The sequence below is a fragment of the uncultured Barnesiella sp. genome (assembly GCF_946496565.1).
Lineage (GTDB): Bacteria > Bacteroidota > Bacteroidia > Bacteroidales > Barnesiellaceae > Barnesiella > Barnesiella merdigallinarum.
Genome location: NZ_CAMMHD010000011.1, coordinates 1 through 57671, shown reverse-complemented (window position 1 = coordinate 57671; position 57671 = coordinate 1). Strand labels below are relative to the sequence as shown.

The window sequence follows — 57671 nt, the reverse complement described above, 5'->3', positions numbered from 1 at the left end:
GTTGGTCCACGAGAGGTCGGGATAGATTTTGCACAGACGCTCGTTGTTGATTACCAGCAGGGCGTCGACGTGCTTGCGCATCTCCTCGACACCGGCAAAGGCCTGCAGAATCTTGGGCTCGCCCTCGAAGAGGAACGGTATGGTAACGATACCCACCGTGAGCATGCCCTTCTCCTTGGCGATGCGGGCCACTACCGGGCCGGCACCCGTACCGGTGCCTCCACCCATACCGGCGGTGATGAATACCATGCGGGTCTCATCCTCGAAGAGGGACGAGATGCGACCGTCCAGTTTCTCATACTCCTCGGCCAGGCGCTTGCCCTCCTCGGGCTCGCCGCCGGCACCCTCGTCGCCGATGGCCACCTTGATGGGGACCGGCGAGTCGAACATGGCCTGGGGATCGGTATTGCACAGGGCCAGACTCACGCCCTGAATATTCTGCCGATACATGTAGTTGACAGCGTTTCCGCCACCACCACCTACGCCCACGACCTTTATCTTGATAGGCTCTTCTTTCCTCTCTCCGACCCCGGGGACGATGAAGTCGGGCAACTTGGAGCTATTTATATCTACATCGTTCATAACCTTCTACTTTTAATAGTTATCGTTTTCATCATCGAGCAGAGTCTCGGCCTTCTTGACCATATCTCTCAACTTACCGAATAAGCCGGGCTTGTTGGCTTTCTCCTTTTCCTTACGCTCTTTCTCGCGTTTCTTGGCCTCTTCGGCTTCGCGTTTGCGGCGCTCCTTCTCGGCCCGTTTGCGACGCTCCTGTTCCTCTTTTTCGCGAGCCCGTTGCTCTCTCGGGTCTACGGGTTCCTCTTCCTCCTCGACCTGCGGCTCCACCTCGGGGGTCGCAGCCGGCCGGGCTATTACCTCCACGCAGTTTTCACGGCCCGAATAGAGCAGGCCCAATATCTGCAGATAGTCGGCGCTCTTCGATTGCGAAGCTACGTCGAGCAACATATCCTGACGGAGGGCACCCTTGCGAACCTTGATGTCGCACTTCTCGGCCAGGAGCTCGGTGAGGTTGGAGAGCTTGGAGGCTCCGCCCACAATCACCATGCCGGCGCCCAGGCTCTTGCGGTCGCACTTGGCATAATCGAAGTGTGCGTTCACGTTGGCCACAATCTCTTCGATACGAGCCTTGACCACCTTCGAGAGGTCGAGGCTCTTGATTTCCGAACCGCTCTCGCCGCGCAGTGTAATGTTCGACTCCTCGCCCACCATCTTGGCCGACCCCAAACGAATCTTGAACGACTCGGCCTCGGCAGCCGTCACGTTCAGCGTCATAATGTCGCGCGTGATGTTCTGCCCGCCCAGCGGTATGGTCGAGAGGTAACGCAAGAATCCATCCTTGTAAATCGAGACGGTAGTCGTGTCGGCCCCAAAATCGACCAGCATGACACCGGCCTGACGCTCCTCGTTGCTCAAGGCCACATAGGCGGTCGAGAGGGCCGTGGGTATATAATGAGCCACCGTCAAATCGCCTTGGAAACAGCGGGCGGCACTTTTCTTGAGTTCGTCGCGGGCCACAATCAGCTTCACGCCCATCTTCAGGCTCGAGCCAACCAGCTCTTCCCGACCGATGCGCGGCTGATCGTCGACCGTCACTTCGGTGCGAACCACCTCCAGAATATCGGCTCCGGCGATAGGCATCTCGCGGGCCTCCTCCTGCAGGTGTTTGATTATATCTTCGTTGATGAGCGTACCCTCGGGATAATCGCGGCTGATCAGATGATCCTCAGCATGGAGCGACTGACCGCTGATGCCGACATAGACCTGCTTGATCTTCTTCGAGGTCCCTATGCGGTTACTCAGTTTGACTATCAGGCGTCTGATTTTTGCCGATACTTCGTCGGGGCGAACCACGAAACCGCGTTTCACACTCCCGCTCAACGATTCGGTATCTACGCCAAGCACAGTAACAACCCCCTTGAGAGAACGGGTTGCTATGGCTCCTCTTATCTTCGAGCTCCCGATCTCAATAGCTACTATGTATCTCTCCGTATCCATATCTTTCTCTATTAGTTTTTATTTCACCACTTTTTTCTACGCGTACAAACCACCTGATTCTTAAACTTCAGTGAAACGGTGTCGTACATCGTCCAACCGGTCTTGCTGAATACATCCTTATAGACCAGCATCAGATTGTCGAACTTCGTCTCATAATCCTCCACCGAGCCCAGCAGAATCGTCTGCTTGCCGACCCGGGGCACCAACTCCACTTCATGACGCTCATTGACATAAATTTGTTCAATCTGAGCATTCCAAAAAGGATGCCCGTAAATATACCGGGCCATCGGCAACAGGTCGAGATAGGTCAGCGTACTGTCTACCTGCCCGGTCACCAGAGGCAACGGGGTGCGATACTGCGCCACGGCAACAATGCGATGCCCTTCGGTATCGACGTAATAGTTGCTGCCATTGGCCATCACCCGCATTACGGGAATGCGCTGGGTTACCTTCACACACACGGTGCCCCCTACCTCCTTGTAACACTCGACCGAACCTAACACGCCATTCAGCATGAGGGTTCGCTCCATATCTTCGGTATTGACCTCCCCCATCGGTTTTCCGCAGGGGTCCAAATCGTACTCTTCGATATATCTATATACATCGGCCGGTGAGATATAGTGATGCGTAGCACTGTCCAGGACCTCGACCTGCAAGTCGAGACACTTCTCCTCGGCCGCATGCGAGCGGAGGACAAAGAACGCGACAAACAGGTAGACCACAAGCACTACCATCAACAGAAATCTCAACAAGACCTTCATTTTGCCTCCACGATTGATGCTATCTCGGGAAGCAGACGATCTATATCGCCGGCTCCCATCGTCAATAAAATGTCAAAGTTACACTCTTTTATCCGTTCTAACAACTTTTCGCGCAAACAAAGTTCTTTATCTCTGCATGTTATCCGGTCGAAAATAAGTTGCGACGTGACTCCCGGTATAGGCAATTCGCGAGCCGGATAAATATCGAGCAGTATCACCTGGTCGGCCATCGACAGCGCCTCGGCAAACTGGGGCGCAAAATCGCGGGTGCGACTATACAGGTGGGGCTGGAAGATAACCGTGAGTTTACGCCCGGGATAGAGGGCCCGTACCGAACGGATACTGGCTTTCAGCTCGTCGGGGTGATGGGCATAATCGTCTATCATCACGCGGTCGTCGCGTTTCACCCAGAACTCGAACCGCCGCTTGGCTCCCTTGAACGAGGCCATGGCCCGCCGCATGTCGTCGTCGGCCACCCCGTTCAACCGGGCTATGGCCATGGCGACCACGGCATTCTCGATGTTGATGTCGACGGGGACACCCAGCTCGACATCGGTCACCACACCGTCGGGGGCTACGAAGTCGAAGAGAATCGTACCGTTGCCCACCCGGATATTATCGGCGTGGAAATCGCCGCCGTCGCGGGCCGAATAGGTGTAGACCTTCACCCCCTCCTGCACACGGGGCACCAGCTTGATACCCTTCTTGATGACCAGACAGCCACCCGGCTGGATGAGCGAGGTGAAGTGTGCGAAGCTCTCGAGATAGGCCTCCTCGGTACCGTAGATGTCGAGGTGGTCGGGGTCGGTAGCCGTCACCACCGCCATATAGGGGTGCAACCAGTGGAACGAACGGTCGTACTCGTCGGCCTCGATTACCGTAAAGGGCGAGTGGTCCGACAGGATGAGGTTGCTGTTGTAGTTGCGCAGGATACCGCCCAGAAAGGCGTTGCACCCGATGGGCGACTCGTGAAAGATGTGGGCCGCCATGCTCGAGGTGGTCGTCTTGCCGTGCGTACCCGAGAAGCAAAGCCCCTTGCTCGACTGGGTGATGAGCCCCAGCAGCTCGGCCCGTTTCACCACCTTGAAGCCGTGCTCTCTGAAGTAGACCAGCCCGGCATGTGTGGCGGGAATGGCCGGGGTATAGACGACGAGCGTCGTTTTCGGGTCGCGGCAATAGTCGGGGATGAGGTCGACCGACTCGTCATAGACAATCTCGAGCCCCTCGCTCTGCAAGGCTTCGGTCAGGGGCGACGAGGTGCGGTCGTAACCGGCCACCCGGTATCCCTTTGCCAGGAAATAACGCACCAGCGCACTCATACCTATGCCGCCGGCACCTATGAAATAAAGCGAACTGTACTGTTTCATTTTTTATCGACTATGTCAAATATTATATCGGCAATACGCGCGGCCGAATCGCGCTGAGCCAGTTTCGAAATCTGCCGGCTCATCGACTCCAGACAATCCTCGTCGTTCACCACCGAGAGGGCGCAGGGCATCAACCGCTGACGGGCCTCGGCGTCGCGCACCAGAATGGCGGCTCCCTTCGACGAGAGGGCCTCGGCATTCTTGGTCTGGTGGTCTTCGGCTACATTGGGCGAAGGTACCAGAATGGCCGGCTTACCCAACAGGCAGAGCTCCGAGATAGAGCTGGCTCCGGCCCGCGAAATCACCAGGTCGGCAGCCTTGTAGGCCAAGTCCATGCGAGCTATAAAGGGCATCTGTTTGATGCAGGCCGGGTCGCCCGCCGCCTTCAATGCGGCGCGGGCCTTCTCGTCGAACCGCTTGCCGCACTGCCAGATAAGCTGCACGCCGCTCTTCACGATTTCGGGGATAGACTCGACAACGGCCGTGTTGAGGGTGAGAGCCCCCAGACTGCCGCCGATGAGCAGAATGGTCTTCTTGTGCGGGTCGAGCCCGAAGAAGTCGAACGCCTCGTCGCGAGTGAGCCGGTCGTTGCACAAGTCCTGCCGCACGGGGTTCCCCGTAAGCACTATTTTACCGGCGGGGAAAAACCGCTCCATCCCCTCATAGGCCACACAGATGGTGTGCGCCTTCGAAGCCAGCAGTTTGTTGGTGACACCCGCATAGGAGTTCTGCTCCTGAATGAGGGTGGGCACCCCCCGGCGGGCTGCCGCCCACAGCGTGGGACCGCTGGCATAACCGCCTACGCCCACGGCAATATCGGGGTTGAACCCGCGCACAATCTGGCGGGCCAGCCGCAGGCTCTTGCCCAACCGCCACAACACCTTGAAGTTGGCCAGCAGGTTGCTGCGGTTGAAGCCGCTCACGGGAAGCCCTTCGATGCGGTATCCGGCAGCCGGTACCTTCTCCATCTCCATCCGGTTCTCGGCCCCGACAAACAAGATGTCGGCCTCGGGGCAACGGGCCTTTATCGCATTGGCAATGGATATGGCGGGGAAGATGTGCCCCCCGGTACCACCGCCGCTTATCAATACTCTGATTGCTCGTTTCATCATAGCCTCCTTATGCTAAATTGGTGGGATTGGCAGCCTGCAAATCTTCGGGCAAACCGCTCTCCCGTTCCGACTTGATATTTGCTCCTGTATCTTTCACGGCATACCGGCTCACGCTGAGCATGACCCCGAAGGCAAAGCTCATCATCCATATCGAGGTTCCACCCTTACTGATGAGCGGCAGCGGCTGACCCGAAACCGGGAATACCCCTACCACGATAGCCATGTTGAAGAGAGCCTGCAACACAATCATCACCGCCATACCCATCACCAGCAGGGCCGGGAAGGCTTTGGTGCATCGCCGGGCAATGAGCCCCGCCCGCGCCAGAATCATGAGGTAGACCAGCAATAGTCCTACCCCGCCGACCACAAAACCCAGGTCTTCGATGATGATGGCATAGATATAGTCCGAGAAAGCCAGCGGCAGCCGCGAAGCCTCCCGACTGTTGCCGGGCCCTACACCGGTGATACCACCGTGGGCCATCGCCATGGCAGCCCGATGCTCCTGACGGTTGGCATCGGTCGTCTCTTTCTCATACTCGGGCGTCGAGTCGAAGAAGTCTTCCAACCGGCTCTTCCACGTAGAGCTTCGCTGGATAAGCACATCTTTCTTCTCACCATCCTGGACCGTCTGTTCCTGCTTGTTGAAGAGTTCTCTCTCGGTCAGAATATCCTTGGCCTGCATCACGGCCAGTGCCAGGACGAGATAGACCAGAAAGATAATGCCCAACTTGTACCACTCCACACCGCCTATCAGCATCATGCACACGCTGATGCCGATAAACAGCAACGTGTTGGTGAGCCCTTGGGTAAACAGCAGACCGCTGAAGATGGTCACCAGCACCACGACCAGCACCACTCCCTTCGTGTTCACCCCTCGCTTGATTTGCGATTTGGCCAGCACGGTTGCCATGGCCAGCACGATGGTGACCTTGGCCACCTCCGAACCTTGCAGCGAGACTCCCCACACCGTGATGGTACGCTTGGCCCCATTGAGCATGTCGCCCCAAAAGAGAATGCACACCAGCAACACGATGGCCGCCGGTATCATCAGATAGGCCATCACCTTGAACCACTTGTAGTGCACCCTCGAGGTCACATAGGTTATCAGGAATCCCGAAAAGAGAAGCAACACATGCTTGATAATAGGGGTATAGACATCGCCTCCCGTAATCTCCCGGCTGATGGCACTATATACCTCGACCACCGAAACGATATACAGGATGATGATGATGCCCCAAATGTAGGGATCGCTCCTCCTCGGTTTCTCAACTGCCTCTTCTTTCATCATTTCGTTCTCGTTTTATAAAGCTCTTACACACGCCTTGAACTGGTCGCCCCGGTCCTCGTAGCTTTTGAACAGGTCGAAGCTGGCACAGCAGGGCGACAGCAACACGGTATCGCCCGGCGAAGCGAGGGCATACGATTTGTCTACGGCCTCTTTCATCGAGCGGGCCTCGGTGATATAGGGCACCTTTCCCTCGAAGAAGGCGTGCAACTTGCTGTTGTCGACCCCGAGGAACACCAGCGCCTTCACCTTATCGCGCACCAACTGCTCGATTTCGGTATAGTCGTTACCCTTGTCCTTGCCGCCCAGAATGAGCACCACAGGGGTCTTCATACTTTCCAGTGCATACCAGCACGAGTTGACATTCGTAGCCTTCGAGTCGTTGATGAACTGCACACCCCGCACCGAAGCAACCCGTTCGAGCCGATGCTCTACCGACTCGAAGTCGCTCAATGCCTTGCGTATGGTCTCCTTCTTCACATTCAGCAGGCAGGCCGACAGGCCGGCAGCCATCGAGTTGTAGAGGTTGTGGCGGCCGTGCAGCGACAGTTCGTCGGCCTTCATCGTGAGTTTCTCCTCGGGGGTGTCGAACGTCAGCTCCCCGTGGTCGGTATAGGCCTGCGTGCCGGGCTCGTGCGTCTCGGCAAAGGGGTAGCGTTGCGACTGGAGGGTGAGGGTCGACAGCTTCTCGTTGATGACGGGGTCGTCGTTCCAGTAGATAAAGGCGTCGTCCTCGGTCTGGTTGCGTATGATGCGGAACTTGGCGTTCACATAGTTCTCCATCTTGTAGTCGTAGCGGTCGAGGTGGTCGGGCGTGATGTTGAGCAGCACGGCGATATTGGCCTTGAAGTCGTACATGTTGTCGAGCTGGAAACTGCTCAACTCGATGACGTAGTAGTCGTAGTCGCAGGTAGCCACCTGCAGGGCCAGACTCTTGCCCACGTTACCGGCCAGGCCTACCTTTAACCCGGCACTCTTCAGAATATGGTAGGTGAGCAGGGTCGTAGTCGTCTTGCCGTTGCTGCCGGTAATGCACACCATACGGGCATGCGTATAGCGACCGGCAAACTCGATTTCGGAGATAACGGGGATATTCCGCTCGCGCAGAGCCACAATCATGGGGGCATTCTCGGGAATGCCGGGACTCTTGACTACCTCGTCGGCATTCAGTATCAGCTCGGGGGTATGGTGACCCTCTTCCCACGCAATACCGTAGTGGTCGAGCTGCTGTTTATATGAGTCTTTGATCGACGACATATCCGAAACGAATACATCGAAACCCTTTATCTGAGCCAGCACGGCGGCTCCCGCACCGCTCTCACCAGCTCCCAACACTACAATTCTCTTTTTCTTTTCCATATCGAAACAACCTTTCTAACGCATTTTCAGCGTAATTATGGTAATAGCTGCCAGCATGAGACAGACAATCCAGAACCGAACAACGATTTTCGATTCGGGCACAGCTTGCAGCGGTTTTTGTATCAAGGCGTTGATACCCGCATTTCCCGGTTTCTGGAAATGGTGGTGCAACGGTGTCATCTTGAAGATACGGCGACCCTCGCCATACTTGCGCTTGGTTATCTTGAAGTAGGCGACCTGCATCATTACCGACAGGTCCTCGACAAAGAAGATAGCGCACAAGATGGGGATAAGCAGCTCTTTGTGTATGCACAAGGCAAAGACGGCAATGATACCGCCCAGCGTGAGGCTGCCCGTGTCGCCCATGAATACCTGGGCGGGATAAGCATTGTACCACAGGAAGCCGATAGTGGCCCCCATGAAAGCACTGGCAAACACCACCAGCTCTTCACTGCCCGGTATATACATTATATTTAAATAGGAGGCATAGGCTATGTGACCCGACAGGTAGGCCAGAATACCCAGCGTAAGCCCCATGATGGCCGAGGTGCCCGTAGCCAGACCGTCGAGACCGTCGGTCAGGTTGGCTCCGTTCGATACGGCAGTCACCACAAAAATGGTGAGCAGGATGAAGATAATCCAGCCGCCGGTCTGGGCATGCTCGCCCAGGAAGGGCACCAGGTCGGCATAATCGAGGTTATTGTTTTTGAAGAAGGGGATGGTCGTCTGGGTCGACTTGATATTCTCAGATTCGTACTTGACCACCTCGGTATCGGTACCGGGAGCCTGTACGGCCACATTTTCACGAATCACCACATCGGGACTCAGATAGAGCGTAAGTCCCACGATGAGCCCCAGCCCCACCTGACCTACAATCTTGAACCGCCCGTGCAGCCCCTCTTTGTCTTTTTTGAATACCTTGATATAGTCGTCGAGGAAACCTATGGCTCCCAGCCATACGGTGGTGATGAGCATCAGTATCATGTAGATGTTGCCCAGCCGACCCAGCAACAGGCAGGGTACCAGTATGGCAATAATGATGATGATACCTCCCATCGTGGGGGTACCCTTTTTGGCCATCTGACCTTCCAGCCCCAGGTCGCGCACAATCTCGCCGATTTGCCGCAACTGCAACCGGTTGATAATGCGCCTACCGATAATCGTGGCAATGAAGAGCGACAGGATAAAAGCGGCTACCGACCGGAACGAAATGTACGAAAACAGTCGTGCACCCGGAATATCGAATATCGATTCGAGATATTGAAACAGATAGTATAGCATAGTCTCTTTATTTCGCAATTAGTCGTTAAGCCTGCTCTTCGGCAAACAGTTTTTCTACCTCTTCCTTATCGTCGAAGTGGTGTTTTACCCCCTCGATTTCCTGGTAATCCTCATGCCCCTTGCCAGCCACCAGTATCACATCGCCAGGATTGGCAAACTGTGTGGCGGTGCGAATGGCTTCGCGACGGTCCACCTGGGTCAAGGTCTTGCGGCGTTGCTCGGCATCGAGCCCGGCCAGCATGTCGTTGAGAATGTCGTTGGGATTCTCGAAGCGGGGATTGTCGGAAGTGAGAATCACCCGGTCGCTCAGGTTCACCGCTTCGCGGGCCATCATGGGTCGTTTGCCCTTGTCGCGGTTGCCGCCGGCACCCACCACGGTGATGATGTGTCCCCGGTTGCCCAGCACCTCACGGATAGAGGTAAGCACATTGTTCAGCGCATCGGGGGTGTGTGCATAGTCTACGATTACGGTATATCCGCGCGACGAGTGCAGGGTCTGGAACCGCCCGGCCACAGGCACCAGCAGGCTCATCTTGCGCAACACCTCGTCGGGGTTCTGCCCCAGCAGACAGGTAGCTCCGTAGACGGCCAGCAGGTTGTAGGCATTGAACTTGCCCACGAACATCACCTCTACCGTCTTGCCGTTGATTTCGAGGGTCATGCCGTCGATACGGCTCTCGATGATCCGGGCCTTGAAGTCGGCCATCGTCCGCAACGAGTAGGTATGCTTCTCGGCCCGCGTGTTCTGCAACATCACCAGGCCCGACTTGTCGTCGATATTGGTCAAGGCAAAAGAGCCCTCGGGCAGTCCGTCGAAGAACGACTTCTTGGCCTTCAGATAGGCCTCTACCGTCTTGTGATAGTCGATGTGGTCGCGTGTCAGGTTGGTAAAGATGGCCCCGTCGAAATCGAGCCCGGCAATGCGGTGCTGGGCTGCCGAGTGCGAACTCACCTCCATGAAGGCATACTGGCAACCGGCATCGACCATCTCGCGCAACAGACGGTGCAGATGCAACGGGTCGGGGGTGGTGTGGGTAGCGGGAACCTTCACCGTATCGATGTAGTTGCACACCGTCGAGAGGAGTCCGGCCTTGTAACCCAGCGAGCGGAACATCTCGTACAGCAGTGTGGCCGTGGTCGTCTTGCCGTTGGTACCGGTTACCCCCACCAGCGTAAGCTCGCGCGAGGGATTGCCATACCAAGCCGAGGCCAACATGCCGAAAGCTACCGCACTGTCATCGACTTTTATATACGACACCTCGCCATTCAGCTCGGTGGGAAACTCTTCACAAACAATCACCTTGGCCCCCTGTGCCATGGCCTGGGGGATAAAGGTATGACCATCGACCGACGCACCGCGCACAGCCACAAACAGGTAGCCGGGTTTTACCTGGCGGGAGTCCGACTCCACACCCGACACCTCGCTCACGGCCGCGCCCTTGCGCTCGACCACTGTAATTCCCGATAATAACTCTTCTACATTTTTCATATCATCGTATCCTTTCCTATTTCAATCTTAAAATCACCGTCGTGCCTGGCTGCAACACAGCGCCCTTGGGGATAGACTGTTCATATACCCGGCCGCGGCCCTGAATATTCACGTTCAATCCGGCATGCTCCAACAGATATAGAGCGTCGCGAGCTCCCATTCCTATCATGTCGGGCATGCTGTCGCAATCGGTTTCCATGTGGAAACAGTCGCTCACATCGCCTTGTACACCCAGTGTCTGCAACACCTCCCGAGCATCGGACAGATTGCCTTTCATCACGGCCGGAGCAAAGGTCAGAGTCGAGTCGGTAGGCAACACCCGAGGCATGTCGAGCCGTCCCATCGAGTAGAGGGTCTCGGCTATCTTCTTCAACACACCGCCGCAATAGTGACCGGCCGAAGGCATGCCCGGCAGATCGGGTTTACCCAACAGAACGATACACGAGTATTGCGGTTTCTCATAGGGGAAGAATCCGCAGAAGGTGATGCGGTAGCGGCTCTCGTACCCGCTGGCACCGAGTACCCGCACCGTACCTGTTTTGCCGGCAATGCCCACTTTGGTCGAACGGGCCCGCCGCCCGGTACCGTCGTTGTCGTTTACCACGGCATAGAGCATCTTGCGCAATTCGCGAGCCGTCTCGGGCTTGCAGGCCTGTTCCCGGATGTAGCGAATGTTGAAGACCGTATCGGTCTGTCCGTTGCGCAACAGTTCTTTCACCAAACGGGGTTTCACAAACTTGCCGTCGTTGGCAATGGCATTGTACAGAGCCAACGTATAGATAGGCGGAATCTGGGTGGTATAGCCGTATGACATGCGGGTGAGGTCGACCCGGTCGCCCACATCGTTTTTCAGGTGACGTATGACGGGACGCGCCGCACCGGGGATACCTAGGTCGAAGGGCTCCATGAAACCCACCTCGTAGATACGTTGCACAAAACGGTCGGGGTCATGCTCGTATCCTTTCAGAATAATCTCGGACAGACCGATATTCGACGAATACTTCATCGCCTCGAGAGCCGTCATCGACGCCCGTCCATGCGTATCGGTGATAGGACGCACCTTTCGGCCCGGCGGATAGCGGAACACGCCATTATGGCCATTGATGATGTCGTTGGGGCGCACGACCCCGTCGTCGAGGGCAATCATCATCGACAGCGGCTTGATAACCGAGCCAGGCTCGTAGCCTTGCACGGCATTGTTTACCGTCTCCAGATACTCTCCGTTGGGCAGCCGTGCCAAATTCGACATGGCCTTGATATCGCCCGTCGCCACCTCCATGACCACCGCCACGGCAAACTCGGGTTGAGTCTCTTCGATTGCCCCCAGCAGGGCCTGCTCGGTAATATCCTGTATATCTATATCGATTGTCGTCTTCACATCGAGACCTCGTTGCGGGGGTACAGCCACCCAATCGACAATACCCGAAGGAATCTGTTTCTTGATGGTCTTTCCCGGCACACCGTACAGCAGGGAGTCAAACGCCTTCTCCAGGCCGCTGCTGCCGTGAAAGGTCTCGTTCAGCCGGCCGATGGCTCGCGAAGCCATATTCCCGTAGGGTTTCTCCCGCTTGATGATTCGGGCCGAATTGAGGTAGAAGCCCGAGAACTTGGTCGGATTCCTCAGGAAGGGAAACGTCTTCATCAACTTGTAGTCCTTTCCCGTCACCTCGCTCACCAGCACATAGCCGCGTTTGCCCTGCTTGAAGGCCTGCCTCATGCTCTGCTCATAGGCGGCAGCCGTCTTTTTGGGAAAATACTTGGCCAGCATCTGGCTCAAAGCCTGCACGCTGTCGTTGAACTCCTTGGCCTTGAACTTGGGCACCGTAAAGTCGATGATGGCCCCGTAGTAGGTCATCGTCGTAGCCAGCACCTCGCCGTTCTGGGCCAGAATATCGCCACGCTCGGGCATCACGTCGAGCGATACCGAGAGCATCTGAGCCGCCTTGGCATTCCATTTATCGGCATGGATAATGCACGTATCGGCCGCCTTTTTGACAATGGCGATACTAAAGAGCAATACCCCTACAATCACCAGGGTATAGCGCAGCAATATATGATTTCTATTCCTTGTCTCCATCGGTCTGTCTCAATTTTACAGGCGGGGTATTGGGTATCTCGAGCCCCAGCCGGTTTTCGTTCACGAGCGTCACGATGCGCGAATGCCGCACAGCCCCCATATACCGGGCTGCAGCACGCACCCGATCGGTCTTGGCATTGACCAGCTCGAATTGCAAATCGCGAATGGTCTGCAACTTGGTCTGGCACACATATCGATTGGCTATCGACAAGCAGAATAGAAAAACCACCGAAGCGATAAAGCCCCAGTGCGAGCGGAAAAAGTCCAGGGAGAAGATACGCCCCTGAATCACCAGCTTCAGATATTTGATAAATCCTATTCTTTCGTTTTTTGCTTTCTTTGCCATACCTCTATACCCTCTCTGCAATTCTCAGTTTAGCACTACGCGAACGGGGATTGCGTTCGATTTCGGCTTCGTCGGGGACAATCACCTTGTGGTTGACCGCCCGGAACGGAGCCTCGATGCGGCCGAAGAAATCCTGTTCGGCACGCCCCTCGACATTTCCCGTGCGTATGAAGTTCTTGACCATGCGGTCTTCGAGCGAGTGGTAGGTGAGTATCACCAGCCGTCCACCGGGAGCCAGCAGTTCGACCGACTGCTCGAGCAGCCGGCGCAGACTCTCCATCTCGCGGTTCACCTCGATGCGCAATGCCTGGAACAGTTGGGCCAGTTCTTTCTTCTCCTGCTTGCGGTTGACGCAGGGACGCACCACCTCGAGCAGCTGCTCGGTCGTAATGATGGGCGACGCGGCCCGGGCCGAAACGATGGCCGAAGCTATGCGGCGCGCACTCTTCAACTCGCCGTAGAGAAAGAAGAGGTCGGCCAATTGCTCCTCGCTATACGTGGCCACCACCTGGGCAGCCGTCTGTAATGCCCGTTGGTTCATGCGCATGTCGAGAGGCCCTTCAAAGCGGAACGAGAACCCCCGCTCCGAATCGTCGAAGTGGTGAAACGAAACCCCCAAATCGGCCAGGATACCGTCGACTTGCTCCACACCATAATAGCGCATGAAGTTTTTCAGATACCTGAAATTACTGTGAACAAATGTAAACCGGCAATCGTCCAAACTGTTGCGCCGGGCATCCTCGTCCTGGTCCAGCGAAAAGAGTCGTCCCGCTTCGCCTAAATGTCCTAAAATGGCCCGGGAATGTCCACCTCCGCCAAAGGTCACATCGACATAGGTGCCACCGGGTTTGATGGCCAGTCCGTCGATACACTCCTCGAGAAGTGCAGGTATATGATATACAGTCGATTGCAATTCCATTTACTACTTGTCCTCCAACTTCACATTTTTGCAGGGTAAAGATAGGCATTAATCCCTAATCCCGCAGTGCTCTTTTTCACTTTTTTCGCTATTTTTTTTCATCTAAAGTCCAAAAATTTCCGGGCATTAACTCGACGACTTCTATCATTCCGTAATAAAAGCCCTGTTCATATCTGTAAAAATAAAAAAATGGTGTATTTTTGTACACACTTTTTATGAATGTCATGAGTTCCGAACCTCTGAAAATCGATATTGAGAAGGTAGTCAGAGAGAAAACGCCCAAATATGCGAAACGGATTCCGGGTTTTCTCTTCCGTTATCTCAAGCGCACTATCCATCAGGACGAGATAAACTACGTACTCAGCACTTACAAGGAGAGCACCGGCGTGCAGTTTGCCGACGACCTGCTCGATTACATGAACGTGCACGCCCGCGTCTTCGGCATCGAGAATATTCCGGCCGAAGGGCGTTTCATTTTTGCCTCGAATCACCCGCTGGGAGCGCTCGACGGAGTGACGCTCATCCGATTCTTCGGACATTATTACAACGGGAAAATCAAATTTCTCGTCAACGACCTGTTGATGAATATCAAACCGTTGGCTCCCGTATTCCTGCCCATCAACAAGTACGGCTCCCAGGCCAAGGAGTCGAGCGTGCAGATAAACAAAGCCTACGATTCCGACGAACAGATGCTCATCTTCCCCGCCGGCTTGTGCTCGCGCCTGCAACACGGCAAGATATGCGACCTGGAGTGGAAAAAGACCTTCATCGCCAAAGCCATCCAATCGCAGCGCGATGTAATACCCATTTTTTTCGAAGGTCAGAATTCAGCCTTTTTTTATCGATTTGCTAAAATACGTAAATCTCTCGGCATAAAATTTAATATAGAATTGATATATTTGCCCGACGAAATGTTTAGCAGTAAAAACAAGACTTTCAACATCTACATCGGCAAACCTATCCCCTGGCAGACATTCGACAAGTCCAAGAGTCTTCAAGAGTGGGCCCAGATTGTAAAACAACAAGTCTATCAGATTAAAAAACAACAACATGGAACCGATTATCGCGCCTGTTGACAAAGAACTCATCAAGTCGGAACTGACCCCCGACCGATTTATGCGGGATACCCGCAAGGGCGGAAACAAAATATACATTGTCGATTGTAACAACGCACCCAATACCATGCGCGAAATAGGAAGACTGCGCGAAATCGCCTTCCGTTTTCCCGGCGGCGGCACCGGGCTCGCCCTCGACATCGACCAGTTCGATACGATGGACCCGCCCTGCCAGCAGCTTATCGTATGGAACCCCGATGCCGAAGAGATCATAGGCGGCTACCGCTTCATCCTGGGCGAGAACATCCGTACCGATGAGCAGGGCCGGCCCCGCATCGCCACCTCGCACCTCTTCGACTTCTCCGACAAGTTCCTGCACGAATACCTGCCTCGCACCATCGAGCTGGGACGCTCGTTCGTTACGCTCGAATACCAGTCGTCGCGTGCCGGAGCCAAGGGCCTCTTTGCCCTCGACAACCTGTGGGACGGTCTGGGTGCCCTCACGGTCGACTATCCGCAAATCGAATATTTCTTCGGGAAGGTGACCATGTACCCCACCTACTCGCACGAGGGGCGCAACATGATTCTCTACTTCCTGAACAAGCACTTCCCCGACCCCGAGCATCTGGTGTGGCCGCGGTACCCGCTGCAAACCAATACCGACGAGGAGAAGATGAGCCGGCTCTTCATTCACGACGACTTCAAGGAAGATTACAAGATATTGAACCAGGAGGTACGCAAACTCGGGTACAACATTCCTCCGCTGGTCAACGCCTACATGGGACTCTCGCCCACAATGAAGATGTTTGGCACAGCCATCAACGACGAGTTCGGCAACGTAGAGGAGTCGGGTATCCTCATCGCTATCAAGGATATCATTGCGGAGAAACGAAGCCGATACATCGAAACTTACGACAAACTGCCTCCGATAAAAATTTCGTAGCGGAACGGTTCCGCCCTTTTTATCGGGTGAATAAATAGATATTCGCCATGAAACCGAGCGCTCTACTGCCCGCGGCACTTGTGCTTCTGTTCAGCCAGTGCGGCGGAAACGAATCGTATATCCTCACCGAAACCGACTACATGCCGGCTTTCGCCGGCGACTCCTGCCTCTACATCGACCGCGACGACGACCTGCGCTTTGCCGGCCCCTACACCGACGCCTCGCTCTTCTACGACGACATGGCGCTGGTGTGCAACCGGGCCGACGACAAGTGGGGGTACATCGACGACGCGGGCGAACTCATCTACCCGGCCGTCTACAAAGAGGCAACCATATTCCACGAGAACCGCGCCTGGGTGGTACGCCCCGACGAGGCCCCCTGTGCCATCGACACCAAGGGGCGCCTGCAACTCACCCTCACCCGGGCCTCCCGGGCGATGATCTTCTGCGAGGGGATGGCCGCCTTTGCCCAAAAGGGGAAACGGGGCGAGCGATGGGGATTTATCGACAAGAGCGGAAAGACGGTGGTCAAACCCGCCTATCGGCAGGTGAAGCCCTTTACCCAGGGACTGGCCGCAGTCCAGAACGAGGAGGGAATGTGGGGATACATCGACGCCCAGGGCGTAGAGACGATAGCCCCCCGGTACGAATCGGCCGAATCGTTCTCGACTCACCGACAGGCTGTCGTGCAGGTAAAGCCCGGCACCTTCCGGGTCATCGGCATGCAGGGCGACTCCATCTGGCAAACCGAGTGTGAAAACCTGGTTTCAGACGGTACCCTCTTCCGCATCCAAAAGGCGGGGAAATGGGGCTGGTGCGACGCCAGCGGCAAAGAGGTTATCGCCCCCGCCTTCGACGACAGCCGCGCCTTCGGCTCGGCCGAACTGGCTCCGGTGAAGTTGCAAGGGAAATGGGGATACATCGACCGCCACGGCAAGTGGAAGATAAAGCGGCAGTTTGCCGAAGCCCTCCCCTTCTTCGACGGGTTGGCTCTGGTACAGGCCGGCACCGTATACGGGTTTGTCGACACCGACGGCCGCTACCGCATCAATCCGCAATACGACCGCATATCGGCCGATTACATGCAGCAGGCTCTGGGCGCCGGCAGTGCCTTCACCACCGTAGCCAGCAACCACGCCCGATACAAATAAGTCACAAAGGAACAAGCCCCCTTCCAGGGGAGCGAAGGAAATTAAAGCCCCTCGAGCGAGCGGACCGAGAGTTCGCCCAGCGAGTTCTTCTTGATTTCGGGGGTTCCCCGGTAATAGACCTCGCCGTTGCCCGTAGCCCAGGCTGTCAGTTTCTTCTGGGCATGACACCCGATTACACCGTTGCCCGTAATGCGGCAACTCACGTCGCGAGCCACCAGACCGTCGGCCTCGATTTGTCCCGTGCCAGTTACCGAGAGCTCGGCCTCCCGGCATTTACCGGCCAGCACCACCTTGCCGCTGCCGGTCAGCACCGATGCCTTCACAATACCGTAATCGATGTGACGCCCGGCAATCAAGCCATTGCCTATCACCTTGGCCTGGAAGGCTGCCCCCGAAACGGGCGATGTAATCTGCACCGAACCTATACCGTTGTTCTCGACATACTCCAGCGCCGTAGAGTAGACGATAATCGAGCCCTGCATCTGCTCCTTGTCGCGCGGGCCCTTGTATTTGATGGTGAGCTGCCCCTTCTTCGAGACACACTCGATATTCTCTATATCGTCGGTAGCCGCCATGACCACAATCACCCCGGCCGAGTCGGCATTCTGCCGGTACGACACGTCGAAGTTGTTGTACACCTTCATCTTGTAGAAATCGTCGACCGCGAGTTGTTTCACCGAGGTCTCTACCGTCTGAGCCTGCATCCCCACAACCGAGAGGAGGCAAACGGCCCACATCCCTATCTTCTTCATACTCATTTCTCGTTTATAACTTGGTTGGGTAATATCTCATATTCTATCTTGTCGAGGATAGCCGTGAGCGCCTCTACGGTATCGGCCTGCAACATGGCGATACGGGTCTCCCTGAAGTTGGGGATTCCCTTGAACAGAGGCGTGGCGGCCAGATGCCGACGGATGTGCAGGATGCCCCGATGCTCGTCGAGCCGGGCCACACTCTCGAGCATCTGCCGGCGCAGGGCCGACATCTTCTCGTGAATCGTGAGCGGCGGCAGTTCCTCGCCGGTGAGCAGGTAGTGCTTCATCTCCTTGAAAATCCAGGGGCAACCGAAGCTGGCCCGCCCTACCATCACGGCATCGACCCCGTAGCGGTCGAACTTCTCCTTGGCTATCTGCGGAGTGGTCACATCGCCATTCCCGATGATGGGAATGTGCATGCGGGGGTTGTTCTTCACCTCGCCGATGAGCGTCCAGTCGGCCTCGCCGGTATACATCTGACTGCGGGTGCGCCCGTGTATGGTGAGGGCGGCGATACCGCAGTCCTGCAACTGCTCGGCCAGCTCGACAATAATGCGCGACTCCTGGTCCCACCCCAGACGGGTCTTCACCGTGACGGGTATCTTCACGGCATCGACTACGGCCCGGGTAATCTTCAGCATCAGCGGTACATCCCGCAACATGCCGGCCCCGGCACCCTTGCCGGCCACCTTCTTCACCGGGCAGCCGAAGTTGATGTCGAGCACGTCGGGGTGAGCCTCCTCGCACATGCGGGCGGCCTCGACCATCGCATCGACAAAGCGGCCGTAAATCTGGATGGCCACCGGACGCTCCTCGTCATGTATGTTCAGTTTGCGGGTAGTGCTGTTGATATTGCGCACCAGCGCATCGCTCGACACAAACTCCGTATAGACCATATCGGCCCCGAACTCCTTGCACATGAGGCGGAACGACTCGTCCGTCACATCTTCCATCGGGGCCAGAAACAGCGGATACCGGCCAAAATCGAGATTACCTATTTTCATGTCTGCATCTGATTGACAAGACGAATATACAAAAAACTATCTGCCTCGTCGCTATATAGTTATAAAAATTAACAATTATTCTATTCGTAAATTAACATAGACAACCTTTCTTCGGCCAGCAGCTCATTGGCCACGGCCATCAAGTCGTCGGCCGTAATCTGCTCGACCCGTCGGGCAACCTCCTCCAGCGAGTCGAACCGGCCGTAGCGCAGGAAACTCTTGCCCAGAGCCAGGGCCACATTCTCCGAGTTGTCGGTCGATACCTCGAGCTGCCCGATGAACTGCCGCTTGGCCGAGGCCAGCTTCGAAGCCGAAAGCCGCTGTTCGCGCAACCGCTTCAACTCGCGGCGCACCAGGTCGATGCAACGGCGGGTATCGTGATGGTCGGTACCGAAATAGATAGTAAACAGGCCGGTATCGGTATACGAGGTCACCGACGACTCTACCGTATAGACATAGCCCCGCTTCTCGCGCAAGCTCACATTCAGCAGGCTGTTCATGCCGGGGCCGCCCAGCAGATTGTTCAACAGCAGCAGGGCGCGGCGGCGCGGGTCGTGCAGGTCGTAGGCCCGGGCCCCGATGATGACGTGCGACTGGTGCGTATCCCGGTTGATGGTGCGCGTGAAAGCCGGCACCGGGTGGGGCAACTGGCGATTCATCGGTGCCGTGGGACGGGTGAGCCCGCCCAGATAGCGCTCGGCCAGAGCCTTCACCCGGGCAAAGGGAGTAGCCCCCATCGAAAAGAACACCATGTTGCCGGGGGTATAATGGTCGGTGAGGAACTGCCGGGCCACCGCCGACGTCATGCGGTTGAGCGACTCGGCCGAACCAAGAATGTTGCGACCCAGCGCACACCCCTCGAAGAGCAGCGACTCAAACTCGTCGTATATCAGCTCGGTAGGGGTATCGAGGTAGAGATCGATTTCATCGGCCACCACCTCTCGCTCCTTGCTCAACTCCCGCTCGGGGAACTGCGAGTTGGCCACCAGGTCGCCCAGCAGCTCCATGGCCCGGGGCAGATGCACGCCCGGGAAAATCGAGTAGACCACCGTCTCCTCCTTGGCCGTGTAGGCATTCAGCTCGCCCCCCACCACCTCCATGCGGTTGAGGATATGCGACGCACGCCGGTGGGTCGTACCCTTGAACAACGTATGCTCCACGAAATGGGCCAACCCGTTGTAGGCCTCCTCCTCGTCGCGGGTACCGGCATTGACCGTAAAGCCGCAATACGAAACGGCCGACTGCGTGGGCCGGTGTATGAGCCGCAGGCCGTTGGACAAGGTGCAAATCTGATATTCTTCCATAAATAAACCGTCCTCTGTTAGGAGCTGCAAAAATACGACATTCCCGCCCGTTCCACAAAAAACGGCGATATTATTCTGCCCCTATACAGGTGAACCCTCTTTCCGTATTCTTTTTTGAATAAGAAAGACAAGAAACTGTTCGTAGGAAGGGATTTATCATCGACCTTCAAAAGTGATGAAACGCATAACCGATTGACAGGAAGATGCTCTGGCTCAACTCTCTCTTGGGCACATAGAACTTCTGCCCGTTGTCCAGCATAATATTCCTCCGCCCGGAATAATAGTCGAGATTCGAGACAGAATACCCGCCCCTGAATATAAAACGACCAATGGCAAAATTGATCGAGGCCCGGGCATTCCAGTAGAACCACTGGAGCCCCTTATTGGGAAATGTGCGGTAATCTACGGTCTGGCTGACGGCTCCCGAAAACTGCTTGATTTCATAGGTCAAAGAGTTTCGGAACGGACACGCCAGACTGAGCCCCGGCTCGGCCTGAACCCAAAGACGACAGTCGTTATCCGCACTCGCCCAGATAGCAGGAGATTTAATGACCAACGACGGCTTCAATATCAGCCATCCGATGTTTCGCTCATTGTCGGCAAGCTCGGCTTCATGCCCGTCAATCACAGTCTGACGGCTCGGTTGATTGTATTGGCTGGTCAATTCCAGTCCAAGTGACACGCCCAGATACTTATGGAAAAGCCAGCTGACGGAAGGCTCCAATTGCCAGGCCGGTTCATTATTCAGGTACAGCCCCCCGTACAAATCGGCCGTAAAAGCCGAAGCCTCGTCTTGCGCATACATCCCTGCAGGTCCACAGCACCATACGGAAACAAATAAAAGCGTCAAATACCGGCTCAATCTCATAACCATTATATCCAACTCGTTCTGGAATCATCTGTGGCAAATATATGCAAATCCTGGATTTTCCCCACACCTTATAGCGCAATTTATAATCTCGCCTCTTACTCTCGTTCATAGAACAAGAGGCCATATATCGAAAATTTCATTTTCTATTTGTCTCGATAGCCACCTTTCACTATCTTTGGATAAGATAGGATGCAGTTCGGCATAGTCAAATTTGAAAACATGGTTTTCATTTGCCTCTGCGCTCACCTTTCACTATCTTTGAAAAAACAAACGACACTATGCAAAGCATTACCGTATTTTGCTCGGCCTCCGATGCCATCGCCCCCGACTACAAGCACGAGGCCGAGGTGCTGGGCCAATGGATAGGGACCCACGGCTACCGGCTGGTCTACGGCGGGGCCAATGGCGGACTCATGGAGATTGTGGCCCGGTGCGCCCGCAACAACGGCAGCCCCGTGCTGGGCATCATCACCAGCCACATCGCCCACCTGGGACGGTCGAGCCAGCAACCTACCGAGCTCATCACTACCGACGACATGGGCGACCGCAAGCGACGCCTCATCAATCAGGGCGACATCATCGTGGCTCTGCCCGGCGGCATCGGCACCATCGACGAACTCTTCGACGCCATCACCACCAAGATGCTCGGTCACCACGACAAGCCCATCGTCATCTGCAACACGCAGGGCATATTCGAGCCCCTCGTGCAACAGCTCGACCTGCTGCGCCGGCAAGGCTTCCTACGGTACGACCGCCCCGACCTCTACCAGGTCGTGCCCGACGCCCGCGCCTGCTGCGAACTACTGGAGCAACAAAACCGTTAATAACCCAAACTGACAGCGATATGAAAAAAAGCAACCTCTACACCCTCACCGGCGACAAAGGCACCACCTCGCTGGTGGGCGGACTGCGCATCTCGAAAAACGACCCGCGGCTCGAAGCCTACGGCACCATCGACGAACTCAACGCCCACATCGGCCTGCTGCGCCAGATGGGCAACGACCCCGACGACGACGCCCTGCTCCTCTTCATACAGAACAAACTCTTTGTCGTAGGCTCCTACCTGGCCACCGACACCTCGTTCACCCAACTGCGCGATGCCAGCCGACTGCACCCCGCCGACATCGAGCGCATCGAAAACCGCATCGACACCCTCGATGCCACCGTGCCGCCGCTCCACGCCTTCCTGCTGCCCGGCGGGACAGCCGCCGCCGCTCAAGCCCACGTGTGCCGCACCGTATGCCGCCGGGCCGAACGCCGCATCTGCCAGGTTGCCCAAGAGGTTCTGGTCGACGAAAACATCCTGAAATTTGTCAATCGCCTCTCCGACTACTTCTTCGTTTTAGCGCGATTTAACAATTATGTCAAAAAACAGGACGAAATTTTCTGGGATAAAGATTGCTAATGAAAATAAATGAGCTATTTTTGCGAACATTTTATAGAAAGACATATCAACAAGTTAAAAATTTAACACTATGTACTGGACATTGGAATTAGCATCGAAACTCGAAGACGCACCTTGGCCTGCAACAAAAGAGGAGTTGATCGACTACGCTATGCGTTCCGGGGCACCTCTTGAAGTTATCGAGAACTTGCAGGAGATGGAAGACGAAGGGGAGACCTATGAATGTATCGAAGATATTTGGCCCGACTACCCCAGCAAAGAAGACTTCTTCTTCAACGAGGAAGAATATTGATGCGTTCTTAAGCGCAAGATAACAAATAAATCCCTGTTAATCGAACAGATTAGCAGGGATTTATTTGTTTATCCAAACGTGTTTGATAGCCTCAAACGACGAAAATATAACCGATGATTTATAGTTTTTCAGATACTTTGTTGTCTAATAGGGTAGAAATCTGAAATCATGATGGAACAGAAGGAACAGCAATTCACCCGATTGGTAGAGCAGCACAAGACCGTTATCTATACCGTCTGCTATATGTTTTCCGGAAGCAGAGAGGAGGCGGAAGACCTTTTTCAAGATGTGCTGGTCAGGCTCTGGAAAGGATATGACACATTCCGCGGAGAGTCAGATGCCAGAACCTGGATCTACCGTGTAAGCCTCAACACCTGCATTAACGGACAGAAAAGGAAAAGAAAGGGAATCAAACATATCCCGTTAAGCATCGATGTCGATTTCTTTGAAGAAATAAGCGACAGGACCCTGCAAGTAAGACGTCTGTATGACAGGATAAACCGCCTCGGACTGGTTGACCGTGCTCTGATTCTCCTGTGGCTTGAAGGATTGTCTTATGAAGAAATCGGGGCGGTCATAGGCATTTCCGTAAAGAATGTCTCCTTCCAACTCTACAGGATTAAAGAGGAACTTAAGAAAATGAACAATTAAGTAAAAGGCTATGCAGAACGACAATTTATCCATGTATGATGAACTCCGGCAAATGAAGTCGGACTATGACTATCTCAAGGCAGATATGGACAAACAGTTGATTATCAACCGGCAACTTATGGAACTGGTTTTGCGGAACCATATCGATGTGCTGGATTCAAACAGGAGAACCACCCTGGCCGGTGTAGGTGCAGCGATACTGATTATATTGGCAGCCTCCTATATCAAGGGACTTGACATGTGCCTTGCCGGCATGCTTGCAGCGTTCTATGTACTGCTGCTGATGGGTTATGTATTCATATACCACAAACTCGGGAAAATAGAATACGGCGCAGACGACCTGCTCTCGACGGTAACCCGATTACGGAAATTCAAACGGAACTACATGATTGTCAATACAGTCTCGTGGGTTCTGGCGATAGGTCTCATGTGCTTCATATTTCCGGCAATCTACAACACATTCCGCGTCCCGGAGCGGGGCATCGCTGCCATCACCTTCATGTGCGTGGCTATCTTTGCCGGTATCTGTATCCAGTATTTCATTGACCGAAAAGTGCTTAGGGCCTGCGACGACATCATCAAACAGTTGAAGGTCAAGCCATAAAAGAGCACATCTTTCGATAGACAATAATCGAGTAGAGGGCAAACAACTTAGTTTGCCTTCTACTCTCCCAGAATAGCATGGTATCTGTTTGCTTCCTCATCCCTACCTCATCCCTACTCCCTCTCAGACTGTGCGGTTTGTTTGTCGCGCCGGTGGTTTTAAAGCGATGGCTTATTGCAAAAGATATTGCCTATCATATCGCTTATAAACATGAGAAGAAATAGATAAAACTATATCCAACTAATCGGGTACGGCTACACATACGGGTGATGCCGCGAGTCGTCTACCTCGTGATAGTCGCGCAACCAAGCCAGAGCCTCGGCCGAGCCCAGGTCGGCGGCATGCTCCATATAGCGGGCCACAATCTCAAGCATCTCGGGCTGCTGCTCTTCGATAGAGTCGGCCACCCGGAGGGCAGCCTCGGCATCGTCGGCACTGGCAGTCAGGTCCTGGGTATCGACCACGAACTTCACGGGTTTGTTCTCCAGGTCGTCCCATTCGTAGACGATGGTCGAGAAGGAGCACAATTCATACGTCTCCTCACCCGACACGACAGGCTCTCCCCCCAAGACAACCATAATTCGCTCGGAGGCGCTGAGCATAACCCTGTCGTCGCCGGCAAACTCGACCCGCGTATCCAACCACGGGATCTGGCTGCCGTCTACACGAGGACGTACAGACCCGAGATGGGCTCCGGCCACAATATCTTCGCGCTGGAACACCATGGTAGCCCCCTCGTGCTTGACGGTCAAGATGTCCCAGGTGGGCATATACTTGGGGACCAAACTTATGAACACCTTGCACGAAGCATAGCTCAACCCGATTGAGCCCGACTCCCATTGGGCGTGTTCATACGCCGAATATTTGCGCGAGCCATACTGGCTCGTTATCTGCACAGCCTCTCCTCCGTCTACACTTTGTACATGGATAGCCTTGACAAAACTGCCATAACTATTCGGGAAGAGAGCATTCACATAGATGCCCCGGTCTACTTGGTCGGGTGAAACACTGTAATGGTCGCGCGAAACAGTGCCCAACGCATCGGTCTCAAGAGTAACAAACAGTATCATGTGGATAAAATTATGGTTTTAACATTGGAAAAATCTTTACGTTCGAGGGCCTCACACTCAATCAGGAAACACAAGACACCCCAGTCGATGAAATTATAAGAATAGTCTGCTCCCGACATCGAGTCCATCATCAAGAGCAGTTGCCACCCTTCGCAAGGGCTCGGCCAGTCTTCCCACTCCAGGTGATCGGTTCGCCCGAACAGCTGCAGCTCGGGCTCGGCCAACGTCGGCTTCTCCCGGTTGAAAATCAGACCAATGGCCTTCGGCTCATCCTGTTCGAAAAAGTATTCGCGGCAACTCACCAGTGTGCCCATCTTCTCGGCCGGCACATAGACCACCCGGCAGACCCGATTGTCCGAAATATCCGAGCCAATCGACGGCTCGTCCCAATGACCGCCATAGTAGGCAATATCGGCAAAAAAGAGCAGAAGCCCCTTCTGTGCCGGCTGCAACGGGAGCTCCGACAGATTGATCTGGCAGACCAGAGTCAACGCATACGACTCTCCGCCCTCCTCGATTTGCGGAATCTCCACGTCGGGCGGCAGGTCGGGATAGCCGAACCAGTGGCTGCTGCCCACCGGCGGGTTTTCAACCGCCTCGCCCAAATGAATATAGACAGGTGATTTTGTTTTCATACTATCCAATTTACGATGTTAAACACAAGTCTGCTACCGCCCCATATGGGTACTACGGTCTTGATTTTTTGTTAGCCAGCGGCTTCGATACTCTCCTTCAATATTTTCATCATCTTGCGTTCATGCAATCGCATGGTTTCCACGGTCCACTCCTGGTCGGAACATTTGGCTTCGAGATACATAAGATACAGTTTGATACTTTGCAGGTTACGGCTGTTGACCTGGACCTCCAGATTGGCAAACTTTACATGCACCGGCAGATTGCTTTGTGCAGAATTGAAACTCTGCGAAATCATAGCCAGGTTTCCCAATGAGTTAATGTCGTGCCAAGACCATTTGTCGTTATAATTTTCATTTTGTGGATGCAGATGTTCGATAGAGCGATTCTGACGAAACTCGTATTGCCGAACAGACTCTGCATCAAGATTTGAAAATCCCAACGCGTCTTTGCCCTCGAGCAGCACCTTCTCCCACAAAGCATAATCGAGCCGCCACAGCCAATACCGAGGCTTGACCTCGTAACCCAATTCCGATACATCAGGGCATTGTCCTTGATGATTCAACTCTTTATCCAGGTTCATCAAAAAAGCAAGCAACTCTGCCTGTCCGGGTTCATGATCGAGCCCTGCAATATACTTCAACAAGGGTAATATCCAGCGATGAGGCTCGGTAGAGACATCGAACATCGATTCGAATTGTTTTAACCGTTCATGCTCATGATAGAGATTTTCTTCGTCTTTAACCATGAGTTTGTGATAGCCCGATGAGGAAGAGTATTTCATTCTCACCACATATAAATCCATCAAAAGCCGATAAAGAACAAGTTGCTGATAAAAGCGGGGAACACACGTCAAGGGATTATCTCTGAAAGTATCGAGCAACTTCGAGGGGTGAATCCGGGCTATGCGGTCTTCATTCAGGTGGATAGCCAAAATCATCAGCAAAAACTGAGGGAACGAGATAATCGCATCTTCCCTGTCGTCGTAGGAGGGTTTCCCGAAATCCCTTTTCTCTACTCTTATTTCGGCAATAGACTTGGATCCACGGGAATCCCGCTCATTTGTCTTGGAACATAAGTTGCGTATCAGACCGTCGAAATCGCCTTCACGGCACATGGATATAGCCTCTTTATATCTCCGGATTTGCTCTCCACGGTCGATTTTCTCCGATTCCTTAATCAATGGCAACTCGAAGTTCGACACCGTGTTCCAAAGGCGGGTAAAGCGCAATTTATCATTATCATCTTGACCACGCAACAAATCGACTTTGAGAATCTCATGTTGCTCAAGCGACTTGCCGCTCGAGTTCATTGCCTCGAAATATTCGTTCAAAGAAGCCGGTGACGCAACATAGTGGCCTGGCAGTTCGGTAACAAACAGCGTCAGATTACGATATACCCGACTGGCAAACAGGTCGAGAGCGCCCTCCTCACTGAAATGTTTTCTCAGATATTCCTCGATACAAGAGAGCCCATTCTCCATATTGATATTCCGATAGGTCGAAGGCTTACGATCCGCGAGGTATTTTAAGAATTCACGGTCCTGGCTCCGGCCTTTGAAATACAACCGGTTGGAATCATCAAAAAACGCAATCCACTCTTCAGTCGAATCGGTCCTGCCACTGAGCAAGAACCCGATGGAGAGCAACATCAGTACCGTTATACGCTGCTGCCCGTCAATAAGGTCCCATCGATCTTCCCGACCTTCCCGGTGCACAACCGTAATCATTCCCAAATAATAGGGCTTGTCCGGATTTTTGCCAAAATGAGACCACAAATCATCCAACAACTGCTCTACCTGAGAAGTCGGCCACGTAAACAATCTTTGATATAGAGGGATACAGAACCGAATGTTTTTCCCGGCAATAAGTTCCGGTGTTATCTTATTGTATACCATACTCTTCTATAATTTTATTTCTTATCGTCGTATCCGAAACCAAGGGCAAAGCATAGTTCCAGATATTTCTAAGGGCCACATACATGCCCCACTTCACCCCTTTGGTTTCCGGCAGATATAGTCCACTGTTTATCTGGAACTTGTTTTCACTGGCGGCAAGAGCTTCGGCCAAAAAGAATGTGGGAGAAGAGGCTTGGTCGATCATAAGCAGAAATTCGCTATTCATGGCCCAATCTCTCACCCCAGACCCGTTAGTGGCAACCCGGTCCGAATTGTACCGATACAAAGCCATCATTTGAGAAAAACAAAAGAATGCTTCGACCAGATAGGAACGTCCAAACTTAAGATAATACCCGAATAGCAATGTTGCCAGGGTATCGGCAAATATCTCGTAAGGGCCGTAGGACAGCCTATCCCTCACTTCCTGAACAAACGGTTCCCGCACAAAATCTTCATAGCGTTGGATGAAGGTCTCTACATACATAAAAAAATGGGTGCCCCCTTGTATCTTTTCATAAAAATCGAGCCGCTCTCCAAACGGCGGAATATCGGGCATCGAGGGTGCAGCCTGGTATTCATGCTGTATATATCGGTAACTATTCTCGGCTGATCCCCTTTTGCGCATCCACCGTCTTAACCGGTATATATGTATTCCAATTGTACGGAACAAGGCGTTACTATCGTGATATACAGGGGGCAGCTGCAATATCTTGTTCCACTTGACAGCCACATGCTCGGCCTGCTTTTCGTCAGCAATAAATCGTAAATGATGAGCCTTCAGCAGGTCAAAATCGGTCAATGGCACGCCCTTTGAGTTTTGATTCGAAAAGAAGGTATATGCAAGATCCAGATTAGCCTCACTGACTACAAGCACGGCAAACGAAACCTGACGGGCTATCTTGTCGAGCAGAGCTTCACGATTCTTGCATGACTGTACCAGAATCTTCACTACATATTTACAGTTAGCTATGTGGTCTTGAGCCTCTGCCGACTCGTACGATTCGTTCAGCAGCGGCAAATAATCGTCATAGCCCAAAGCCAGAAGAATAAGGGTAAGCGTTATCAACCGTTGCTGGCCATCAATAATATCATAATGCTGCTGGTTATCGTGGAGAATAACAGTTCCCAAGTGAAATGGATTATCCGGTTCTATCTTCAGGAGACTGTTCCATAAATCGGTGATATTTCTATCTTCCCAACAATAGTCACGCTGATAGTCGGGAAGAGACAGGTCGAGTTTCATAACCTCGGCCAGATTCATGATCCTCACCGAAACGTCCTCCCCTCGTTCTATTAACGCTACATGTCCGGTCTCTTGTTTGGAATACGACAATAGCTCTAACTTGATTTCACGATTGGCCATAAGCGATTTCGCCAACAAAGGTTCCACCAGGCAACTCAATTCCTGGTAACTCTTCAGCAAAGAATCCAGGCTATCGATACGACAGTCTTTAAGCCAGAAAGATTCAAGTTGTGGATTCCACTCGACACCCTGGTCCAAAAGACCATGCATCAACGATATACCCATATCCCTATACAAACGGCACTGCTCAACATTGTTCGGGTCAGGCTCCAAATGAAATTCAAGTCTACCCACCCTATTCTGTACATAATATTCGAAATGAATACCCGGTAAAAAATTCGCAGGCGTAAATTGTATATAATAGTGATGATAATAACGAGCATTCCCCCAATACTGAATCTTCCCAACCACTACACCGGGAAATTCCTCATCGAACCTATTTCTCAAGTTCTCAAGAAAATTTGCTTCAGGATACTTCAGATTCAAAATCGACATGATTATAAAATTAAGGTTTTATCCATAGATGATTCAACAGTCAGACTTCCGCCGTTTTTTCCGGTCTTGTGCCCCCGCTATTCAAATAATTTTATGGTTGTTAAATATAAGTCTAATCGTCACCATTATCTCTCTTACAACAGTTAAATATGGTTAACAAAAGCCATATTGCCCACTTTTCCATCACCCCTTTCTCCAATTCATGCACTCCCAATACACCTCTACCACCCCTATCTACACCACATATATCAGAAAAGAAATGCCGCATCATAATATACCTGTTCCCATTTTTCCCCAACCGATGCGTGGGGAATAAAAATATTTACGTATCTTTACTTGCTCAGAAAGCCCCGCAAGAAAGAATACAAACGTAAATCCATAAGAAACACCAAGTTAATATCATCTGAAAAACATTCTACACGATACCGTTATCTCCCGATTTTTCAAATTTAAAAACCATAAAGTGCTTATGAAACATGACATCATCCTGCGAGGGAAACGACTGGTAGCCCTGCTGGTAACCATTTGTTCCCTCTCAACGGCCTGGGCCGGCGAACTCAACCTGATACCCAAACCGCTCCGGGTCGAAGAGGGCGAAGGCCACTTCGTGCTCACCGCCAAGGCGACCATCGGCTACGATGCCGCGCTCGAGGAGCAGGCCGAATATCTGCAACAGCTGCTCGGTCAGTCGACCGGCTGGGACCTGACGCTGAAACCCGAGGCCCGCAAGGCGACCATCCGCCTCGAACTGAAACCGGGCGAGGTGGGTCACCCCGAAGGGTACCGCCTGACTGTGACCCCCAAGGGCATCACCGTGACGGGCGAAGACCGCGGGGGTGTCTTCTACGGCATACAGACGTTGCTGCAACTCTTCCCGACCGAGGTGTACAGCGACCGTCGCCAGCACGATGTCGTGTGGTCGGCTCCGGCCGTGACGGTATACGATGCCCCCAACCGTCCGTGGCGGGGCATGATGCTCGACGTGGCCCGCTACTTCTACCACAAGGATTTTGTAAAGAAGTATATCGACATGATGGCCATGTACAAGCTCAACAAACTGCAGCTGCACCTCATCGACGACTCGGGTTGGCGCCTCGAAATCAAGAAGTATCCCCGCCTCACCGAGGTGGGAGCCTGGGCCGGTACCGATGCCAAGCGTCTGGGCGGATACTATACCCAGGAAGATATCAAGGAGCTGATTGCCTACGCCCAGGTGCGCAATGTCGAGATTATCCCCGAGATTGAGTTCCCGGCCCATATCCTGTCGGCCATCGTGGCCTACCCCTGGCTCAGTTGCACCGGCCTGCAACACGAGGTCCCCACGCAACACTTCATCAGCAAAGATCTGCTGTGTGTGGGCAAAGAGAGCTCTATCCAGTTCCTGCGCGATATTCTGGACGAGACGGTGGCTCTCTTCCCCAGCGACTACATCAACATCGGCGGCGACGAGGCCAACTATGTGCGGTGGGAATCGTGTCCCCACTGCCAGGCAATCATCCAGCGAGAAGGATTGAAAAAGGCCTCGGACCTGCAAGGCTATCTGACCAATGTCGTGGCCGAGATGATGAAAGAGAAGAACCGCACCGTCGTAGGGTGGGAAGAGATTCTGCTCCGGGGCGAGGTAAAAACGCCTGTCGTAGGGGTGTTCTGGCACAATGTGGCCGACACCATCGAGGCGACCAAGACCGGACACAAGGCCATACTCTCACCGGCCACGCACATGTATTTCGACTTCCCCGAGAGCTCGACTCCCGGCGAGGTGAAAGCGGCTACCTGGATGCCCCCGATTTCGGTCGAGAAGTGCTACGGCATGGAGGTCAACGACTACTCCCCCGAGTCGACCGTACTCGGTGTGCAAGGCTGCTTCTGGAGCGACCAGTTCATCCACGGAACCGTGCTGCAAGAGATTGATTGCCTCGACGAGAACCGGTCGGAAAACTATGCCGAGTACCTCACCTTCCCCCGTCTGCTCGCCCTCTCCGAGGTAGCCTGGACCCCGCAAGCCGCCCGCAGCTACCCCGACTTCAGCTACCGCCTGGCCACTCACTTTGCACGGCTCGATGCCAAGGGGTGCCACTACCGCGTACCCGAACCTCATATCGAGAAGATGGAGACGGTCGATAACGGAGCCCTGCGATTCACCCTGACTCCGGCCATCGACCAGGCTGTCATACGCTACACCACCGACGGTTCCTATCCCACGGTACACTCGCCCATCTACACCGGCCCGGTAACGGTAGCCGACAAGAGCGACTTCCACGCCATCACCGTAGTGACCGACACCCACTACTCGCTGCCCATCTACTTTGCCCCCGACTACTCAGCCTACAAGCCGTACGGCGAGTTCACCGCCGAATGGAAACCCCTCATCGTCCAGACCCAAAAGGCCCCGTGGAGATTCGAGTGCACGGGCAAGATTGCCGGGAACGGCGACTACGTCATCACCTTCATTCCCACCAAGGGCGAAAACTCGCTGCAACTGGGCGGACTGAAACTCTACAAACGTGACGAACTGCTGGCCGAGGTAGCCCAATCGTCGACCTCCGACTCGAACGATGGTACCACCGCATACCGTTTCTCGGTCGACGCGTTCGAGGCCGGTACCCCCTTCTTCATCGAAGTCGAAGCCTGGGGCGAAGGCGGCAACGACACCTCGGGACTGGTATTTATCCGCAAAGAGGCCCAATAAGCTCCTCCATAAATTCTACACAAAAGGCTGCCCGCAGGCAGCCTTTTGTGTTATAGAACATAATGCCATCCCGACGGTCTGGAGCCGAAAAGAATTATCTTTGTTACGATAGATATCATAATCACACACCCTCTCTATTTATAACAATCGAATAATACAACAACAGATAAATCTTACATGCCATGGCTAAAGCTCGCATTTTCATCAGTTATGCCCACGAAGACAAGGAGTGGGTTCTCGAAGGTCCCGGTAATATTCACCTCATTCCCCGCATCAGACGCCACACCAGCCCCGACGCCGAAATATGGTTCGACGAAGGTTTGGTCATCGGCGAAAAGTGGGACGAAGAGATTCACAGCCACATCGTCCAGGCGCACATCTCCATTCTGCTCATCAGCGAGAGCTTCGTCTCGTCGGACTATATCGTCAACAAGGAACTGGTATGGATACGGGAGCAGGTCGAGCAGAACGACATGAAAATCGTGCCTCTGCTCATCGGCAACATCACCGAGAAGTCAAAGCGCATCATCGACTGGATTTACCAGCGGCAGATTCACCCCTCGGAGACGCAGCCCCTGTGCAACTACCTCAACGACAAGGCCCAGTGGGACCACATGATTACGAGCATCCTCAACATCATCGACTCGAAGATAGACCAGGCACTCGAGGCACAACTGCTCAGCGAGCGTCAGCCCGAGCCCCAACCAGCTCCGCTCCGGACCGAATTTCGCCCTACCAGTGCTGCGGCCGAAGGGGGTGAAGGAAAGAGCCCCAACAAGGTGGCAGCCACCGGCAGCGGAGTCAGCCCGGCCATCTACCAGGAGGCCGTGAAGCTCTACCGCAACCACAAATACAAAGAGGCCTCGGAGATGCTGTTGAAGCTGGCCGTCGCCAACAACATCGAGGCTCAGCATCTGCTCTGCGACATCCTCTGCAACAAGGTGCGGGGCTACCAGTTGTGGCCCGAAATTCTGGATACCTTCCTTCCCTATGCCGAAGAGGGCATGGACTTCGCCCAGGTCATCGTGGGGAGGGTCTACTATCGGGGCAGCCTGAAAGGGCGCGACTACGGGAAGGCCTACGAATGGTTCCAGAAAGCGGCCGAGAAAGGCAACTCCTACGCCCAATACCTGCTGGGCAACATGTACGAAAACGGCATCCATGTCGAGCAAAACTACGACACGGCCCTCTCCTACTACAAAAATGCCGCCGCCCAGAACAACATCATGGCCCTGGGCGAGATTGCCTACATGAAGGAAAACGGCTACGGCCTGCCCATAAACCGGGAAGAGGCCGAAAAGACATATCGCCAACTGGCCGAAGAGCGCGACGACGAGTGGTCGATGATCAAGCTCTCCTACCTCGAGATGGAACGGGGCAACTCGGACAAACGACTCGAGTGGATACAGCGCGCCCTCGACAAGGAGTATATCGACGCCTACTTCGAACTGGGCCTTCTCTACCAGTTCGACGAGAAATACCAGGACCTCGAGAAGGCACAACAAGCCTACTACCGTGCCGCGCAGATGGGGAACCCCGACGGCATGAACGGGTTGGCCCTCATCTACTACAACATGCCCGACAACAAAGGCAATTCCCAGGCATTCCGCTGGTTCACCAAGTCGGCCGACCTGGGCGACAGCCTCGGGCTCTACTACCTGGCCACCATGTACGAAGGGGGCTTCGGCACCCCGGTCAACAAGCCGAAGGCCTGGAGCCTCTATCTGGCCTCGGCCGAGCAGCGCTTCTCGCCCGCCTACCTCAAGATAGCCCAACTCATTGAGAGCGGAGAGGCCCCCGCCTCCTTCGCCGGCCGCGAGCTCGAGTTCTACATCAAAGCTGCCAAGCGCAACGACATCGATGCCATCCACGAGGTCATCCGCCACATCCAGGACGACCCCGACCGCCTGAGCGAACTCTTCGACTGGTGCAAGCGGGGCGCCCAACTCAACGACGGCATCTGCCTCTGCAAACTGGGCGAGCTCTACTTCTACGGCCGCGGCACCGAGATGGACGAATTCAAGGCGATGGACTACTTCCGCAAGGCCGAGGCCCTGCAAATCCCCGACGCCTACTACTTCCTGGGTTTGGCCTACTACGAGGCCAAGGGGGTAGTCAGCCCCAACCTGCAGAAGGCCGAGGAGTATTTCCAGAAAGCGGCCGAGGCTGGATATGTCGACGCCATCAAGGCCATTGCCGAACTCTACATGCAGTCGGGACAGGAAAACGGATACGAAAAGGCCATCGCCTATCTGACCCATATCGCCGAGGGCGAACATGCCGACATTGCCTACGAGGGACTCATGCGCATTGCCGTCGAGAAGATGACACCCCAGGACTATGCCGCCCCCCAGGCCAGCGAACTCTACCAGAAGGCCCTGAAGTTCGAGCAGGCCGGCCGACAGGCAGGCATGACCCAGAGCCTCAGCCACGAGTTTCTGCAACGTGGCATCGACCTGTGCGACATCGAACGGTACACCGAGGCCATCGCCCCGCTGCTGCAAGCGGCTCAGATGGGTGAAGCCGAGGCGGCCAACCGCTTGGGCGACATCTACTTCTACGGCACCGGGGTCGAGGTCGACTACGAACAGGCCTACTACTGGTTCTCCAATGCCGCCCAAAGCAACAACGCCTACGCCCAATACTCCCTCGCTTTCATGTACATGAAGGGGCTCTTTGTCGAGCAGGACCATGCTCAAGTCATCAAATACATGAAACTCGCCGCCGAAAACGGCTACACCGAGGCCCAGAAAAACATGGGCGAATACCATTACTACGGCTCTTTCGGCTGTCGTCGCGACATGAAGGAGGCCATCAAATGGTACGAGATGGGCGCCCGCAACAACGAGCCTACCTGCCTCTTCACCCTCGGCCTCATCTACGAAGAGGGCGACGGCGTGCAGAAAAACATACTCAAAGCCACCGAATGGTACCAGCGGGGAGCTAACGCCGGTATCCCCTCGTGCCTTTACCGGCTGGGCATGCTCATGATTGAGAAAGAGGTTGCCGGTGAGACCGAAAAGGGTTTCAGTCTCATACAACAGGCCGCCGAGGCCGGATACTCCTACGCCCAGAACTACATGGGCAAAGCCTACCGCTTCGGCTGGAATGTCAAGGTAAACCCCGTGAGGGCCACCAACTGGTTTACCAAGGCGGCCGAGCAGAATCTGCCCGACGCCATGTGCAACCTGGGCGACATGTACTCGGCCGAAGACGGGCTCACCGTCGACTACGAAAAGGCGCTCTACTGGTATGGAAAAGCGGCCGAGGCCAACCACTACCGGGCCCTGACCGAGCTGGGCGACCTCTACTATGCCGGCAAGGGGGTAGAACGAGACTTCGCCAAAGCGCTGGAATATTACCTGAAGGCCTGCGACGAGGGCTATCCCTACGCCTTCTACTCGGTAGGATTCATGTACCTGCGCGGCCAGGGGACCGCCCCCAACCGCGAAAAGGCGATGGAATACCTGAGCCAGGCGGCCGCCATGGGCAACGAGAGCGCCTTCCAGCTGCTCAACCAGATGGAGGCCGACCAAGCCTCGCCCGACGAAGAGCAAGGGGTAGACCCCTTTGCCAAACAGGCCTACCTCGACGCCCGTCAGGCGCTCGAGGCGAAAGAGACCGAACGATATGTCAATCTGCTCACCCAGGCGGCCAATCTGGGATACATCCAAGCCTTGAACGACCTGGGCGACCTCTACTTCAACGGCGAGTCGGTACCCGCCGACATGGCCAAGGCCTACGACTACTTTGCAAAAGCCTCGCAAAAGGGGTCGGGCTACGGTTCGTACAGTTGCGGGTTCATGCTCCTGCGCGGAGCCGACGAGGTGCCCCGCGACATCGACAAGGGGCTGGCCATGCTCCGTCTGGCCGTTGAGCAAGGCTACACGGCCGCCAACCGCGACCTGGCCCGATACTACGACATGCTCGATACCGAGGAGGGGGCCCGGCAGGCTCTCGACTACTACCAGCAATACATCGAAGAGTATCCCAAAGATGCCAGTGCTCTGATTCACATCGGGCTCATCTACGAGACCGGGCTGGGGGTTCCCTGCGACATCGAACTGGCCAAGAAGTACTACGAACGCGCCGCCGAATACGACGAAACGGGACAGGCCAACAACTTCCTGGGAGGTATCTACATGAATGCCGAGGAGAACGACGAAAACGAGCGGATGGCAGTCTACTACCTGCAAAAGGCTATCGAGCAGGGCGACTCCAACGCCATGCGACGCTTCTGTTACTACCTGCACAACGGACGCGGCGGCCTGCAGCCCGACAGCCAACGCGAGGTCGCACTCCTCACCGAAGCCTCCCGACGGGGCAACCACCAGGCCTCTTTCCAACTGGGTCTCCTCTTCGAAGGGGGTATCGAAGGGATAGAGCCCAACCCCGAAGCGGCTATCCGATACTACCAGCTGGCGGCCGACAACGGTGTAGAGGCGGCCATCAACAAGATAGGCGAGCTCTACCTCTTCGGCGAGATTGTCCCCGCCAACATCTCCAAAGCCATCGCCTGCTTCTCGACGGCCTCGGACAAGGGATACGGCAAGTCCTCCTACTGGCTGGGGCGCCTCCACACCGACGGCATCGGGCAACTCGAAAAGGATACCCGCAAGGCAATCGAATACTACCAGAAGGCAATCGCGCAAGGCTTCGAGAATGCCCGGGAGTGGCTCGAACAGCTGCAACAGAACCTGGTCGACGAGAACACCAGCGAGGTCGAGATTCCCGACAAGAGCGACGACGAACTGTTCAACGAGGCCAAGGAGGCTCTCGACAAGGCTCAGTTCAAGACGGCCTTCGCCTACTTCTCGCACCTGGCGGAAAAGGGTCACGCCGAGTCGTTCAACCAACTGGGCGACATGTATTTCTACGGCCGGGGCGTCGCTGCCGACGAGACGAAGGCGCTCGAACTGTACAAACAGGCAGCCGAGCGCGACAGCGTCTACGGCTACTTCAACCTGGGGTTCCTCTACTGGAACGGTCCCAACGAAATACATGACCCCCAACTGGCACTGCAATACCTGAAAAAAGCGGCCCAACGGGGATACACCTACGCCCTGGGCTTCATCGGCGACATCTACCGCAACGGCCCCGACGAGATTCGCGACTATGCCGAGGCCAAACGTTACTACCAGAAGGGTATCGATGCCGACGAGATAAACGCCATCAAAGGCATGGCCTCGCTCTACATGATGGGACAAGGCGTTCCCCAGAACAACGCCATGGCCGCCTTCTACCTGCGAAAGGCTGCCGACAAGGGCAACGCCTGGGCCATGTACCACCTGGGGCGCATCTACTACTTTGGCGAAGGCGTAGCCCGCAACATGAAGGTGGCCCTCGACTATCTGCAAAAGGCCTACGATGCCAACTACCCCGAGGCCTGCTGCCTGTTGGGGCTGCTCTACGAACAAGGTACCGCAACGGCCCAGAATATCGAGTTGGCCAACAAGATGTACCTCAGAGGGTGCGAACTGGGCGACTCGGGCTCGATGCGCTACCTGGCACTCAACTACCTCGAGGGCAAAGGTCTGCCCAAAGATTACAAACGGGCCTGCTCCTACCTGGCAAAGGCCGTCGAGCACGGAAACATGTCGGCCCGCATCGACCTGGCCCGAATGTTTTTCTACGGACAAGGCACGCAACAAGACCCGGAGAAAGCCTACGACCTGCTGGAACCCTGCCTGAACGAGAAGTATGGCCGGGCCTATCAGGTACTGGGCGAAGCTTTTGAATACGGACTGGGAGTCGAGCAGAATTACCCGCAGGCCAAAAAACTGTATCAACAGGCGCTCGAACTGGGATACGAAGATGCCCAACAGGCACTCGACCGCCTCGACAAATACTGTTGAGCACAATAATCCCATTCGGGGAAAGTGCACGGTTCCCTCTTGAAACAAAGACCTCGCTACTTTCAAATTGAAACCAAACTTCCTCGAATCGTCCAATAGAGAGTCGTAACAAGCCCGCAAATGCGGAACCTGTTACGGCTCTTTCGATTTATCACTTGCAAACTGTCAATCAACACTTTCCCCCTTTCCTACTCAAGGGCCATACCGGCTCTACCCGCCTGTATCAACAGGTATGCGAGAAATCCAATTTTATGTTAATAATCGCAAACCCAAATATTAACAGTAAATTTTTGTAAAATAGTTTTAACCTGTATAATTTGTTGTCGAATTATACCTTACGAGAGTTATGTACCTATTCTAATTATTTGAAAAACAAGATATAAAGAGGAATCTAATCATATAAAAATCTAATAAATGTTCTATGGTATTTAAACTGAAAATGACAGGAGCAAACTGTGTGTTGCTTTGTGCCGCTTTATTTTCTTCCAGCCTGACAGCTTATGCAACCGAAAAGAGCGCGGATTCCATGGCCGATTCATCGGCTTCGGGAGTCGTGCAAGGAAAGATTGCTGTCTCTGGAACCGTCAAGGATAAGAATGGCGAGCCGTTAATCGGCGTAAGTGTAGTGGAAAAGGGAACGACCAATGGCATGATTACCGACTTGGACGGAAACTTCGGTCTGTCGGTTTCGAGTCCCGAAGCCGTACTCGAATTCAGCTACGTCGGCTACAACCCCGTGAGTGTGAAGGTAGGCGACCGTACCTTCTTTGCCATCGAGATGGGCGAAAGCACCCAGAATCTCGACGAGGTCGTGGTAACGGCTCTCGGTATCAAACGTGAAAAGAAGATGTTGGGCTATGCCGTGCAAGACATCAAGGCCGACAAACTGAACACGACCGGCGACCCCTCGGTCATCGGAGCCTTGAGCGGCAAGGTGGCCGGTCTGCAAATGAACACGGCCGGCACCGGTTTGAGCGGTTCGACCAAGATTACCCTGCGCGGTAACTCGTCGTTGACCGACAACAACCAGCCGCTGTGGGTTGTCGACGGTGTACCCTTCAGCGACAACAGCAGCTCCGACGCTTCGCTCTTCGGCGGTGTCGACCGGGGAGGCTCGGCTGTCGACATCAACCCCGAAGACATCGAGTCGATCTCGGTACTGAAGGGCCCGAATGCAGCCGCCCTCTACGGTTCACGAGCCTGAAACGGTGTCATCCTCATCACCACGAAACGCGGTGTCAAGGAGAAAGGATTCGGCGTCACCTACTCGGGCAACTTCACCTGAACCAGCGTAGCCTCTTCGCTCGAGCAGCAGACCACCTACGGACAAGGTAAAGGCGGCGTATTCGACCCGAACGTATTCGAGAGTTTCGGCGCCCCGCTCGACGGCCACACCTATACCGGCTGGCTGGGTCAGGAGCTGCAGTACAAGGACTACGGCAACAAGTTCGACCAATATTTCAACACCGGCTTTACCCAGACCCACAACGTAGCCATCGGCAAGGCCGAAGAGAACTACAACTACCGGGCCTCGTTCGGCAGCACCGAGAGCCAGGGCCTCTTCGACGGCGAGGGGTTGAGCAAAATCAACATCGACCTCAAGGCCGGCATGAAGATGAACAAATACCTGAGCATGGACTCGAAAATCTCGCTGAGCCGCACCAAGGCCACCGACCGTCCCCAATACGGTAAGGGCGGCGAGGTATACCAACTGCTCTACATTCCCCGCAACATCCCGTTGAACGACCTGAAGACCTTCCGCAGCGACACCCAGCGTCACATCTACTACGTGAACCCCACGTTGCAAGAGCTGAACCCCTACTACATCAACTACCAGTACAGCAACATGGACGAGCGTTGGCGCGCCTTCGGTTACTACACGATCAAGATCGACTTCACCCCCTGGCTCTATGCCACGGGTAAATACTCCTTCGACTACTACGATACCAGCATCGAAGAGCAGAACCGCACCAACGGTATCGACGACCAGAGCAAAGAGTCGTACAAGTCGATGGAACAACGCTACTACGAGCACAACATCGAGGGTATGATTTTGGGACACAACACCTTTGCCGAGCGCTTCCGCCTGGGATACTCGCTGGGTGGAAACATCATGTACCAGCGCACCAGCGGCCTGACGGGCTACTCCGAGAACATGGCCAAGGAGGGCATCTGGTACCACAACTCGGCCCTGGGCAAGAACACCGCCGAACAGACCTTCACCGAGCGTGAAACCCGGTCGGTATTCGGTACCCTGCAATTTGCCTGGGACGAATGGATTGCCCTCGACCTCACGGCCCGTAACGACTGGTCGTCGACCCTGCCCAAGAACAACTGCTCCTACTTCTACCCCTCGGCCAACCTCAGCTGGGTATTCAGCGACATGATGCGCCGCTACGACATGGGACTCCCCTCGTGGATTACCTTCGGTAAACTGCGTCTGTCGGCCGCCCAAGACTGGTCGGCACGCCGGTGGGACCACTTCTACAAAGACCGTTCGGCCGAGTACAAGACGCTGGTCAACACCTTCTACTACGTAGACCGCAAGGCCTACAAGAATGCCTTCTACATGACGCGTATATTCTATGCCTTCCTGGCTTCGACCATGACCGACACCTACGGCGAGATGCCTTTCGGCGTTTACGTACAGGGCAAGGCTGCCCCCGAGAAGTGCCCCTACAACACGCAGGAGGAGGTCTACGATATGGTCTTCCGCATGCTCACCGAAGCGGCCGACAGCATCCAACCGGGCCAATGCTCCTTCAAGTTTGCCGACCGTGAAGACAAATGCTACAACGGCGACGAGGCCAAATGGATACGCTTTGCCAACACCCTGCGCCTGGCCCTGCGCATCTCGAACGTAGATCCCGAGCGTGCCCGTCAAGAGGGCGTAGCCGCCCTGAATCACCCGGGCGGCCTGATGCAGTCGCAAGACGACCGCATGCGCACCGTACCCAACTATGCTCCCGTAGCCATGGGTGGCGAAGATGACAGCGGTCTCGAAAACGAGGTAGCCAACTGCGGTTTCCGCTACAGCGACGTGGTCATGTCGCTCGACATGGAACAGGCCTACAAGAACCTGGGCTCGGCCCTCGACCCCCGTTGCCGGATATGCTGGTACCGCCCCACCCCGAAAAACTTCCTCGAGCTGGGTCGTGAAATGAGCACCGACTACAAGGGCTGCGCCATCGGCGACAACAACATCTCGCACGAGACCAACGTATACTCGCCCCTCAAGTGCAACCACCACGAGGGCAAAGTGCTGAACGACAACTACTGGTTCGGATACTGCCGCGAATACCTGTGGCTGGGCTATGCCGAGAGCCGCTTCCTGCTGGCCGAGGCCCGTCTACGCGAATGGACCTACGCCTACGGTTCGGCCGAAGACCTGTTCAAGGACGGCATACGCGAATCGTTCAACTACTACCACATGGCCGACAGCGCCGACATCTACATCGACCGACTGAACATCTACAACGGCACGCAGGAGAATCCCTTTGCCGGCAGCAACAAGGAGGCACAGCTCGAGCAGATTATCACGCAGAAGTGGCTGGCCGTATTCCCCAACGGCAACGAGGGTTGGGCCGAGTTCCGCCGCACCGACTACCCGCGCCTGAACAACCACCTGAGCAACAAGGACCCCAACATCGCCAACGGCAAATTCATCAAACGCGTGGGCTACTCGACCGACGAATATGCCTACAACATCGAGAATGTGCCCGAGGGTGTGAACCAGAGCACCCGTGTATGGTGGGATGTACAGGACACCAACAACGAGAACGGTGAGCGCAACACGCCCAACAACTTCAGATAATGAGAATCAAAACCATATACATATACGAATATGAATATTAAGAAAATCGTTGGAGCACTGCTTTGCTCCCTGGCTGTCACCACAGCCTTTGCCCAACAGCCCTACGGCGGTTGCTGGCACCCCGACTACATCAAGGACTGGACCCCCGAGAAGGACCCCGATGCCAAATTCAACCGCAGTACCGTGAAACTGCAACCCCGCATCGAGGGCGACAACATCAAGGCCCATCAATATCAGTTCCCCGAAGGACAGGTAGCAGCCTGTCTCACCATGAACCCCATGTGTAGCATGACTCCCTCGCAGGGAGCCAACAACTTCATTGGCTACAACCCCACCTACTGGCAATACATCGATATGGTCATCTGGTGGGGCGGCTCGGCCGGCGAGGGTATCATCGTTCCGCCGTCGGCCCCCGTCATCGACGCCTGCCACATGAACGGTGTGAAGATTCTGGGTAACGTGTTCTTCCCGCCCCAAGCATACAGCGGCGACCCGGAATGGGTAGAACAGATGCTGACCAAAGAGGGCAACACCTACCCCTATGCCGAGAAGATGTACGAGATTGCCAAATACTACGGCTTCGACGGCTGGTTCATCAACGAAGAGACCTACGCCTCTACGGCCAGCGACTGGGTAGAGTGGATCAAATACTTCTACCAATGTGCCGAAGCCGACGGGAACCACGACATGTATATCCAATGGTACGACGCCAGCATGTACGTCAACAATGCCCTGGACATCATGATGGCCAACCCCAACACCTCGTTCTTTGCCAACTACGGTTCGGCCGGTAAAGTAACCATCGAGCAAAACCGCAGTCGCATGGAAAACGCCGGTGTCGACATGGATGCCTTCTTCGAAAAACTCTACTCGGGTATCGAGCAGGCCCAAGGCGGTCTCACCGGTAATGCCCAGAACCTCCAGGCCTGCTTCCCCAAGACCGGCCACGCCAGCTCGATGCAGATTTTCAACCCCGCAGCCGCGGGTACCGACGTGTCGTACAACCTGCCCGAAGCCCGCGACGCCAAGGCTGTAGCCTTTACCATCGGCCTCGGATTATGGATGACTACCCCGATTGCCGAACTCGAAGTCTATGGCAAGGATGGAACGGCTATCGGCGAGATTACGGTAAGCCGCGTACTGGTAGCTCCCAACCCCGTCAACCAGGGCCAAAAGATGGCCGTAGCTGCCGACCAGGCCGAAAGCATCGAAATCTATTCGATGCAGGGTGCTTTGGTGAAAGCCGAACGGGCCGAAGAGACCATCACCTTCGTCTCGACCGACGGCCTGACACCGGGCATCTACTTCATGGTAGTCAAGGGTGCCGACTACACCGAGACCGTGAAAGTGATCGTGAAGTAATCCCCAAACACACCGCGCAGCCCCTCGGGGTTGCACGGCCCATTACATAGAGAGAACCCTAAAAGTCCTGAGCGACTTTTAGGGTTCTCTGCTTTTATACAAGGGTTTGACAGGTACGAGAGGAAATAACTCGGGACCCAAGGTACAGGCGATTGCCAAGCCTCAACGATAGCCATGCGCTACGCGGCACGGCTATCCGGCTCAATGCTCCAGAACGAGCTGTACCTTTTTGGCTCCCAACCGGGCCTGCAACCACTCCTGAAACTGCTTCTGCTCGGTGGCCGAGAAGGCTCGCGAGTAGCGCACGACGGCCAGCGTGGTGGTATCGCGCACATCGGTCTCGATGCTGCTGAAGATGGTTTTCGAGATGGCAATATCGGTGACGTTGGGGAAAAGCACCTTAATCTCGGGAGCCACCGAAATACCCACCGAGTCGTATTGCTGGTAATGCGAGGTCACATTTTCCAGCGAGTCAATCACCTGCTGCTGGCGGGTTATCTGCTCCTGGTTGTGCAGATAAATATCCTTGAACATCGTACTGCTGAGCGTCGTCATGTCCATCGAGTTGGAGCCGTATCCCTGACGAACCTCTAGCACGGCGCCTCCCAGACCATACTGCGGCAACCGCGCCTGGGCCACGGCGATGGAATCCTGCGGTATCTCGGCCCCCACCAGCGACACCCGTATGATGCGCTTGCCATGCTCTATCTCGGCACTCTTGCTCAACACCTGGGTATCGGGGTAGTTGAAGTTCTGCGAGACAAACCGTGCGGCGGCGACCTCGAAAAAGTTCTCCTTCACCATGTTGTAGGTGAGGTAGATGCTGGGGGCCATCGTGAGGATAAGAATCGTATAGACAATGCGCTCGACCTTTTTGCGGCGCTCGTCATCGACAAACTCCTTCTTCGAATACTTCATCAGCTTCACCCCCAGCGTGGTGGCAAAGGCAATGAACACCGAGTTGATGAAAAAGAGGTAGAAGGCCCCGAAGAAATAGTAGAAGTTGCCCGTGGCCAACCCGAATCCGGCCGTACACAGGGGCGGCATCAATGCCGTGGCAATGGCCACACCGGGCAGCACGTTGCCCTTCTGCTTCGACGACATGGCCACGATGCCGGCCAACCCGCCGAAGAAGGCGATGAGCACGTCGTAGATGGTGGGCGAAGTACGGGCCAGCAGCTCGCTGCGGGCTTCGTTCAGGGGCGAAATCCAGAAGTAGACGGTCGAGGTAATCACACTGAAGAGTGTGGCCACCGCCAGGTTGCGGAACGACCGCTTGATGAGTTCGTAGTCGTTGATGCCCAACCCCAGACCTATACCCATAATGGGGCCCATGAGGGGCGAAATCAACATGGCGCCGATGATGACCGCCGCCGAGTTGGTGTTCAACCCCAGCGAGGCGATAAATATGGCAAAAACCAGAATGAGGATGGTCGAGCCCTTGAACTCTACCCCGGCCCGGATAGCCTCTACCGAGGCGGCTTCGTCCTCTCGATCTTGGCTCATGTCGAGGTAGTGGGTCAAAAATCGTTTGACCGAATCGATAAAATTGGAAAATGTCATAGTCTAAACTATTAGGATAGTCCTGCGTGCCTCCCGCACGGGTTTCACGACCTGGACACAAAACGATTCAATACCGGAATTTCGCGCAACGGCAAATCGTGGAGGAACAGATAGATCAGGAACAGGGCCAAGAGCACCGTGCGGAAGGCCAGGCGCAACGCCAGCGACTCGATGGGCACCAGAGTACCTACCGCATAGAGAACGGCCGTGAGCAGCGTGTAACGCAGCGCATTGCCCAGCTCGTACTTGATGGGATAGACCCGTTGCCCGATGAAGAACGAAGCCAGCATCATGCACAGGTAGCAGACAAATGCCGCCCAGGCACACGCCATATAGCCGTAACGGGGCACACCCACGATATTGATTACCGCCGTAATGGCAAACCCGAACAGCGAGAACCAGGCCCCCCACTGCGTGCGGTCGGTGAGCTTGTACCACAACGACAGGTTGAAGAAGATGCCGAAGAAGAGTTCGGCCAGCATGACGATAGGCACCACCTTCAACCCCGTGCAGTAGGTCGCCGGCATGAAGAAGCGCACGATGTCGATATAGAACATCACCGCCAGGAAGATGAAGAGGCCGAAGATGATAAAATATTTCATCGCCTCGGAATAGGACTTCTTGTTCTCGTTGCCCGCCTCCTTGTTTCGCGCAAAGATGAAGGGCTCGTAGGCAAATCGAAAGGCTTGTGTAAACATCACCATCACTATCGCAATCTTGTAAACTGCCCCGTATATACCCAGTTCCGACATGGCGTCGGGGCGACTCCCTGCCAGCACAGGATAAAACATCTTATCGAAGGTTTGGTTCATGATGCCGGCAATTCCCAGAATAAGCAACGGGAAGGAGTATTTGAGCATGCGCGACAGCAGACGGCCGTCGAACCGATAGCGCACCCGGAATATCTCGGGAAAAAGCACCAGCAGCACCACGCCCGAACTGATAACGTTCGACACCAGGATATACCCCACCAGGAAGTCGGGGTCGAAGAACCACGAAATCCACTCGGGGTGAATGCCATAGAGCCACGGGCAGAGCAGGATAAAAAAGAGATTCAACGCAATGTTGAGAAAAATCGACAGCAACTTGACGACGGCAAACCGGATGGGCCGGCGCTGGTAACGCAGGTAGGCAAAGGGCAACGCCGTGAAGGCATCGATGGCGATAATCAGAGCCATCATCAGCACATAATCTTCATGCCCGGGATAGCCCAGCAGCCTCGACAGCGGCGAGAGGAAGAGCCACACGAGCACGAAAAAGAGGGTCGAGGTGGTAGCCAGCGAGATGAGGCCGGTGGTGTAGACCTTCTGCGGGTCTTTCTCCTCCTTGTCGTTGGCAAAGCGGAAGAAGCCCGTCTCCATGCCGTAGGTGAGAATGATCAACAGCAAGGCCATGTAGGCGTAGAGGTTGGTCACGATACCATACTCGGCCGTGGTCTTCAACACGTTTACATAGAGGAATACAAAACACCAGTTGAGAAACCGCCCCAATATACTGCTCAAACCGTATATTGCGGTATCCTTTGCCAAACTCTTCATGCCGGCCATAAGCGTCTACATTTTTTCGATTAAAACAATGTACCCTGTTCCGAGAGGCGGTGACGATTCAAGTGGGTATAGGCCAAGTCGGTCACCTCGCGTCCCCGGGGCGTACGTTTGATAAATCCCTCTTTGATGAGATAGGGCTCATACACCTCCTCGAGCGTACCGGGGTCCTCGCCCAGTGCCGTAGCTATCGTGGTGAGCCCCACGGGGCCGCCCTTGAACTTGTCGATGATAATCGAGAGTATCTTGTTGTCGATTTCGTCGAGACCGTACTGGTCGATATTGAGCGACTCGAGCGCATAACGGGCTATCTCGAGGTCGATACTGCCCGACCCCTTCACCTGGGCAAAGTCGCGTACCCGCCGTAACAGGGCGTTGCCGATACGGGGTGTACCGCGGCTGCGCATGGCTATCTCGGTAGCCGCTTCGCGGGTGCAGGGTACCCCCAGCAGGCTCGACGATCGCTCGATGATGTGCGTCAGCACAGCGTGGTCGTAATACTCGAGGTGACAGTTAATCCCAAACCGGGCCCGCAACGGGCTGGTGAGCAAACCGCTGCGGGTGGTGGCACCCACCAGCGTGAAGGGATTCAGCTCGATCTGTATCGACCGGGCACTCGGCCCCTTGTCTATCATGATGTCGATGCGGAAATCTTCCATTGCCGAGTAGAGATACTCCTCCACCACGGGACTCAACCGGTGTATCTCGTCGATAAAGAGCACGTCGTTCTCCTCGAGCGAAGTCAACAGACCGGCCAGATCGCCAGGCTTGTCGAGCACCGGTCCCGATGTGATTTTGAACCCCACGCCCAACTCGTTGGCCACGATATTGGCCAGCGTCGTTTTACCCAACCCGGGAGGGCCGTGCAGCAACACATGGTCGAGGGGCTCCTGACGCATGCGGGCGGCCATCACGAATACCCGCAGGTTCTCGATTATCTTGTCTTGCCCGCTGAAGTCGTCGAACGACAGGGGACGCAACGCCTTCTCGAATTCCCGTTCGGTATCCGATATTCTCTGTTCTCGTATGTCGAAGCGATTATTTTCCACAGATGTTTTACGTTCACCGCATTTCGACAGCAAACTTAGCAATTTATTTTGTGATTCCCGCTATTTTACGAGGCTAAACTCTTGTGACGGCGCTTCAGCTCCTCTTTCCGCTCGATGCGCGACCAGAACTCGCGATAGGCCACCAGGGCCTCGTCGACCGAACGCTGCGGGTCCCAACCCCGCAACCGGGCATACTCGGCCACCACGTAGCGCACAATGGCCTCGTCGTGGCAGAAGCGGCTGAAGTTGGCCAGACACATCTTCGGGGTCATGGCGTGAAATCGCATGCGGTTGAGGTCGAGAAGCGAGAATCGTATCTGCCCGTCTTGCTTGTCGAACAAGATATTCCCGGCCGAATAGTCGAGATGCTGCACCCCCTTCTCGTGCAACTCGACGGTAAAGGCGGCAAAAGCCTTGAGTATATCTTCGCGCCCTGCTACGCCACCGCCGTCGAACTCGCGCATCATGCGGGTATAGGGACAGGTCTCCGACACGAAATACGAATGCCACAACAGTCCGCCCCGCTTCACCTCGATATAAGCGATCGGAGCCGGAGTCTCTATGCCCATGGCCCGCAGCCTGAGGGCATACTTGTAGGCTCGCTCGGCCTTACTCGGGCGGAAAAACGTGTAGGCTATCCGATTGATGAAAATCGGTACCTTGTACCCCTTCACCACATAGTTCTGCCCCTCGTACGAAAATTGACGAAGCTCGTTACGAGCCTTGTAGATACACTCGCCCAACGTAGGGAATGCGAGCGGCAGTTGCTGCATAAACTTCTCGAGCCGGCGATATGCCGGATTCAATACCAGTTTCATCTTCTTCCCGAATAATTATTTATCAACTAAACGTACCGGGGAATTTCGGGTTTCGACCCGGCAGCCTATCTCTACTATTACGCTTGCGAGGCCCGAGCCCGCAGATTTTTCACCCGCTCGACAATGACAGCCGGTGCTATATCCAGGCAGGCATAGTCTTTCCGATAGCACGGTTTGTTGCCAAAGATGGAACAAGGACGGCAATCGAGCGACAACTGCACTACATTCGCCTCGCTCTGGTGCCACCCCAGGAATCCGCAACAGGGATGGGTGGCTCCCCACACCGAAACGACCGGCACCGCTACCAGCGAGGCCAGGTGCATGTTGGCCGAGTCCATCGAGACCATCACGTCGAGATGACTCATCAATGCCAGCTCGATGGCAAAACCGTGACGTTTGTCGGCCAGGGAAGTTACATGGGGATAGCGCTCCTGCCAGACGGAGAGGATGTCGCGCTCACGTTCGCCCGACCCGAACAAGAACAGCTTTACATGCGGTTCGGCAGCCAGCTTGGCCACCACATTTTCCATACGATCGAGCGGATAAATTTTACCCTCATGCTTGGCAAAGGGGGCTATGCCTACCCAATACTCGCCCGGTTGCTTGGGCGGCGTCAAGTGAGAGTAGAGCCCCTCGTCGCCCTTTTCGGTGCCGAACAGCGAACCGAAATCGGGCGTGAACTTGAATCCCAACGCGGTGAATACCTCGCCATAGCGTTCGAACGAAGTGCGCAGCGGATGCAACGCCTCGCACTTGTGGCGGGCGGTAATCTGCTTTTTCTCCTGGCGGCCCTTGTCGATGACGGCTACCCGAATGCCCCACATCTTAAAAAAAATTCGCAGGAACTTCGTGCGCAACACATCGTGCAAATCGGCCACGGCGTCAATCGACAGTGCCCGCATCTCTTTGGCCAGTTCGTAGAGCCCGCCGATACCTTTGTGGCGACCCTTCACATCGGCTACCACTACTTGCAAATTGCGCGGAGCCTGCAGAAAAAGTTGCGAAGCCACCTTCTGGGTGAGCATGACGAAAGTCGTGTCGGGATTGGCCCTACACACCGAGTAAACAATAGGTATGGTCATGGCTACATCGCCCAGAGCCGACAGTCGAATAATTAAAACCTTGCTATACGACATACTCCCGACCCCTGCTACTTCTTATACAAAACCGGGTTCAGTGCCGGATCGTTGTACATCTTCATCTGTTTATATACCTTCATATATTTACGGCCGGCCTCGATCTCGTCGAGCAGTTGGTCAATGGCCGCAGAGAGGTCGGCTCGCTGTTCGAGCAGCACGCGCAACTTGGCCCGGCACTTCTCCACATGCTCGGGCGACGCATCCTTGCGCTCTACCTCCTGCTGCATGTGATAGATTTTCACGGCCAGAATCGACAGCCGGTCTATGGCCCAAGCCGGGCTCTCGGTATTTATGGTAGCATCGCTCTTCACCTCGACGTCGGCATATTTCTTCAGAAAATAGTCGTCGATCATCTCGACCAAATCGGTACGCTCCTGATTCGACTTGTCGATGCGCCGCTTGATAGCCAACGCCTCCTTGGGGTCGATGTCGGGGTTGCGGATAATATCTTCCAGGTGCCATTGAACCACATCGATCCAGTTTTTCAGACACAGATAATATTCAATACTTCCTTCGGCATACGGATTTTCCAACGAAGCATCCACATTATCGAACCGATGATAATATTGTGTGGTGTTCCAAAAAATGTGATTACAGGTTTCTGCAAAAGTCATAGTTCCCAATCGTTATGAGCACACCTGTTTTTCTGTAAGGCTCTTGTCGACAAGCCTGGTGTACCCGGGTTTCATTTTACAAACATAAGAATAGTTTTAGGAAAAACCATTATTTTCACAATATAAAAATAGTTCTTCGATACAATCCTGCAAAAATTTCGTACCTTTGGATAAAAAGCAGACAATTATGACTACGATTCCATACATTATAGCCGATAACAAGATACCCTATTTAAAGGGTGTACTCGAGCCCTATGCCCGTATCGACTACCTTTCGCCCGACCGGATAGACGCCGACGCCGTGCGCGACGCCGACATTCTTTTGATACGTACCCGCACGAAGTGCAACAGCCAACTGCTCGACCAGAGCCGTTGCCGATACATTGCCACGGCTACAATCGGATACGACCACATCGACGCCGCCTATTGCCGCGAACGGGGCATCGAGTGGGTGAACTGCCCCGGCTGCAACGCCGCATCGGTAGGCCAATACATACTCGCCTCGCTGCTGGCCTGGAGCAAGAGCCACCGCAAGCCGCTGCACGAATGCACACTGGGCGTGGTGGGTGTAGGCCATGTGGGCAGCATCGTGGCCCGGTATGCCCGGTTGCTGGGCATGCGGGTTCTCCTGAACGACCCTCCGCGCGAGGAGGCCGAGGGTGCGGCCGGGTTTACCCCGCTCGAGACCGTCTGTCGCGAAGCCGACATCATCACCTTTCACACCCCGCTGACTCGAACCGGCAAATATCCCACCTACCACCTGGCCGATACCCGGTTCTTCGATGCGCTCTCCCGCTCGCCGCTCCTCATCAATACGGCCCGGGGCGAAATCGTGGAGACCGAGGCCCTGAAACAGGCCTTGAAGCAGAAGCAGGTGGCAGCCGTCGTGCTCGACTGCTGGGAAAACGAACCCCGCATCGACCGGGAACTGCTCGAACAGGCTTTCATCGCCACCCCCCACATCGCCGGATATTCGGCCGACGGCAAGTCGACCGCTACCCGCATGATTGTCGAGGCCGTGAGCCAGTGGATCGGGTGCAACATTCCCACACAACACATCGCTCCCCCTGCCCCGGCGCAACCGCATATCGACCTCGCCGGTATACCTACGCCTCTGCAAAAGGCGGTGTGGGACACCTACAACCCCTTCGACGACGACCTCAGGCTGCGCAAGTCGCCCGAGACCTTCGAGATGCAACGCGGACTCTATCCATTGCGGCGGGAATTCGGAGCCTACCACGTAGCGGGAGCATCGGCAACCGACCGTATCATTTTAGAAAAATTAGGCTTTCGCATTGAATAAATATACACATATTTATAGCCGGGACTTAAAGAAAAAGTATTGTCCCACACAACAAAAAGAGACTGTTTTAGAACATAGAAGAGGATAAAAGTGGCTTATTTTTGCACAAAAACCCGATAAATGTGCAAAAAATGAGTAATTTATAAGGGAAAATTTTTTTTGTTCGGAGAAAAATATATTCCTTTGCAGTTGCAAAAAATAAGAACGTTAATTTATTTATTAATTAAAATTTGAAAATTATGTCTGACGTAGCATCAACAGTAAAAGAAATTATCGTAGAAAAATTGGGTGTTAAAGAATCAGAGGTAACTCCCGAAGCCAACTTCACCAACGACCTCGGTGCCGATTCTTTGGACACTGTTGAAATGATCATGGAGTTCGAGACTAAGTTCGACATCAAGATCCCTGACGATCAAGCAGAAAAAATTACGACTGTAGGTGAGGCTATCGCTCACATCGAAAAAGCTATCGCAGAGAAAGAGAATAAATAATTTTATGGAGCTTAAAAGAGTTGTAGTAACAGGTCTTGGCGCAATCACTCCGCTGGGAAACGATGTCCCCACGACATGGGACAACCTGCTGAAAGGAGTAAGCGGAGCAGGACCTATTACGCTTTTCGACGCATCTGAATTCAAGACTCAATTCGCTTGCGAGGTAAAGGACTTCGACCCGCTGAAATACTTCAACGCCAAGGAGGTTCGTAAACTCGACCGCTATACCCAGTTTGCTCTGGCCGCTACGCAAGAGAGCATGGCCGACTCGGGTCTCGACCTCGAGAAAGTAAACAAAGACCGTGCCGGTGTTATCTTCTCGGCCGGTATCGGCGGTATCAGCACCTTTGAGCAAGAGGTAGGAAACTATGCCGTTGCCCCCGAAAAAGGGCCGCGCTTCAGCCCCTTCTTCATTCCCAAGATGATTGCCGACATTGCCGCAGGACAAATCTCCATGCAGTACGGTTTCCGGGGTCCCAACTTCGGTATCGTATCGGCCTGCGCATCGTCCACCCATGCCCTTATCGACGCTTATAACTATATCCGTCTGGGCAAAGCCGACTTGATCGTATCGGGTGGTGCCGAAGCTGCAATCACAGTATCGGGAGTAGGTGGATTCAATGCCATGCACGCACTCTCTACCCGCAACGATTCGCCCACGACGGCATCGCGTCCGTTCAGCGCTTCGCGCGACGGCTTCGTAATGGGTGAAGGTAGTGCCTGCCTTATTCTTGAAGAACTGGAACACGCATTGGCCCGTGGGGCTAAAATCTATGCCGAAGTCGTAGGTGGCGGTATGTCGGCCGACGCTTATCACCTGACGGCTACTCACCCCGAAGGCTTAGGTGCCAAACTCGTGATGCAAAACGCTCTCGACGATGCCCACATGGCTCCCGAAGAGATCGACTACATCAACGTGCACGGTACATCGACCCCCGTCGGAGACAAATCAGAAGCCAAAGCGATTTTGGAAGTATTCGGCAATCACGCCTATAACCTCAACATCAGCTCGACCAAGTCGATGACCGGTCACCTGCTGGGCGCTACCGGCGCACTCGAGGCTCTTATCTGCGTGAAGACTATCGACGAAAGCATCGTACCTCCCACCATCAATCATGCCGAGGGCGACGACGATCCCGAAATCGACAGCAAGTTGAATTTCACATTCAACCAGGCACAGAAACGCGAAGTAAACGCCGCTCTGTCCAACACCTTTGGTTTCGGCGGACACAATGCCAGCATAATCGTAAAGAAATTCACGAAATAAACGTGCTTAAAACGATTTATAACCGTATAAGGCTCCTTATGCTTCGTCATAAGGAGCCTTATGTTCTATACCACGACCTGTTGGGGTTCTGGCCCAACGACATACACCTGTACGAGGTGGCCTGCCTGCACAGCTCCTCGTCGATTTGCGAACAGGGGAAACGCATCAACAACGAGCGCCTCGAGTTCCTGGGCGACGCCATTCTCGATGCCATCGTGGCCGACATCCTCTTCCACCGGTTCGGCGACCGCAAGGAGGGGTTCCTCACCAACACGCGAGCCAAGATTGTCAAGCGCGAGTCGCTCAACGAGATTGCCCTGAAGATTGGGCTCGACCGCTTTATCACCTGCTCCATGCACATCAGCTCGCACAACAGCTACCTGTATGGCAATGCCTTCGAGGCCCTCATCGGCGCCATCTACCTCGACCAGGGATATGAGTTTTGCAAGCGGTTTGTCGAGACACGCATCATCGACTCGTTTATCGACCTCGACAAACTCTCGAAAGAGGAGAGCAACTTCAAATCACGACTTATCGAGTGGTGCCAGAAACACAAAATCGACATCCAGTTTGCCCTGGTCGAAACGCTGGTCGACCAGAACAACAACCCGGTATTCCAGTCGCAAGCCCTGCTGGGCGGCATCTCGGGCGGCATCGGTATCGGATACTCCAAAAAAGAGTCGCAACAGAATGCGGCCCACATTGCCATAGGCCGGCTCCACAAAGACAAAGAGTTTCGGCAAATGGTACTGGCAACCGTCCACAAAAACGACAATCCCGAGATTGTCATATAAAAATCACAAGCCTACGATAGGAATCACACGAGAATTTTTTATTTTTGCTCCGCATTGAAAACTTGCGACAAATGAATCTCACGAAGTGGTTACGCCCGGTATTTGACAAACGACTCGCCCAAATCGATCGCTATGCCGAATATGGCGACATCATACAACAAAAAACACTGATCGACCTGCTGCGAAAGGCCCGGAAAACACGACTGGGCACCACCTACCGGTTCGACGAAATAAACTCCTACAAAAGTTTCACCGAGCGCGTACCCATCAGCGGCTACGAGGAGCTGAAGCCCTACATCGAACGCACGATGCAAGGCGAGCAGAATATCCTGTGGCCTACCCCCATACGGCACTTTGCCAAATCGTCGGGCACGACCAACGACAAGAGCAAGTTCATCCCCGTGAGCGCCGAGGCGCTGCGCTATTGCCACTATCAGGGAGGAGCCGATTGCGTGGCCCTCTATCTGCGAGCCAACCCCGAAAGCCGCTTCTTCTCGGGCAAAGGGCTCATACTGGGAGGCAGCCGGGCACAGAATCCTTTCGGGCAGGCCTATTGCGGCGACCTCTCGGCCATCCTCATCCAGAACATCAGCCCGCTGGTCAACCTCATCCGGGTGCCCTCGAAAAAGATTGCCCTCATGAGCGAGTGGGACACCAAACTCGAGGCCATCGCCAACAGCACCATCGGCCGGCGCGACATCACCAACCTCTCGGGGGTCCCCTCGTGGTTCCTGGTCCTCATCAAGCATATCCTGAACAAGAGCGGACGGCAGGACCTTTCGGAGGTGTGGCCCAACCTCGAGGTGTTTTTCCACGGAGGCATCAGCTTTGCCCCCTATCGCGAGCAATACCGCCAGCTTATCTCCAGCCCCCGGATGCACTATGTCGAGACCTACAACGCCTCGGAGGGCTTCTTTGCCGTGCAGAACGACCTGACCACACCCGGCATGCTGCTGCTCATCGACCTGGGTATCTTCTTCGAATTTATCCCCCTGGGCGGAGCGCTCGAGCAGGCGGTTCCCCTGTGGGAGGTGGAGGCCGGGCACAACTACGAACTGGTCATCACCTCGAACGGCGGCTTGTGGCGGTACCGCATGGGCGACACCGTGAAGGTGCTCTCGACACACCCGCTGAAGATTTGCGTATCGGGCCGCACCAAGCACTACATCAACGCCTTCGGCGAGGAGCTGATGGTCGACAATGCCGAGCAGGCCATTGCCCGCACCTGCGAGCAGACGGGCGCCAGCGTGCTCAACTACACGGCAGCCCCGGTATACATGACCGACCACAGCAAGGGGCGGCACCAGTGGCTCATCGAGTTCAGCAAACTGCCCGTACCGGTCGAGGAGTTTGCCCAACGGCTCGACCAGAACCTGCAAAACCTCAACTCCGACTACGAAGCCAAGCGATTCAAGAGCATCGCCCTCGAGTGCCTCGAGGTAATCCCGGCCCAACCGGGCATATTCGACGACTGGCTGCGCGACCACAACAAACTGGGCGGCCAGCACAAGATTCCGCGCCTCTACAACCGTCGCGACATCATCGAGGAGATACTCCAGTACAACAACCGATAAGGCCACAGAAGAGCCGAAATAGGGCTCTACGAGTCTCTCGCTCTCTTCTTCAACCATACGAAAAGAGCCCCGCACGGATGATTCGTGCGGGGCTCTTTCTGTATCACGATTTTATCGTACGTCTCTCTATTTCACCTCCGAACCCGGAGTAATCTCGTCGGTAGCCGGCGAGATGACAATCAGTCGGCCATCGGCATCCTCAGCCGAGAGTATCATGCCCTGCGACTCGATGCCCTTCAGTTTACGGGGTTCGAGATTGGCCACGAAGCAGACATTCTTGCCCACCAGATCCTCGGGCTTGTAGTGCTTGGCAATACCCGACACGATGGTGCGGCCGCCCAGACCGTCGTCGATGCGGAACTGCAACAGCTTGTCGGCCTTGGGCACCTTCTGGCACTCGAGCACTTTGCCTACGCGGATGTCGAGTTTGGCAAAGTCGTCGAAGGCCACATTCTCGCGCACCGGTGCAGCCTTGTGATTCTTCAGCTCGTTGGCCTTCTTGGTCTCCAGCAGTTTGTTCACCTGAGCCTCGATTACGCTATCGTCGATTTTTTCGAAGAGCAGTTCGGGTTTGCCCAGTTCGGCCCCGGCCGGCAGAATGTCGGTACGACCCAGCATGTTCCAGTCGCAGTGACCCATGTGAAGCATGCCGCGCAACTTCTCGGCCGAGAAGGGGAGGAAGGGCTCGAAGGCAATCGCCAGATTGGCCGTGATCTGCAAAGCCAGATTCAAGATGGTAGCCACCCGCGGCATGTCGGTCTTGGCCAACTTCCAGGGCTCGGTATCGGCCAGATACTTGTTGCCGATACGGGCCAGATTCATGGCCTCCTTGAGGGCATCGCGGAAGCGGTAGTGGTCGAGATAGTTCTCTACCGAAGCCTTCACGTCGGCAAACTCCTTCAAGGTTTCGCGGTCGTAGTCGGTCAACTCGCCGGCCTCGGGCACCTTGCCGTCGAAATATTTGTGGGTGAGCACCAGGGCACGGTTCACAAAGTTGCCCAGAATAGCCACCAGCTCGTTGTTGTTGCGGGCCTGGAAGTCCTTCCAGGTAAAGTCGTTGTCTTTCGTCTCGGGCGCATTGGCCGTGAGCACATAGCGCAGCACGTCCTGCTTGCCGGGGAAGTCCTCGAGATACTCGTGCAGCCATACGGCCCAATTGCGCGAGGTCGAAATCTTGTCGCCCTCGAGGTTGAGGAACTCGTTGGCCGGCACATTGTCGGGCAAGATGTAGCTGCCCTCGGCCTTCAGCATGGCCGGGAATACAATGCAGTGGAACACGATATTGTCCTTGCCGATGAAGTGCACCATCTTCGTCTCGGGGTCTTTCCAGTAGAGCTCCCACGTATCGGGCAGCAACTCCTTGGTATTCGAGATGTAACCGATGGGAGCATCGAACCACACATAGAGCACCTTGCCCTCGGCCCCTTCGACCGGCACCGGCACACCCCAGTCGAGATCGCGGCTCACGGCCCGAGGTTGCAGCCCCATATCGAGCCACGACTTGCACTGGCCGTAAACATTGGGTTTCCACTCCTTGTGCTCATCGAGAATCCAGTGACGCAGGAAGGGCTCCCACTTGTCGAGCGGCAGATACCAGTGTTTCGTCTCGCGCAACACCGGTTTGTTGCCCGTGATGGCCGACTTGGGATTGATGAGGTCGGTCGCATTCAGCGAAGTACCACAAGCCTCGCACTGGTCGCCATAGGCGTGCTCGTTGCCGCAGTGCGGACAGGTACCCGTGATATAGCGGTCGGCGAGGAACTGGTTGGCCTCCTCGTCGTAATACTGCATCGAGGTCTTCTCGATAAACTCGCCCTTGTCGTACAGTTTGCGGAAGAAATCGGAAGCCATTTGCGTGTGGATGGCCGAAGTCGTGCGCGAGTAAATATCGAACGATATGCCAAACTCCTCGAACGATTTCTTAATAATGTTGTGGTAGCGGTCCACAATATCCTGCGGGGTCACCCCCTCGGCTTTGGCCTTGATGGTGATGGGCACACCGTGCTCATCGCTACCGCCTATCATAATCACATCTTCGCCCTTCAAGCGCAGATACCGTGTGTAGATATCTGCCGGTACATACACACCTGCCAGGTGACCTATATGCACAGGACCGTTGGCATAGGGCAATGCGGTCGTAACCAGCGTACGTTTGAATTTCTTCTCCATATTTCCTTAATTTCTATCCAGTTAAATACAACCTTAGGGGTATTTTCCCCACCGATTTCCGCACGGTCGGTATCCCGGTTCCCGCACGGTTTTCGGCATTTTGTACAAAGATAGTGAAAGGTGAGTGCAGAGGCAAATGGAAAACGAAGTTTTCAACATTTGTCTATGCCGAACCGACTCC

The 57671-nt window shown here is 54.7% G+C and carries 45 protein-coding genes (1 of these 45 running past the window's edge); 18 read left to right on the top strand and 27 right to left on the bottom strand.

Going from position 1 to position 57671, the window contains the following annotated elements:
* The 12 genes in view from ftsZ to rsmH are tightly spaced (at most 25 nt apart) and all read right to left on the bottom strand, a layout consistent with a single transcriptional unit that may run on beyond the window.
* A protein-coding gene (gene ftsZ / locus Q1K76_RS07345) for a cell division protein FtsZ (RefSeq protein ID WP_087409368.1) crosses the window boundary here: on the bottom strand, positions 1–582 show its 5' end (the start). The gene continues 645 nt to the left of window position 1, outside the view; 582 of the gene's 1227 nt are visible here — the first part of the coding sequence; it begins with the start codon at positions 580–582; its stop codon lies beyond the left edge, outside the window.
* 12 nt (positions 583–594) lie between these two features.
* Entirely contained in the window at positions 595–2016 is a 1422-nt protein-coding gene (gene ftsA, locus Q1K76_RS07340; RefSeq protein WP_087409367.1) for a cell division protein FtsA, read from the bottom strand.
* Positions 2017–2039: 23 nt separating this feature from the next.
* A complete protein-coding gene (locus Q1K76_RS07335; RefSeq protein WP_158096878.1) occupies positions 2040–2765 on the bottom strand; it encodes a cell division protein FtsQ/DivIB in 726 nt (241 codons plus the stop codon).
* Positions 2766–2773: 8 nt separating this feature from the next.
* Positions 2774–4144, bottom strand: coding sequence for a UDP-N-acetylmuramate--L-alanine ligase (gene murC / locus Q1K76_RS07330; RefSeq protein WP_300132202.1), 1371 nt, complete (start codon positions 4142–4144; stop codon positions 2774–2776).
* Positions 4141–5253 (bottom strand): undecaprenyldiphospho-muramoylpentapeptide beta-N-acetylglucosaminyltransferase, encoded by a 1113-nt coding sequence (murG, locus tag Q1K76_RS07325; protein ID WP_258327743.1) that lies wholly within the window; start codon positions 5251–5253, stop codon positions 4141–4143. Before murG ends, murC begins: the two co-directional genes overlap by 4 nt.
* A gap of 10 nt (positions 5254–5263) precedes the next feature.
* Entirely contained in the window at positions 5264–6544 is a 1281-nt protein-coding gene (locus tag Q1K76_RS07320) for an FtsW/RodA/SpoVE family cell cycle protein (RefSeq protein ID WP_300132199.1), read from the bottom strand.
* A gap of 12 nt (positions 6545–6556) precedes the next feature.
* Positions 6557–7900, bottom strand: a complete 1344-nt coding sequence (murD, locus tag Q1K76_RS07315; protein WP_300132196.1) for a UDP-N-acetylmuramoyl-L-alanine--D-glutamate ligase — start codon at positions 7898–7900, stop codon at positions 6557–6559.
* A 15-nt stretch (positions 7901–7915) separates the two neighbouring features.
* Positions 7916–9181, bottom strand: a complete 1266-nt coding sequence (gene mraY, locus Q1K76_RS07310) for a phospho-N-acetylmuramoyl-pentapeptide-transferase (protein WP_258327714.1) — start codon at positions 9179–9181, stop codon at positions 7916–7918.
* Positions 9182–9206: 25 nt separating this feature from the next.
* Positions 9207–10670 (bottom strand): UDP-N-acetylmuramoyl-L-alanyl-D-glutamate--2,6-diaminopimelate ligase, encoded by a 1464-nt coding sequence (locus Q1K76_RS07305; protein ID WP_087409361.1) that lies wholly within the window; start codon positions 10668–10670, stop codon positions 9207–9209.
* A 16-nt stretch (positions 10671–10686) separates the two neighbouring features.
* Complete coding sequence (locus Q1K76_RS07300; protein WP_087409360.1) at positions 10687–12747, bottom strand: penicillin-binding protein; 2061 nt, start codon at positions 12745–12747, stop codon at positions 10687–10689.
* Positions 12731–13093 (bottom strand): FtsL-like putative cell division protein, encoded by a 363-nt coding sequence (locus Q1K76_RS07295; RefSeq protein WP_087409359.1) that lies wholly within the window; start codon positions 13091–13093, stop codon positions 12731–12733. Before Q1K76_RS07295 ends, Q1K76_RS07300 begins: the two co-directional genes overlap by 17 nt.
* Positions 13094–13097: 4 nt before the next feature.
* On the bottom strand, positions 13098–14012 hold the full coding sequence (gene rsmH / locus Q1K76_RS07290) for a 16S rRNA (cytosine(1402)-N(4))-methyltransferase RsmH (RefSeq protein WP_258327712.1): 915 nt from the start codon (positions 14010–14012) through the stop codon (positions 13098–13100).
* A gap of 224 nt (positions 14013–14236) precedes the next feature.
* Here rsmH and Q1K76_RS07285 point away from each other — a divergent pair, with 224 nt between their 5' ends.
* Genes Q1K76_RS07285 through Q1K76_RS07275 form a run of 3 tightly spaced genes read left to right on the top strand, consistent with a single transcriptional unit; the run spans position 14237 to position 17161 of the window.
* The gene (locus Q1K76_RS07285) at positions 14237–15088 is read left to right on the top strand and encodes a 1-acyl-sn-glycerol-3-phosphate acyltransferase (RefSeq protein WP_258327711.1); all 852 of its coding nucleotides are present in this window, start codon (positions 14237–14239) and stop codon (positions 15086–15088) included.
* On the top strand, positions 15063–16010 hold the full coding sequence (locus tag Q1K76_RS07280) for a GNAT family N-acetyltransferase (RefSeq protein WP_087409357.1): 948 nt from the start codon (positions 15063–15065) through the stop codon (positions 16008–16010). Before Q1K76_RS07285 ends, Q1K76_RS07280 begins: the two co-directional genes overlap by 26 nt.
* Before the next feature lie 47 nt (positions 16011–16057).
* Entirely contained in the window at positions 16058–17161 is a 1104-nt protein-coding gene (locus Q1K76_RS07275; protein ID WP_300132190.1) for a WG repeat-containing protein, read from the top strand.
* 41 nt (positions 17162–17202) lie between these two features.
* Here the strand turns inward: Q1K76_RS07275 and Q1K76_RS07270 are convergent, their stop codons facing one another.
* The 4 genes from Q1K76_RS07270 to Q1K76_RS07255 all read right to left on the bottom strand — a co-directional run bounded on the left by Q1K76_RS07270 (position 17203) and on the right by Q1K76_RS07255 (position 21098).
* Positions 17203–17913 carry a DUF2807 domain-containing protein gene (locus tag Q1K76_RS07270; RefSeq protein WP_158096877.1) on the bottom strand — a complete coding sequence of 237 codons (711 nt, stop codon included), beginning with the start codon at positions 17911–17913 and terminating at the stop codon, positions 17203–17205.
* 2 nt (positions 17914–17915) lie between these two features.
* Complete coding sequence (gene dusB / locus Q1K76_RS07265) at positions 17916–18920, bottom strand: tRNA dihydrouridine synthase DusB (protein ID WP_087409354.1); 1005 nt, start codon at positions 18918–18920, stop codon at positions 17916–17918.
* Between the two features lie 80 nt (positions 18921–19000).
* Complete coding sequence (locus tag Q1K76_RS07260) at positions 19001–20224, bottom strand: pitrilysin family protein (protein ID WP_300132188.1); 1224 nt, start codon at positions 20222–20224, stop codon at positions 19001–19003.
* Between the two features lie 166 nt (positions 20225–20390).
* The gene (locus Q1K76_RS07255; RefSeq protein WP_300132186.1) at positions 20391–21098 is read right to left on the bottom strand and encodes a hypothetical protein; all 708 of its coding nucleotides are present in this window, start codon (positions 21096–21098) and stop codon (positions 20391–20393) included.
* A 275-nt stretch (positions 21099–21373) separates the two neighbouring features.
* Between Q1K76_RS07255 and Q1K76_RS07250 the strand changes: the two genes are divergently transcribed.
* From Q1K76_RS07250 to Q1K76_RS07230, 5 genes are all read left to right on the top strand, one after another.
* Entirely contained in the window at positions 21374–21919 is a 546-nt protein-coding gene (locus tag Q1K76_RS07250) for a TIGR00730 family Rossman fold protein (RefSeq protein ID WP_300132183.1), read from the top strand.
* A 20-nt stretch (positions 21920–21939) separates the two neighbouring features.
* The gene (locus Q1K76_RS07245) at positions 21940–22500 is read left to right on the top strand and encodes a cob(I)yrinic acid a,c-diamide adenosyltransferase (RefSeq protein ID WP_087409350.1); all 561 of its coding nucleotides are present in this window, start codon (positions 21940–21942) and stop codon (positions 22498–22500) included.
* Between the two features lie 70 nt (positions 22501–22570).
* Positions 22571–22792 (top strand): DUF2795 domain-containing protein, encoded by a 222-nt coding sequence (locus tag Q1K76_RS07240; RefSeq protein WP_008863178.1) that lies wholly within the window; start codon positions 22571–22573, stop codon positions 22790–22792.
* Between the two features lie 171 nt (positions 22793–22963).
* Complete coding sequence (locus tag Q1K76_RS07235; RefSeq protein WP_289543015.1) at positions 22964–23443, top strand: sigma-70 family RNA polymerase sigma factor; 480 nt, start codon at positions 22964–22966, stop codon at positions 23441–23443.
* Between the two features lie 10 nt (positions 23444–23453).
* Positions 23454–24047, top strand: coding sequence for a hypothetical protein (locus tag Q1K76_RS07230; RefSeq protein WP_300132179.1), 594 nt, complete (start codon positions 23454–23456; stop codon positions 24045–24047).
* A 254-nt stretch (positions 24048–24301) separates the two neighbouring features.
* Here Q1K76_RS07230 and Q1K76_RS07225 read toward each other — a convergent pair whose 3' ends face one another.
* The 4 genes from Q1K76_RS07225 to Q1K76_RS07210 all read right to left on the bottom strand — a co-directional run bounded on the left by Q1K76_RS07225 (position 24302) and on the right by Q1K76_RS07210 (position 29436).
* On the bottom strand, positions 24302–25117 hold the full coding sequence (locus tag Q1K76_RS07225) for a hypothetical protein (RefSeq protein WP_300132176.1): 816 nt from the start codon (positions 25115–25117) through the stop codon (positions 24302–24304).
* A complete protein-coding gene (locus Q1K76_RS07220) occupies positions 25114–25752 on the bottom strand; it encodes a DUF1963 domain-containing protein (protein WP_300132174.1) in 639 nt (212 codons plus the stop codon). The genes Q1K76_RS07225 and Q1K76_RS07220 overlap by 4 nt, the downstream gene beginning before the upstream one ends.
* A 71-nt stretch (positions 25753–25823) precedes the next feature.
* On the bottom strand, positions 25824–27647 hold the full coding sequence (locus Q1K76_RS07215) for a DUF262 domain-containing protein (protein ID WP_300132172.1): 1824 nt from the start codon (positions 27645–27647) through the stop codon (positions 25824–25826).
* Positions 27634–29436, bottom strand: coding sequence for a DUF262 domain-containing protein (locus Q1K76_RS07210; RefSeq protein WP_300132170.1), 1803 nt, complete (start codon positions 29434–29436; stop codon positions 27634–27636). The genes Q1K76_RS07215 and Q1K76_RS07210 overlap by 14 nt, the downstream gene beginning before the upstream one ends.
* Before the next feature lie 478 nt (positions 29437–29914).
* On the opposite strand from Q1K76_RS07210, the gene Q1K76_RS07205 reads away from it, so the two are divergent.
* From Q1K76_RS07205 to Q1K76_RS07185, 5 genes are all read left to right on the top strand, one after another.
* Positions 29915–32134 (top strand): family 20 glycosylhydrolase, encoded by a 2220-nt coding sequence (locus tag Q1K76_RS07205; protein ID WP_300132168.1) that lies wholly within the window; start codon positions 29915–29917, stop codon positions 32132–32134.
* 182 nt (positions 32135–32316) lie between these two features.
* Positions 32317–37989, top strand: a complete 5673-nt coding sequence (locus Q1K76_RS07200) for a TIR domain-containing protein (RefSeq protein WP_087881025.1) — start codon at positions 32317–32319, stop codon at positions 37987–37989.
* 526 nt (positions 37990–38515) lie between these two features.
* Positions 38516–39193 (top strand): carboxypeptidase-like regulatory domain-containing protein, encoded by a 678-nt coding sequence (locus tag Q1K76_RS07195; protein WP_258327812.1) that lies wholly within the window; start codon positions 38516–38518, stop codon positions 39191–39193.
* Positions 39194–39565: 372 nt separating this feature from the next.
* Positions 39566–41803, top strand: a complete 2238-nt coding sequence (locus tag Q1K76_RS07190) for a SusD/RagB family nutrient-binding outer membrane lipoprotein (protein WP_300132163.1) — start codon at positions 39566–39568, stop codon at positions 41801–41803.
* A gap of 30 nt (positions 41804–41833) precedes the next feature.
* Positions 41834–43165 carry a T9SS type A sorting domain-containing protein gene (locus Q1K76_RS07185; RefSeq protein WP_300132160.1) on the top strand — a complete coding sequence of 444 codons (1332 nt, stop codon included), beginning with the start codon at positions 41834–41836 and terminating at the stop codon, positions 43163–43165.
* A gap of 201 nt (positions 43166–43366) precedes the next feature.
* Here the strand turns inward: Q1K76_RS07185 and Q1K76_RS07180 are convergent, their stop codons facing one another.
* From Q1K76_RS07180 to Q1K76_RS07155, 6 genes are all read right to left on the bottom strand, one after another.
* Positions 43367–44728 (bottom strand): TIGR00341 family protein, encoded by a 1362-nt coding sequence (locus Q1K76_RS07180; RefSeq protein WP_087409486.1) that lies wholly within the window; start codon positions 44726–44728, stop codon positions 43367–43369.
* A 44-nt stretch (positions 44729–44772) separates the two neighbouring features.
* Complete coding sequence (locus Q1K76_RS07175) at positions 44773–46275, bottom strand: oligosaccharide flippase family protein (RefSeq protein WP_300132157.1); 1503 nt, start codon at positions 46273–46275, stop codon at positions 44773–44775.
* A 20-nt stretch (positions 46276–46295) separates the two neighbouring features.
* Complete coding sequence (gene ruvB / locus Q1K76_RS07170; RefSeq protein WP_087409484.1) at positions 46296–47321, bottom strand: Holliday junction branch migration DNA helicase RuvB; 1026 nt, start codon at positions 47319–47321, stop codon at positions 46296–46298.
* 65 nt (positions 47322–47386) lie between these two features.
* Positions 47387–48139: a lipopolysaccharide kinase InaA family protein gene (locus tag Q1K76_RS07165; protein WP_300132154.1), complete on the bottom strand. Its 753-nt coding sequence runs from the start codon at positions 48137–48139 to the stop codon at positions 47387–47389.
* A 77-nt stretch (positions 48140–48216) separates the two neighbouring features.
* Positions 48217–49275, bottom strand: a complete 1059-nt coding sequence (locus tag Q1K76_RS07160) for a glycosyltransferase family 9 protein (protein ID WP_258327816.1) — start codon at positions 49273–49275, stop codon at positions 48217–48219.
* A 14-nt stretch (positions 49276–49289) separates the two neighbouring features.
* Entirely contained in the window at positions 49290–49892 is a 603-nt protein-coding gene (locus tag Q1K76_RS07155; protein ID WP_258327817.1) for a DUF4254 domain-containing protein, read from the bottom strand.
* Between the two features lie 187 nt (positions 49893–50079).
* Between Q1K76_RS07155 and pdxB the strand changes: the two genes are divergently transcribed.
* The 5 genes from pdxB to Q1K76_RS07130 all read left to right on the top strand — a co-directional run bounded on the left by pdxB (position 50080) and on the right by Q1K76_RS07130 (position 55321).
* Positions 50080–51195, top strand: a complete 1116-nt coding sequence (gene pdxB, locus Q1K76_RS07150; RefSeq protein WP_300132151.1) for a 4-phosphoerythronate dehydrogenase PdxB — start codon at positions 50080–50082, stop codon at positions 51193–51195.
* A gap of 239 nt (positions 51196–51434) precedes the next feature.
* Positions 51435–51686 (top strand): acyl carrier protein, encoded by a 252-nt coding sequence (locus Q1K76_RS07145; protein WP_025278500.1) that lies wholly within the window; start codon positions 51435–51437, stop codon positions 51684–51686.
* 4 nt (positions 51687–51690) lie between these two features.
* On the top strand, positions 51691–52953 hold the full coding sequence (gene fabF, locus Q1K76_RS07140; RefSeq protein ID WP_300132148.1) for a beta-ketoacyl-ACP synthase II: 1263 nt from the start codon (positions 51691–51693) through the stop codon (positions 52951–52953).
* A gap of 38 nt (positions 52954–52991) precedes the next feature.
* Positions 52992–53747 (top strand): ribonuclease III, encoded by a 756-nt coding sequence (rnc, locus tag Q1K76_RS07135; protein WP_087409478.1) that lies wholly within the window; start codon positions 52992–52994, stop codon positions 53745–53747.
* A 71-nt stretch (positions 53748–53818) separates the two neighbouring features.
* Positions 53819–55321: a GH3 auxin-responsive promoter family protein gene (locus tag Q1K76_RS07130; protein ID WP_298662295.1), complete on the top strand. Its 1503-nt coding sequence runs from the start codon at positions 53819–53821 to the stop codon at positions 55319–55321.
* Positions 55322–55447: 126 nt separating this feature from the next.
* On the opposite strand, the gene metG is transcribed toward Q1K76_RS07130, so the two are convergent.
* Complete coding sequence (gene metG / locus Q1K76_RS07125) at positions 55448–57490, bottom strand: methionine--tRNA ligase (RefSeq protein WP_300132145.1); 2043 nt, start codon at positions 57488–57490, stop codon at positions 55448–55450.
* Between the last annotated feature and the right edge of the window lie 181 nt (positions 57491–57671).

Excerpts from the sequence above, each read along its gene's own strand:
- ftsA (WP_087409367.1), bottom strand. The coding sequence starts at position 2,016 with ATGGATACGGAGAGATACATAGTAGCTATTGAGATCGGGAGCTCGAAG.
- murC (WP_300132202.1), bottom strand. The coding sequence starts at position 4,144 with ATGAAACAGTACAGTTCGCTTTATTTCATAGGTGCCGGCGGCATAGGT.
- murG (WP_258327743.1), bottom strand. The coding sequence starts at position 5,253 with ATGAAACGAGCAATCAGAGTATTGATAAGCGGCGGTGGTACCGGGGGG.
- Q1K76_RS07320 (WP_300132199.1), bottom strand. The coding sequence starts at position 6,544 with ATGATGAAAGAAGAGGCAGTTGAGAAACCGAGGAGGAGCGATCCCTAC.
- murD (WP_300132196.1), bottom strand. The coding sequence starts at position 7,900 with ATGGAAAAGAAAAAGAGAATTGTAGTGTTGGGAGCTGGTGAGAGCGGT.
- mraY (WP_258327714.1), bottom strand. The coding sequence starts at position 9,181 with ATGCTATACTATCTGTTTCAATATCTCGAATCGATATTCGATATTCCG.
- Q1K76_RS07305 (WP_087409361.1), bottom strand. The coding sequence starts at position 10,670 with ATGAAAAATGTAGAAGAGTTATTATCGGGAATTACAGTGGTCGAGCGC.
- Q1K76_RS07300 (WP_087409360.1), bottom strand. The coding sequence starts at position 12,747 with ATGGAGACAAGGAATAGAAATCATATATTGCTGCGCTATACCCTGGTG.
- Q1K76_RS07295 (WP_087409359.1), bottom strand. The coding sequence starts at position 13,093 with ATGGCAAAGAAAGCAAAAAACGAAAGAATAGGATTTATCAAATATCTG.
- rsmH (WP_258327712.1), bottom strand. The coding sequence starts at position 14,012 with ATGGAATTGCAATCGACTGTATATCATATACCTGCACTTCTCGAGGAG.
- Q1K76_RS07285 (WP_258327711.1), top strand. The coding sequence starts at position 14,237 with ATGAGTTCCGAACCTCTGAAAATCGATATTGAGAAGGTAGTCAGAGAG.
- Q1K76_RS07280 (WP_087409357.1), top strand. The coding sequence starts at position 15,063 with ATGGAACCGATTATCGCGCCTGTTGACAAAGAACTCATCAAGTCGGAA.
- Q1K76_RS07275 (WP_300132190.1), top strand. The coding sequence starts at position 16,058 with ATGAAACCGAGCGCTCTACTGCCCGCGGCACTTGTGCTTCTGTTCAGC.
- Q1K76_RS07270 (WP_158096877.1), bottom strand. The coding sequence starts at position 17,913 with ATGAAGAAGATAGGGATGTGGGCCGTTTGCCTCCTCTCGGTTGTGGGG.
- dusB (WP_087409354.1), bottom strand. The coding sequence starts at position 18,920 with ATGAAAATAGGTAATCTCGATTTTGGCCGGTATCCGCTGTTTCTGGCC.
- Q1K76_RS07260 (WP_300132188.1), bottom strand. The coding sequence starts at position 20,224 with ATGGAAGAATATCAGATTTGCACCTTGTCCAACGGCCTGCGGCTCATA.
- Q1K76_RS07255 (WP_300132186.1), bottom strand. The coding sequence starts at position 21,098 with ATGGTTATGAGATTGAGCCGGTATTTGACGCTTTTATTTGTTTCCGTA.
- Q1K76_RS07250 (WP_300132183.1), top strand. The coding sequence starts at position 21,374 with ATGCAAAGCATTACCGTATTTTGCTCGGCCTCCGATGCCATCGCCCCC.
- Q1K76_RS07245 (WP_087409350.1), top strand. The coding sequence starts at position 21,940 with ATGAAAAAAAGCAACCTCTACACCCTCACCGGCGACAAAGGCACCACC.
- Q1K76_RS07240 (WP_008863178.1), top strand. The coding sequence starts at position 22,571 with ATGTACTGGACATTGGAATTAGCATCGAAACTCGAAGACGCACCTTGG.
- Q1K76_RS07235 (WP_289543015.1), top strand. The coding sequence starts at position 22,964 with ATGGAACAGAAGGAACAGCAATTCACCCGATTGGTAGAGCAGCACAAG.
- Q1K76_RS07230 (WP_300132179.1), top strand. The coding sequence starts at position 23,454 with ATGCAGAACGACAATTTATCCATGTATGATGAACTCCGGCAAATGAAG.
- Q1K76_RS07225 (WP_300132176.1), bottom strand. The coding sequence starts at position 25,117 with ATGATACTGTTTGTTACTCTTGAGACCGATGCGTTGGGCACTGTTTCG.
- Q1K76_RS07220 (WP_300132174.1), bottom strand. The coding sequence starts at position 25,752 with ATGAAAACAAAATCACCTGTCTATATTCATTTGGGCGAGGCGGTTGAA.
- Q1K76_RS07215 (WP_300132172.1), bottom strand. The coding sequence starts at position 27,647 with ATGGTATACAATAAGATAACACCGGAACTTATTGCCGGGAAAAACATT.
- Q1K76_RS07205 (WP_300132168.1), top strand. The coding sequence starts at position 29,915 with ATGAAACATGACATCATCCTGCGAGGGAAACGACTGGTAGCCCTGCTG.
- Q1K76_RS07200 (WP_087881025.1), top strand. The coding sequence starts at position 32,317 with ATGGCTAAAGCTCGCATTTTCATCAGTTATGCCCACGAAGACAAGGAG.
- Q1K76_RS07195 (WP_258327812.1), top strand. The coding sequence starts at position 38,516 with ATGGCCGATTCATCGGCTTCGGGAGTCGTGCAAGGAAAGATTGCTGTC.
- Q1K76_RS07185 (WP_300132160.1), top strand. The coding sequence starts at position 41,834 with ATGAATATTAAGAAAATCGTTGGAGCACTGCTTTGCTCCCTGGCTGTC.
- Q1K76_RS07180 (WP_087409486.1), bottom strand. The coding sequence starts at position 44,728 with ATGACATTTTCCAATTTTATCGATTCGGTCAAACGATTTTTGACCCAC.
- Q1K76_RS07175 (WP_300132157.1), bottom strand. The coding sequence starts at position 46,275 with ATGGCCGGCATGAAGAGTTTGGCAAAGGATACCGCAATATACGGTTTG.
- Q1K76_RS07165 (WP_300132154.1), bottom strand. The coding sequence starts at position 48,139 with ATGAAACTGGTATTGAATCCGGCATATCGCCGGCTCGAGAAGTTTATG.
- Q1K76_RS07160 (WP_258327816.1), bottom strand. The coding sequence starts at position 49,275 with ATGTCGTATAGCAAGGTTTTAATTATTCGACTGTCGGCTCTGGGCGAT.
- Q1K76_RS07155 (WP_258327817.1), bottom strand. The coding sequence starts at position 49,892 with ATGACTTTTGCAGAAACCTGTAATCACATTTTTTGGAACACCACACAA.
- pdxB (WP_300132151.1), top strand. The coding sequence starts at position 50,080 with ATGACTACGATTCCATACATTATAGCCGATAACAAGATACCCTATTTA.
- Q1K76_RS07145 (WP_025278500.1), top strand. The coding sequence starts at position 51,435 with ATGTCTGACGTAGCATCAACAGTAAAAGAAATTATCGTAGAAAAATTG.
- fabF (WP_300132148.1), top strand. The coding sequence starts at position 51,691 with ATGGAGCTTAAAAGAGTTGTAGTAACAGGTCTTGGCGCAATCACTCCG.
- rnc (WP_087409478.1), top strand. The coding sequence starts at position 52,992 with ATGCTTCGTCATAAGGAGCCTTATGTTCTATACCACGACCTGTTGGGG.
- Q1K76_RS07130 (WP_298662295.1), top strand. The coding sequence starts at position 53,819 with ATGAATCTCACGAAGTGGTTACGCCCGGTATTTGACAAACGACTCGCC.
- metG (WP_300132145.1), bottom strand. The coding sequence starts at position 57,490 with ATGGAGAAGAAATTCAAACGTACGCTGGTTACGACCGCATTGCCCTAT.